Here is a 50,995-nt window from a genome sequence, read left to right on the forward strand (position 1 = left end):
AGAACGCGCTGCGCTACCAGGCGCTGCCGGTGACCGTGCGCTTCGAGGGCGAGCGGACGGCTGAGCTCCTCCGTGTCGTGGCCGCCGGGCGCAGGGCACAGGCCCGGGTGACGGTGAGCGCCGCATCGCCGCTGCCCGCAGCCGTGCTGACCTGGCTCGGCGCGCACGACGTGACCGTCGTGACGGAGGACGCCGCCGCCTGGGCGACGCACGCCGCACGTCTCGCCGCCCGCGACGGCCGGGTGCGGCTGATCGGTGCCACGGCCGCGGAGACCGCTGCCGCCGTGAACGGGTCGCCGAGCCTCGCGATCTACGCGAACCCGGTGGTCTCCGCCGGCCGGGTGGAGATGCTGACGTTCCTGCGCGAGCAGGCCGTCTCCGTCACCGCGCACCGCTTCGGCACCCCGCACCGCTACGAGATCCCGCTGCTGGACCCGGTCCGCGACTGATCCGCTGCTGGGCCCCGTCCGCCCTGCCCCCTCCCGCCTCGGGAGGGGGCAGGGCTTCTTCATGCGCTGTGATTCCTCGCTCGCGGTGCTCTTTCCCTGCTCGCTGCTCTTTCCTGTGCGCTGTTCTTCCCTGCTCGCGCTGTGAGTTTCTTCCTTCGCGCTGCTGTTTCCTGCTCGCGCTGCGGAAATAGGTGCAGCGTGAGCAGGAAAAAGCAGCGCGAGCGTCGGCGGGCGGGAAACAGCAGCCCGAAGCCCCGACGGGTAGGAAAGAGCAGCGCGAAGCCAGAAGGCAGGAAAAGGCAGCACGAAGCCCCGGCGGGAACGGCAGGAACGGCGGGAACGGCAGCGCAAGCCGAGCCCCAGAACTGAAGGTCAGGCCAGGGGGAGGGCGTTGTCGTAGGCGGTCGGGGAGATCGGGGGATCGGCCGGGGCGGCGCCGAAGACGCGGGCGGTCCCGGGCTCCAAGCTCCAGAGCGGCCAGCCGGGATCCCCGTCGCGGATGAACGACACCGCGGCGGCGTGCATCGCGGTCGCGAGGGACTGGGGCGGCGCGTCGCCGGCGATGCGCGCGACGTGCGGCTCGTCGAGGCAGTCGAACCAGAACGGCACGTCGAGGCAGTGCAGCGCCCAGCCCCGTGCCGGGGAGACCCAGGCGAAGCGGTAGGCCCAGGTCGGCGCGGACGCGCGGGCCTCGGCCACGCGCACGACGAGCGACCGGAAGACGACATCCGTCACATAGCGGCCGAGGAGCGCGGCGGTTCCCTTGCGTCGCTGCGGACGGTTCGCCGCGAGATAGGCGCGACGGGTGGCGCGGTCGCGCAGGACCCGGGCGAGGAGCCAACTTCCCGGGATGAGGCGCAGCCGACCCCGCAGATCATCGAGGACCATGGTGAACTCGTCATCGGCGGCGCCCAGCAGGAGCGGCTTCCCCGCACCCGCCCCGCCGCGCAGTGCGTCGACGGTCGGCCGCTCGATGAGGTCGCCGTCGACCACGGGCCCCCAGGGGAGTCCGTGGCGGAGCACGTCGGTCGCGGCGGCGACCCCCGTGGCGCCCAGGAGCGCGGCCTTCGGCTGAAGCTGCAGGATGCGCTTCTCCGGGACGCTCCGGAACCCGTCGAGGTCGGGCGTGCATCCGGCGAGCTCCGCCAGCAGTCGCGACCGTGCCTCCACCCGCTCGCGGGGGATATCCCCGAGGGCTCCGGAGAGGGAGATGGTGTGGTGGAAGAGGTGTTGGGCGGTGGGGATGGCGAGGAGGGTGAGGACGGCTCCGCCTCCGGCGGACTGCCCGGCGATGGTGACCCTTCCCGGGTCTCCGCCGAACGCGGCGATGTTCTCCTGCACCCATTCCAGTGCGGCGATCCAGTCCCGCACGCCCCGGTTCGAGGGGGCGCCATCGATCCATCCGAACCCGTCGAACCCCAACCGGTACGACACCGACACCGTCACCACACCATCACGATTGAACGCCCGACCGTCATACCACTCACTCGCCGGCGAACCGTCGACGTAGCCGCCGCCGTGGATCCACACCATCACCGGCAGGGCGGGGCCGGCGGAGGGATCCGGGGTGAACACGTTCACGTTCAGGATCGAGGCGCCGGGGATGCTCGGCTCGGGGATCAGGGTCTCGCCCTTGTCGCCGCGCTGCGCGGTCGGCCCGTATGCGGTGGCGTCGCGCACCTCGGTCCACGGCTCCGGCGGCACGGGCGCGGCGAAGCGGAGGGGACCTACCGGCGGCTGCGCGAACGGAATGCCGAGGAACGCGGCCGATGAGCCGTCGCCGCCAGGGCGTCCGCGCCAGAACCCGCGGACGGGGCCCTTCGCGGTCGTGACGATCGGGGAGGCCGCGGAGTCCATGCCTGCCAGCGTATCCGCGCAGATCCCGAGGAGGGCTCAGGAGCGGAGGAGGTCGAGGAAGCGCTCGATGTCGCCCGGCATGTCCACGGTGTCATCCAGCAGCCATGCGGCCTGCAGGCCGTCGGCGAGGGCGTGCAGGGAGCGGACCACCCATGCCGGGTCCAGGTCGGCGCGGATCCGGCCGGCGGCCTGCGCCGCGGCGACGACGGCCTGGAAGGGCCCCTCCAGCCGTTCCGTCCGCTCCTGGAAGAAGCGACGGGCGGGGTGCTCCTCGTCCCCCGCCTCGGCGGCCAGCTGGGCGTACAGACGGACGAGCCCCGGCACCGTGGCGTTGTGCGCGACCACGTCCAGGAACGCCGCCATCGCGTCCTCGCGCTCGTAGGCGACGGTGTCCTTCTCGTCCCGCGCGCGCAGGATCGCGAGGAAGAGCTCATCCTTGCTCCCGAAGTAGTGCAGGAGCCCCGCGGGGCTGAGGCCCACGGCGTCGGCGATCTCGCGGACGGACGCCGCGCGGTAGCCGCTGCCGGCGATCACGGCCAGCGCGGCATCGAGGATCTCCTCTCTTTTGGCGATCCCCTTCGCATACGCCCCCCGTGCAGCCATGCCGTCCAGCGTATCGATCGCATCGAGGCGAAACCCCAACGATGTTCGCTTCCTGCCCCTGCCCCTTGCGGTGCTCGGGGATTTCTGAGACCGTTTCCCCAGTGTGAATACCAAACATGGTTTGGGTTTAACGTTCGCGATCCCGCCGGAACGAGGAGAGAGATGACATCCCCCATCAGCGCATCCGAGGAGCCGCTGCCCGAGCGCCCGGCCGACGTCGGGCATCCGGAGGTGCAGACCGCGGCGGGCCGGGTGCGTGGTCGCTGGCGCACGAGCGGGTCCGGTGGGGCGGAGGGGCGTCGTGCCGTCCGGTCCGCCGCGTTCCTCGGCATTCCGTTCGCGCAGCCGCCGGTAGGTCCCCTCCGCTTCGCCGCACCCGTTCCCGCGGCTCCGTGGGAGGGCGTGCTCGACGCCGCCGCGTACGGCGCGACGGCGCAGCGCGGGGACCCCGGAGTGACGCTGATCCCCGAGCCGAGCATCGAGGGCGAGAGCACCCTGAACGTGAACGTGTTCACGCCGAGTCCGGAGTGGCCCGCCGCGGGCTCCGGGCTCCCCGTCCTCGTCTGGATCCATGGAGGGGGGTACTTCGCGGGTTCGCCGGCGAGTGAGTGGTATGACGGTCGGGCGTTCAATCGTGATGGTGTGGTGACGGTGTCGGTGTCGTACCGGTTGGGGTTCGACGGGTTCGGATGGATCGATGGCGCCCCCTCGAACCGGGGCGTGCGGGACTGGATCGCCGCACTGGAATGGGTGCAGGAGAACATCGCCGCGTTCGGCGGAGACCCGGGAAGGGTCACCATCGCCGGGCAGTCCGCCGGAGGCGGAGCCGTCCTCACCCTCCTCGCCATCCCCACCGCCCAACACCTCTTCCACCACACCATCTCCCTCTCCGGAGCCCTCGCCGACGTGTCGTCCGCGCGCGCCGAGGCGTTCGGGCGCGCCCTTGCGGCGGAGGCGGGCGTGGAGCCGACGGTGGCGGGTTTCTCCTCGCTCACCGAGGAGCGGATCCTCGCGCTGCAGAAGAAGGCGACCGAGCTCGGCGCCGATTCCCTCGGCACGATGGTCGAGGAGGGGCTGCCGCTCGGGCCGACCGTCGACGGCGACCTGCTGCCCCGGCCGACCCGTGAGGCGCTGCGGGCCGGCGTTGGCGCCGACAAGCCGCTCGTCCTCGGCGCGACCGATGACGAGTTCACCATGGCCTTCGCCGATGCGGGGCCGGCCCTGCGCTGGGTGCCTCGCTCGATCCTGCTGCGGAAGCTGGGGCTCTCCGGATCCGCCCGGCGCGCGTATCTCGCCGCCAACGCCGACGTTGTCGCCAAGGGCAAGGCGCGCCTGGCCGGACGGCTCCTCACGGACCGGATGTTCCGCACGGCCGTGCTGCGGATCGCGGGCGATCGGGGCGCGGCCCCCACCTGGGTCTACCGCTTCTCCTGGCCGTCGGGGCACTTCGGGTTCGCGGAGCACTGTCTCGACGTGCCGTTCTTCTTCGACTGCCTGGACGGCCCGGCCATCGAGCCGCTCGCCGGCCCGAACCCGCCGCAGGGGCTCGCCGACGAGGTGCACGGCGCGGCCGTCGCGTTCATCGAGGGCGGGGATCCGGGGTGGCCGCGCTACGACGATGCCGCCCGGGCGACGCGCGTGTTCGACGTCCTGTCCCGCGACGAGAGGGACGCCTACGCCTCGGTGCGCCCGCTGCTGGGCTGACGGCCTGAAGCCCGGTCGTCCGTCGGCTGGTCGCTCACGGGCTGGTCGTCCGTGGCCCGCTCGTCCGCCAACCCCCGATCGGGGAGGAGGAGTGCGAAGAGAGCGTCGACGACGACGGCCATGTCCAGCTCCGGCTCCACGAGCCACTGCATCTGCGCGCCGTCGGTGACGGCCTGGAGGAGTCGTGCCAGGAGGGCGGGGTCGACCCGATCGGTCACCCGTCCCGACTCCTGGGCGGCGGCGATCGTCGTCGCCCAGGCGTCGCGCATGGCGTCGCCGCGCTCGCGGAAGAACGCGCGGGAGGGGTGCTGTGGATTCGCGGCATCCGCCGAGAGGCGGGTGAACAGCTCGACGAGCCCCGGGACCTCGGCGTTGTGCCGGATGAGGTCGAGGTAGGCCTCGCGGACCTCGTCGATCTCCTGACCGAGCGCGTCGCCGATCGCTTCGCCGCGCTCGGTCATGTCCAGCTCGTCGCGCGTGCGGAGGATCTCGACGAACAGCTCGTCCTTGCCCTCGAAGTAGTGCAGGAGGCCCGCCTGGCTCAGTCCGACCTCCTCGGCGAGCTCCCTCACGGAGGCGCCGTGGTAGCCCTCGCGGGCGACGACCGACAGTGCCGAGCGCAGGATCTCCTCGCGTTTGGCGATGCCTTTCGCATAGGAGCCACGTCGTGTCATCCCTTGAGGATAGACGTCTCTTGTGGCTCCGCCGAGTAAAACCGAGTAACACTTGCTTTTTGGGATCCGACCTGATTCCCTGATTCCAGACGCCGTCGTCCGGCGTCTCATCGCAGAAGGAGCCCGCCATGACCGACCGCCCCCAGGACGTCCTCTCGTCGCTCAGCATCGAGGAGAAGGCCTCGCTCACCAGCGGCGCCGACTTCTGGACGACGAAGGGGGTCGAGAGCGCGGGCATCCCGTCGATCATGCTCACCGACGGCCCGCACGGGCTTCGTAAGCAGGAGGCCGAGAGCGATCACCTGGGCCTCGGCGCGAGCGTCCCCGCCACCTGCTTCCCGCCGGCCACGGCGCTCGGGTCCACCTTCGACCCGGAGCTCGCCGCACGCGTCGGCGTCGCCCTCGGCGTCGAGTCCGCGATCGAGGACGTCGCGGTCATCCTCGGCCCCGGCATCAACATCAAGCGCTCGCCGCTGTGCGGGCGCAACTTCGAGTACGTCTCCGAGGACCCGATCCTGTCCGGGGCGATCGGCGCCGGGCTCGTCACGGGCATCCAGTCGCAGGGCGTCGGCTCCTCGCTCAAGCACTTCGCGGCCAACAACCAGGAGAGCGATCGGATGCGCGCGTCGAGCGACATCGATCCGCGTCCGCTCCGGGAGATCTACCTGCGCGGGTTCGAGCGCGTGGTGAAGGACGCGCAGCCCTGGACCGTGATGTGCTCCTACAACCGCATCAACGGCGTCTACGCCTCGGAGGATCCGTGGCTGCTCACCGAGGTGCTCCGTGACGAGTGGGGCTTCGAGGGGCTCGTCGTCTCGGACTGGGGAGCGGTGAACGACCGGGTCGCGGCCCTCGTCGCGGGCCTGGACCTGGAGATGCCGTCCAGCGGCGGGCGGACCGATGCGCAGGTCGCGGCGGCTGCCGCGTCCGATGCGCCGGTCGCCGCCGCGCTCGACCTCGCCGCGGGACGGATGCTCGACCTCGTGGCCAAGGCAGGACGCCGCCCCGCGGTGGACGGGCCGCTCGACGTCGAGGCCCACCACGCCCTCGCCCGTGAGGTCGCAGGGCGGTCCATCGTGCTGCTGAAGAACGACGACGCCGACGGCGCTCCGCTCCTGCCGCTCTCGCTGTCGGCGTCGCTGGCGGTCATCGGCGAGTTCGCCCGCACGCCGCGCTACCAGGGCGGCGGCTCCTCGCACATCAACCCGACCAGGGTCGACACCGCCCTCGACGCGCTCTCCGAGGGCGCGGGGGACCGTGTCGCGTTCGCGCCGGGCTTCGCCTTCGATCCGCAGACCCCCGCCGACCAGCTCGACGCGCTCCGCGACGAGGCCGTGGCGCTCGCGGCGTCCCGCGACGTCGCCGTCGTCTTCCTCGGCCTCACCGAGGCCGAGGAGTCGGAGGGCTTCGACCGCGAGCACATCGACCTCCCCGCGGCGCAGCTCGCACTGCTCGACGCGGTGATCGCCGTGAACCCCCGCGTGGTGGTCGTCCTCTCCAACGGCGCCGTCGTCGCCCTGCCCTTCGTCGACCGGGTCCCCGCGGTCGTCGAGGCGTGGCTGCTGGGCCAGGCCGGCGGGTCCGCGACCGCCGATGTGCTCCGCGGCATCGTCAACCCCTCCGCCCGCCTCGCCGAGACGATCCCGCTGCGCATCGAGGACACCCCGGCCTACGGGAACTTCCCCGGCTCCTTCGGGCACGTCCGCTACGGCGAGGGGATCCTCGTGGGCTACCGCTGGTACGACGCGCGACGGATGGCGGTGGCCTACCCGTTCGGCCACGGTCTGTCCTACACCTCGTTCGCCTACGGGGACGCCGCGGTCTCGGTGCAGGCTTCCGGGGATCTGCAGGTGACGGTCGCGGTGACGAACTCCGGGGACCGCGGCGGCCGCGAGGTCGTGCAGGCCTATGCCGCTCCGGTCTCGTCGATCGTCGAGCGCGCGCCGCGGGAGCTGAAGGCGTTCGCCTCGGTCGAGATCCCGGCGGGGGAGACCAGGGAGGTCTCGCTCGTGATCCGGCGCGAGGACCTCGCCTACTGGGACGTGCGCGTCGACCGCTTCGTCGTCGAGGGCGGCGACTACCGCATCGAGGTGGGGGCGTCGAGTCGGGACATCCGGGCGGCGGCCACGGTCGAGATCGTCGGCGACGAGGTGCGGCTCCCGCTCACCGCGGAGTCGTCGATCGCCGACATGCTGGCCCACCCGGTCGCGGGGCCCATCATGCAGGAGCAGTTCACGGCGATGCGCGAGAGCGCCGATGGCGCGATGGATGCCGGGATCATGGGGGACGAGGCCATCGCGAAGATGATGGCGTCCTTCCCGATCGGGCGCCTGGCGGGGTTCCCCGGCATGGGGGTGGACGGGGAGCAGCTCGCGCAGCTCATCGCGGTCGCCAACGGCGACGCCCCCTCGGCATAGCCGGGGCTTGCCGGCATAGCCGGGCCTCTCGGCCTTGCCGGCATAGCCGGGCCTCTCGGCATAGCCGGGCTTCTCGGCGTTGCCGGGCCTGTCGGCCTCATCGGTCCCTCGGCGTAGCCGAGCTTGCCGGCGTCGTCGGCCTGCCGGACCTTCCCGTCGCGTAGCCCGTCGGCGGGACGTTCCCGTCGCGATCTCTGCCGTTCCTGTTCCGCTCCCGTCGCGATTTATGCCGCCTCGGAGCCGTGGAAGCGGCACAAATCGCGACGGGAGCGAGGTGGCGGACGCGGTGTAGGCGGGTCGGGCGACGGCGGGTCGGGCGGATGCGTGGCGCGGGCTGGAGCCGGCCGGCGGGTCAGGCGAACTGCGTGACCCGGCGACGTTCGAGCAAGGTGAGGCCGGGCCGCTCCTCGACCTTCGTCGCGCCGTCCTCGATCCAGCCGTGGCTCTCGTAGAAGGCGGCCGCACGCACGTTGCCGTCGAGGACCCAGAGGTACGCCGAGCGATGTCCGTCCTCGCGCAGCTCCTGCTCGACTGCGGTGATCAGCGCGTGTCCCACTCCGCGCGACCAGACGGCGGGATGGGCGTAGAGCCCCCATAGCTCGCCGCCGTCCGATCCGTCGTCGCGGGGTTCGCCGAAGGACGCCCAGCCGACGACCTCACCGTCGGCCTCGGCCACGATCGTGCGCGATGCGGGTCCGCGGGCGCCCGCCCGTCCGGCCCGGGTTCCGGCCCCGGTTCCGGTTCCGGTTCCGGAGAGGATTCGTTCCCAGCCCGCCTCGCGCTGCGGGATCGAGAGACGGTCGAGCACCTCCTGCGGCATCAGACCGCGGTACGCCGCCTGCCAGGCGCGGACATGCACGACCGCGATCCCATGCGCATCGGCGGGGTCGGCGGGTCGGACCAGCATCCGACCATGGTACGAGGCATCCCGAACATCCCGAGGCATCCCGAACGTCCCCGAGGTGTCCCCGGGGTGTCCTCGCTGTGTCGCCGGGACGCTCCGGTCGCGAACCGCGCGTCGAACCCATCGTTCCCGTCGCGAATTATGCCGCTTTCACGCCTCAGAAGCGGCACAAATCGCGACGGGAGCGAGTAGAACGACGGACGGGACCGGACCAGGGACGAGACGGGCCGGGATCGGAACGAACGGGCCCGGACGGGCCGAGTCCGGACCGGATCGGGCCGGGCCTGCGCCGAACGGACGGGTCGAGGGCAGACCGCGCCGGGCGCCGGGCGGACGGGTCAGCCGGCGTTGCGGCGGGCCTCCCAGCCGGAGCGGACCATCTCGTCCACGTCGTGCCGCATCCTCCAGTCCAGGTCGCGGGCGGCCAGCTCGCCGGTCGCGACGATCCGATCCGGGTCCCCCGCGCGGCGCGGACCGATCTCGGGCACGAAAGCGATGCCGGTGACCCGCGCCATCGCGTCCATGATCTGACGGACGGAGAGGCCGTCGCCGGAGCCGAGGTTGTACGCGGGCTCGACGGGCTCCCCGGCCACCATGCGCTGCGCCGCGGCGACGTGCGCGAGCGCGATGTCGCCAACGTGCACGTAGTCGCGCACGTTGGTGCCGTCGGGGGTGTTGTAGTCGTCGCCGAAGATCTTCGGCGTGCGGCCCTCCAGCAGCGCCTCGAAGACGAGCGGGAAGAGGTTGTGCGGGCTACGGTCGGAGACGCTCGGATCGGCGGAGCCGACCACGTTGAAGTACCGGAGCGACGTGTGGCGGAGCGGGCGGTCGCCGGAGGCGGTGGCCGTCGCCTGGTCGCGCAGCAGCCACTCCCCGATGAGCTTGGACTCGCCGTACGGGCTCGCCGGGCGCTTCTCGGTGCCCTCGACCACGAGCGGCACGTCGGGCGTGCCGAACACGGCCGCGCTCGAGGAGAAGACGATGTTCGCGACGCCGGCCGCCTCCATCGCCTGGAGCACGACGCGCGTGCCCTCGACGTTCTGCTCGTAGGTGTGCAGCGGGCGCTGGACCGAGACGCCGGCGTACTTGTAGCCGGCCACGTGGATGACGCCCTGGACGTCGTGCTCGCGCAGGGTGTCCTCGATCAGCGCGCGATCGAGGATCGTGCCCTCGACGAACGCGACGTCCTCCGGCACGAACGACGCCTGGCCGCTGGAGAGGTCGTCGAGCACGACCGGCGCGATCCCCGCCGCCGCGAGTGCGCGCACCACGTGCGCTCCGATATAGCCGGCGCCGCCGGTGACAAGCCAGGACATGGGTCTCCTTCCAGAGCGCGATCGCGCGCGCCCATTCTCTCAGGCGTCCCGAGGCGGGACTCTCAGACGTCGCGGGACGGGCCGGCGGACGGTGTTACGGGAAAGATGTCCGGTTCCCCGAATCCGGAGGCGCGGAAGGCGTCGCGGACGGCGTTCGCGACGTCGCCCGTGCGATCGCGGTCGACCAGCGCGATCGCGGCGCCGCCGAACCCTCCGCCGGTCATCCGCGCGCCGACGGCGCCGGCGGAGACCGCGGCCTCCACGGCGGCGTCGAGCTCGGCGACCGAGATCTCGAAGTCGTCGCGCATCGAGCGGTGCGAGGCGGCGAGCAGGGGGCCCAGCGTCCGCGGGCCGCGATCCGTGAGGGCGGAGACGGCTTCGAGCACGCGCTCGTCCTCGGTGATCACGTGCCGCACTCGCCGGAAGGTGGCCTCGTCGAGGAGCTCGGCGGCGCGGGGCAGGTCCGCGGACGTCGCGTCGCGGAGGGCCGGGATGCCGAGGGCCGCCGCGCCGCGCTCGCACGCCTCGCGGCGATCCCGGTAGCCGCCGGTCGAGTGGGCGTGCTTCACGCGGGTGTCGATCACCAGCAGCTCGAGCCCGGCGTCCGCGAAGCCGAGGGGCACCGATCGCGTCTCCAGCGTCCGGCAGTCGAGGAAGGTCGCGGCATCCGGGCGGCCCAGCATCGACGACATCTGATCCATGATCCCGGTCGGCGCCCCGACGGCCTCGTTCTCGGCCCTGCGGCCGATCCGGGCGAGGGAGACGGCGTCGAGGCCGGTCTCCCACAGGTCGTTCAGCGCGGATCCCACGGCTCCCTCGATCGCGGCGGAGGAGGAGAGCCCGGCACCCACCGGCACGTCGGAGGCGATCGCGATGTCCGCGCCGAGGTGTTCGAGGTCGCGCGCGTGCTCCGTGCTCGCGCTCCGCAGCGCCCAGGCGACGCCGAGGACGTAGGCCGACCACTCCGGCACCGCCGGGGCGCCGGAGCTCGGGAACAGCCGGTCCAGATCTTCGACGGCCACCTCGACCGGCCCGTCCGCGAAGGACGATGCCACGCGGATCCGTCCGTCCCGTCGGATGCGTGCGGCCGCGGCCGTGCGGTGCTGGATGGCGAACGGAAGGACGAAGCCCTCGTTGTAGTCGGTGTGCTCGCCGATGAGGTTGACCCGTCCTGGCGCGGACCAGACCCCCTCCGGCGACGCTCCGGTCACCGACGTGAAGAGGGAGACCGCGCGGTCGAGGACTGGTGCGGTGGAGCGTCCGTGGTTCATGGGCGGATCCTTCGGTGGTTCGAGGTGTTCGAGGTGGTTCGAGATGGTGCGGGGGTGGGTGGTGCAGGTGCAGGTGCAGGCGGGTGTGATGGGTGCGGGTGCGGGTGCGGGTGCGGGTGCGGGTTGGGTTGGGGCGCGGGGCGTGGAGGCGCGGGTTGGGGTCCGTCCGCCCCGCCCGTGTCCCGATTCTGGCCATCCATGTCCCGATTTCTGCGGAGTGTGTCCCGCTTTCGGTTCCTTAGGAGGCGGTGAGCAACCGATTGTGGGACACGGGACACGGGACACCGGCCCCGGGGAATCCGGGCAGGGCTCAGGACGGGAGGGAGGCGATCGCCTCTCGGAGGCGCTCGGCCGCCGCCTCGGGGAGGATCTCGGCGGTCCAGGCGGACATCGCCGATTCGGACCCCGCGAGGAACTTCAGCTTGTCGGCGGCGCGGCGCGGGGACGTGAGCTCGAGGCGCATCCGGACGGTGTCGCGTCCGCGGTTCACCGGCGCCTGGTGCCAGGCGGCGATGTACGGGGTGGGGGAGTCGTACATCGCGTCCACTCCGCGGAGGAGGCGCAGATAGAGGGGGGCGAGCTCGTCCCGCTCCGCCCCGGTGAGTGCGGCGAAGTCGGGCGCGTGGCGATGGGGCATCAGCTGCACCTCCAGAGGCCAGCGGGCGGCGAACGGCACGAACGCGGTCCAGTGCTCGCCCTGCAGCACGACGCGTGACGAGGACCGCTCGAACGCGAGCACGCGGGCGAGCAGATCGGCGGACGAGCGGTCGATGCTCTCGAGAAGGCGGGTCGTGCGCGGCGTGATGTAGGGATAGGCGTAGATCTGGCCGTGCGGATGGGGCAGGGAGACCCCGATCGCCTCGCCCCGGTTCTCGAACGGGAAGACCTGCTCGATGCCGGGGAGCGCGGAGAGCGCGGCGGTGCGGTCGGCCCAAGCCTCGATCACCGTGCGGGCGCGGGTGACCGTCTGCGTCCCGAACGAGCCCGTCGCCTCGGGGCTGAAGCACACGACCTCGCACCGGCCGATGCTGGGGCGGATGCGCCCGAGCGCGAGGGAATCCTGCTGCACCGACGCCTCCGCACCGTCGCCGATGAGGTCGCCGATGACGGGGGCGATGTTGGGGTCGGGAGCGGCTCCGAGGGCGGGGCCGAACGAGGGGGAGCGGTTCTCGAACACGGCCACGTCGTACATCGAGGGGACCTCGGACGGGTTCGTCGGCGTCTGCGGGGCAAGGGGGTCCGCGTCGGCGCTCGGCATGAGCACTCGATTCTGCCGGGCGGATGCGAAGGTGATCCAGTCGCCGGTGAGCACGTCCTGCCGCATGCTCGCCGTGTCGGGACGCGGCGCCAGCGCGCGGGCGTCGATCGCGCGCGCGGCGGGGAGGGCCGTGTCGGGATCGTCGTAGTAGAGCAGCTCGCGCCCGTCGGCCAGACGCGAGGAACGCCGGATCACCCCGGCGCCGAGAGTCACCGCTTCCGACGGCCCGGCGACGGTTGAGAGGGCGGCGTCCTGGGGCGCGATGTCCTGGGGGTCCTGCGCGGCGGAATCGTCCATGTTCACGTCAACACGGTATCTCCACGCCGTGCTAACGTCAACATCTCAGCGACGGGAGTCGTGGAGGGAAGAGCCGCCGGAGGATCAAGAGACCCCTGCGCGCGGGCGGGTGGGCGCGCGGGCGGGTGGCGGGGTGAGGAGAGACATGGGCGAGGACGAGACGCCGCACGGACGTCGGACACCGGTCGGCTCCAAGGGCGCACGCGGCGACCGGTCGGCCCCGTCCGCCCGAGTCTCGATGGCGACGGTCGCGGCCCGTGCCGGCGTCTCGGGGCAGACGGTCTCGCGGGTGGTCAACGACAGTCCGCACGTCGATCCGGAGACCCGCGCGCGCGTCGAGGAGGCGATGGCCGAGCTGGGCTATCGGCCGCACCGTGCGGCCCGCGCGCTGCGGACCGGCCGCTCGCACACGATCGGCGTCATCGCGCAGACCCTCGCCACCGTCGGCAACTCCCGCATGCTGCAGGCGGTCGCCGAGGCCGCGGAGGCCCGCGGCTACGCCCTCACGGTCGTGACGCTCGGCGAGTCCGGGTGGATCGATGACGCCGTCGACCGGCTCCGGGATCAGGGGGTGGACGGGGCGATCGTCCTCAATGAGGCGAGCGCGCTCACGGCGGGAGCCGCCGTCGACGGCCTCGCGCTCGCGGTCGTCGACGCCCCGTCCGGCGGCGGATTCGGCGTAGTCGGCACCGATCACGCCGAGGGCGCGAGGACGGCCACCGCGTATCTGCTCGCCCGAGGGCACGCGACCGTGCATCATCTCGCGGGACCGCAGGGCTCCGTCGCGGCGGACGCCCGCGAGCAGGGGTGGCGTGCGGCGCTTCTGGCCTCCGGCGCCCCGACCCCGCGGCCGGTGCGCGGAGACTGGAGCGCCCGCTCGGGCTTCGTCCGGACGGTCGAGCTCCTCCGCGGCGCGCGGGACGGCGCACCGGAGGTGACGGCGATCTTCGCGGCCAACGATCAGATGGCCCTTGGGGCGCTGCGCGCGCTCGCCGAGGCCGGGCGCCGCGTCCCCGAGGACGTCGCGGTGATCGGCTTCGACGACGTGGCCGACGCCGCCGACTACCGTCCCCCGCTCACCACCGTCCGGCAGGATTTCGACGCCCTGGGCGGCCTTGCGGTACGGCTCGTCGTCGAACGGGCAGAGGGGACGGTGCCCGCGGATCCGCCGCTCCTCCGCCCGCAGCTGGTGGTCCGGGTCAGCGCGTGAAGAGTCGGCGTGGGACGAGCCGTCGCCGTCGCGATGAGAGGCTGGACGCATGAGCATCCGACCGGGGCTGTGCTCCGTGACCTTCCGGGAGCTGCCGCCGGCGCGCGTGGCGGCACTGGCCGCCGAGGCGGGGCTCCAGGTGATCGAGTGGGGCGGCGATGTCCATGTGCCGCCGGGCGATGTCCGCGGAGCCGCCGCGGTGGCGGGCATCACGGCGGATGCGGGACTCGTCGTCTGCTCCTACGGCTCGTACTTCCGCGCGACGCCGAGGGAGTCGATCACACCGGTCCTGGACAGCGCCTCCGCGCTCGGCGCCGATCGGGTGCGCGTCTGGGCGGGCGTCTCCGGATCGGCCGAGGCGTCCGAGCGGGAGCGAGCGGGTGTCGTCGACGCGCTCGCGCGTGCGTCCGCGGAGGCGGATGACCGTGGGATGACCCTCGCCCTGGAGTACCACGGCGGGACGCTCGCCGACACTCCGGAGGCGGTCCTCGGCCTTCTCGGCGCCGTCGGGAGCACCGCGCTCACGACCTACTGGCAGCCCACGGTCGCCGCGTCCGACGAGACGGCGCTCGCGGAGTACGCCCTGCTGGCGGACCGGGTCAGCGCCGTACACGTCTTCTCCTGGTGGCCCCGGACCGAGCGTCTCCCGCTGCGGGACCGGGAGGCGCTGTGGCGCGGATTCGGCCTGGCGGCGAATGCGGCGTCCCGCCCGCCGCGGGACGCCCTGCTGGAGTTCGTCCCCGGCGACGACCCGTCCGTCCTGGCCGCCGAGGCCCGGTCCCTGCGCCAGTACCTCCAGGCCTGATTCGCACTGATCCGGCCTGATCCCCACCGATCCGCACCTGATCCAGCCCCAGCCCCCGCTCATCTGGTCGGATGATTGCACTCCTGTCGGCCGATTCAGCGCGATCCGGCCGACAAGAGTGCATCGGGCCGACAGAACGATCGGCGTCAGAGCGTGATCGTCCGAGCCACCACTGCGAGCTCGGACGTGTGGGAGCCCATCACGCCCACCCCGTCGGGGCGCGGAATGAACCCGGGGAGCTCGGACAGGCCGTCGCTGCCGTCCATCACCCTCAGCGTCAGGGGGCCCGATCCCTTGATCCGCAGGGTCAGGTCGAGCCCGTCCGCGGGCGGCGCATGGAACAGCAGCGTGAACCGACCACCTGCACTGTCACCACCAGCACCACCGGCGCTGTCACCGCCATCGGCGGCGCTCAGGGGAACGTCCCGGCCCCGCGCGGTCGCCGAGAGCACGGTGCCCTCCTCGGCCTCCAGGTAGACCAGCCGTCCGGTCCGCTGGGGGACGATCCGGAGGTCCAGCTCCCGATCGCCGCCGACGATGCGCTCGGACACGACCGTCACCTCGGGCGCCTTCAGATCGGCGGGCTTCGCATCGCCCACCATGGCATCGCCGTGGAGCACTCCGAACGCGCCCGAGAGGTCCTCGCTGCGGTCGACCATCGGATCGCTCCACCCCGTGGGATCCCCGCCGGGGCGCACCCAGTAGGCCTTGCCGGTGTCGGCGTCCATCGCGTACATCATCTCCACGGGCACCGGGTGGGCCTTGTCGAAACGGTCGACGGTCAGGCCCATCCCCGTCGCGAGCACCGCGGCCGTGAGGGCGGCGATGCCGGGGACGGCGCGCGCGATCCGTCGCGACCGGCGGTCCGGATCGGGGAAGAGCAGCTCAAGGACCGGCACCAGCGTGATGCCGAGGAAGGAGGCGAACAGCGCGGCCGCGGCACCGCGTTCCAGACCCATGGCCGGGAAGAACAGCGCCACGGTGGGGGCCAGGATCACGACCGCCACGGCGCCGGAGACGAGCTGGGCCACGATGCCGCCGCGCAGCAGCACCTGGAGGATCATCGCGATCCCGCCCACGAGCGCGGGGATCGCCGCCAGATACGAGCCGCCGGGGGTGGCCGCGGCCATCGTGATGCCCACGACGGCGAGCCAGGCGAGCCCGCCGACCGCGAGGGCCTCCGCCCCGAACCTCCTGCGCAGCAGTGCCAGCCACGCGACGACGACGGTGAAGACGAGCGCCACGACCGCGATCCGGTACCAGCCCGGCGACCAGGGGTCGCTGAGCTGCCCGTAGCCGGGGCGGATCGCGGTCAGCAGCATCCAGAACAGCTGGGCCGCCGCCGCGGAGACGATGATCGGCAGCACGCCGAGCCCGAGGGCGGCGACCATGCGCCCCCACGTCGCCTTGCCGCGACGGACGACGATCACGGCCGCGGCGGCTACGGTCAGCAGCGCGAGCGCCGCCAGCGGCCACACCGCCCAGCCCGGGTAGCGGATGAGCTGCCCGAACGCGGGGAAGTAGGTCGCGTCGTCGGCGGACGGGACGGCAAGCGCGCCCAGATCGTCTGCGCCGAGGGACTTCGCCAGGGCCAGGGCGTTGGAGCCGTGATGCTGCAGCGACTCCACGGACTGGTACTCGGCCCGGTCCTCCGGCGCGTGATAGGTCGCCGATCCGTCGATGTACGCGGTGTTGAGGCCGGTGAACCGGCCATCGTCGCGGAAGGGCGAGAAGTCCGTGTCGTTGGGGAGGATGCGGTACACCTCGACGGCGAAGCTCGTGGCCACCGGGTACGGCACCGAGGCGCCGTAGACGTCCACGAGATCGGCGTTGCCCCGGCCGGTCTCGAACATGATCGCGGGGCCGGACGATCCCCGCGCCTCGAAGTTGAGGACGACGCCGCCGTCCTTCGCGAGCGGGTCGGAGGTCATGAACGCCTCCGCGCCGCACAGGCACGCCTCCTCCGCGTCGGTGAAGACGAGCACGATGTCGTTGCGCGGGGCCGCCCCCGACGTCAGGGCGCGAGCTGTCTCGAGAAGGGTCGAGACCCCGGCGCCGTCGTCGCCCGCGCCGAAGGACACCTGGACGGAGTCGTAGTGCGCGAGGAGGAAGAGCGTGCCGGTGGAGTCCGTGCCGGGGATCTCCGCGACGACGTTCTGCACCCGCGCCATCGCCATGCCGCCGAGCGCCCCCGTCGCCCCGACCGAGTCCTGGACGCGCGCATCGACGCCGATCTCGTCGAGCTGACCGAGGATGTACTCGCGCACCCTGTCCGCGGCGGGCGACCCCGCGGGGTGCTGCTCCCTGCTGACCTGCTCCTGATGCACCCGCGCGCGCTCGCCGCTGAACTCCTCCGCCGGCGCGGAGGCGGGGACGACGGCCGGAGGGCTCACGGTCGTGACCGTCCACCAGGACAGGAGCGCGAGCAGGATCAGGCCGACCGCCCCGCAGGCGGTCCGGAAACGCCGGGTCATTCCCTCATCCTGCCGGACCGCCGCTCGCGCCGACAGTATCTGCGCGGCGGACGGGGCGGACGGGGCGAGACTCTCGTCCGGATGTCGGCCCGTTGACCGCCGGTCGGACCGGATCACCGATCTGATCCGACGGAAGTGCATCTATCCGACGGAAGCGCGTCCATCCGACGGGAGTGCATGACGGACGGGAGCGCCCGCCCGACGGGAATGACGGACAGGAGCGCCCGGCGGGAGCGCCCGAAGGACGCGAGGATCCGGTGCGCTGCTCAGGAGCCGAGCGCGGCGGACACGACCGCCCGGGCCTCCTCCTGCACCTGGGCGAGGTGCTCCGGTCCGCGCAGGGACTCGGCGTAGAGCTTGTAGACGTCCTCGGTGCCGGAGGGGCGCGCGGCGAACCAGGCGTGCTCGGTCTGCACCTTGAGCCCGCCGATGGCGGCGCCGTTTCCCGGCGCGTGCGAGAGGCGGGCCGTGATGGGCTCTCCGGCGAGCGTCGTCGCGGTCACCGCCTCCGGCGAGAGCCGGCCCAGGGCCGCCTTCTGCTCCGGGGAGGCCGGCGCGTCCACCCGCTGATACGCGGATGCGCCGAACTGCTGCTCCAGCTCCGCATAGCGCTGCGACGGCGTCTTGCCGGTGACGGCGATGATCTCCGCGGCGAGCAGGCAGAGCAGGATCCCGTCCTTGTCGGTCGTCCACGGCGATCCGTCCATCCGCAGGAACGAGGCCCCCGCCGACTCCTCGCCGCCGAACGCCACCGAGCCGTCCAGGAGGCCGGGGACGAACCACTTGAACCCCACCGGCACCTCCAGAAGAGGCCGGCCGAGCGCCGCGGCGACGCGGTCGATGATCATCGAGGAGACGAGGGTCTTCCCCACTGCCGCGCTCGCGCCCCAGCCCTCGCGGTGCGAGAACAGGTAGTCGATCGCGACGGCGAGGTAGTGGTTGGGGTTCATGAGCCCGGCGTCGGGGGTGACGATGCCGTGGCGGTCGGCGTCCGCGTCGTTGCCGGTGAGGACGTCGAAGTCCCCGCGCTTGGCGACCAGCGACGCCATCGCGTGGGCGGAGGACGGATCCATGCGGATCTTCTCGTCCCAGTCCAGCGTCATGAAGCGCCAGGTGGGGTCGACCTCCGGGTTCACCACGGTCAGGTCCAGGCCGTGCATCTCGGCGATCAGCGCCCAGTACTCCACCGAGGCGCCGCCCAGCGGGTCCGCGCCGATGCGGACGCCCGCGCGCTTGATCGCCTCGACGTCGATGATGGAGGGGAGGTCGCTCACGTACGCGTCCCGGAAGTCGTAGGAGCCGATGACGGAGGCGTCGATGTCGGCGAAGCGGGTGCGCTGCACGCCGGCCAGATCCGCCGCGATCAGCTCGTTCGCGCGGTTCGCGATCCAGCCGGTGGCGTCGGTGTCGGCCGGGCCGCCGTGCGGCGGGTTGTACTTGAAGCCGCCGTCGCGCGGTGGGTTGTGGGACGGCGTCACGACGATGCCGTCGGCCTGCGTCGCCGGGGCTGCGCCCGCCCCGCGGTTGTAGGCGAGGATCGCGTGGCTCAGCGCCGGCGTCGGCACCCAGGAGTCGCGGGAGTCCACGCGCACGTCCACGCCGTTGGCGATGAGCACCTCGATGGCGCTCCGCTCGGCCGGCCGGGAGAGGGCGTGCGTGTCCCGTCCGAGGAAGAGCGGCCCGCCGATGCCCTGCGAACGCCGGTAGTCGACGATCGCCTGCGTCGTGGCGAGGATGTGACGCTCGTTGAAGCTGCCGAAGAGGGAGGACCCCCGGTGACCGCTCGTGCCGAACGCCACGCGTTCCGATGGGACCGCGGGATCGGGGACCCGGTCGTAGTACGCCGCGATCAGCGCGTCGACGTCGATGAGGTCAGTTTCCTCCGCGGGGAGGCCGGCTCGGCTCGTCATGGGGATAGTCTGCCCCGCCGAACGGTGGATCGCATCATCCCGAAGGATGCTCTTCCGATCCGTCACGAGTCGCGCAGACCAGGATCGGGCGGGAAGCGTCAGCGGGCGTGCGCAAGGCGTCATCCTGCGCGTCCGCATGTGCCGGCCGCCAGACCTCGGGCGGCGAACGAACGGCGAACGGGCGGCGAACGGGCGGCGCAGGGGCGGCGTTGGCCGGCGCAGGCGACGCCGGGAGCGTCCAGGGGCGCGGAGGCCCGGGCCTGTGCGGGGATAGGCTGATCGCCGTGACCGAACGCCGTACGTACAGCTTCCTCGGACCCGCGGGGACCTTCACCGAGGCGGCGCTGGAACAGGTGCCCGAGGCGCGTGGCCACGACTGGCGACCCGTGCACAACGTGGGCGAGGCGCTCGCCGACGTCCTCGAGGGGCGCAGCGACGCCGCGATGATCGCGATCGAGAACTCCGTCGAGGGGGGCGTCACGACCACGCTCGACGCCCTGGCGACTATGCCCGGTCTCCGGATCGTCGGGGAGTACCTGGTCAAGGTGGATTTCGTGCTGGTCGCACCTCCCGGGACTCGAATCGAGGACGTCACCGTCATCGCCGCCCATCCCGTCGCGTACGCGCAGTGCTACGGCTGGCTGGGCGAGCACGTCCCCGCTCATGCGCACGTCCCGGCGGCGAGCAACGTGGCGTCGGCGATCGGGATGCTGGACGGATCGCTGCCCGCCGATGCCGCCATCGCCGCGCCGGGCATCGTGCGCCACCATGACGTCGAGGTGCTGGCCGAGGGGATCGGCGACAACGAGAACGCGGTCACCCGCTTCGTGCTCGTCTCCCGGACCACGGCTCCCGCGTCGCCGACCGGCGCCGACAAGACGTCGTTGATCGTCGAGCTCCCCGAGGACCACCCCGGTGCGCTGCTGGAGCTGCTGGAGCAGTTCTCCACCCGGGGGATCAACCTGTCGCTGCTGCAGTCGCGTCCGATCGGCGACGAGCTCGGCCGGTACCGCTTCGTGCTGGACGCCGACGGTCACATCCACGACGAGCGCATGGCCGACGCCGTGCTCGGCATCCGGCGGTTCAGCCCGCGGGTGGTGTACCTCGGGTCCTATCCGCGCGCCGACCGCCGCATCGTGCAGTACCCCGAGCGCTACGCCGACGAGGTCTTCATCGAGGCGCGGGACTGGCTGCGCGGCCTGATCGCCGGCGAGCCCGAGGCCTGATCCCCGGGGTTCCGCCGTTCTGGCGCTCCGTGTCCCGGTTCTGGGCCTCCGTGTCCCGGTTCTGGTCCCTGTGTCCCGGTTTTGGGGCTCCGTGTCCCAGTTCTGGTCCCCCGTGTCCCGATTTCGGTTCCTGATTCGCCGCTGAGCGACACCTTTTGGGACACGGTTTCAAGGATCAGCAAAGCGGGACGGCCGCCAGGAGGAGCATCAGGAAGAGGCTGCCCGGAAGGTCCCGCTTCGGAGGCTCACCCGGAGGGGACCACTCGGAGAGAATCGCTCGGGCCGCCCACCTTGAACGGCCCGCCCTGAATGGCCCGCTCCGAACGGCCCGTCCAATAACCTCAGCCGGCGGTGAGGAGCTCCAACGTCTGGACGCGGCCGGGGCTCTGGTCCGGAGTCTCGCCCTCGAACGACCCGGCGACGGGGGAGATCATGATCTCGTCCACGCCGTGCTCCTGCGCGAACGCGGCGAGGCCATCGCGGACCGTCGCCGCATCGCCGACGAACCAGTTCGCCTTCGCCGCGGCGTGGATCTGCTCCTCCTGCGGATCCGGGGCTGCCGCGAGGGCGGCGCGCGCCTCCTCCACGGTCTCCAACGGGGTGAGCGGACGGTTCAGCCGGAGGCGCGCCATCATCCGCAGCTGCGGCAGCGCGCGGGCCTCCGCCTCTTCGTCCGTCGGCGCCGCCACGACGTTCGCGGTGAGGAAGGTGCGCGGTTCGGGGTGCTCCTCGGTCGGGCGGAATCCGGAGCGATAGAGCGACAGCGCCCGGTCGAGGCCCTGCCCGGAGAAGTGGTTGGCGAACACGTAGGGCAGGCCGAGGGACGCCGCGAGCTGCGCGGAGTAGTCGCTGGAGCCGAGCAGCCAGATCTCCGGAGCGCCGGTCGCGGCGGGCGTCGCACGCACGGCGTACTCGCCGCCGCTCGTGAACTGCACCGTCGCGCCGTCGGGCTGCAGCATCAGCGCGATGTCCTGCACATGGTCGGGGAAGCGCTCCACGTCGCCCGCGGTCCCCGCCGCGCGCAGCAGCTGGGTGATCACCGGGTCGCTGCCCGGCGCGCGTCCGATGCCGAGGTCGATGCGTCCCGGCGCGATGGCCTCGAGAGCGGCGAACTGCTCGGCGACGATGAGCGGGGCGTGGTTCGGGAGCATGACGCCCCCGGATCCCACCCGGATGCGCTGGGTCCTTGCCGCCGCGGCCGCGATGAGCACGGGCGGGGTCGTCGACGCGACGGCCGGCATGTTGTGGTGCTCGGCGAACCAGTAGCGCCGATAGCCCAGCCGGTCCGCGTGCGCGGCGAGGGTGAGCGAGGCGGCGACCGCCTGCGCACTGGTCTGGCCGGTGCGCACCGGGACGAGGTCGAGCACGGACAAGGCGAGGGGCGCGGTAGTCATCCTTGATGGCAACCCTCCTTCCGGGGCGTGCATTCCCAGGGCTCGCCGTGTTCTTCTGTTGCCCCGCCCCGTTCGTTTGTGCCCCGCCATGCCCCGCCCCGTTCGTTTGTGCCCCGCCGTGGCAGTTGCTGTGGGTTGACACCGCCTTCAACCCACAAGATGTGCCACGGCGGGGCACAAACCGCGCCCGATGCCCAGCCACCGATGCCCAGCCACCGATGCCCAGCCGCCAACGCCCAGCCACCGATGCCCAGCCACCAACGCCCAGCCGCCAGCGCCCAGCGCCCACACCCCACCCCCCTCGCTGTCGGTGAGGCCCGGTACCCTGTCCCGCATGGATGCCGAGATCTTCTACGTCCTCGTCGGCGCAGTGCTGGTGGCCGCCGTCGCGCGATGGCGGGGCTGGCCGGCACCGCTCCTGGTGACGACGGTTGCGCTCGCCGTCTCGTTCATCCCGTTCGTGCCCGACCTCCGCATCGACGGGCACCTGCTCCTGAACATCGTGCTGCCCCCGCTGCTGTACTCGGCGTCTCTGGACGTCTCGTTCGTGAGCTTCCGACGCAGCATGCCGCAGATCCGTCGGCTCGGGGTCGGGCTGGTCGTGGTCACCACCGCGGCGGTCGGCCTCATCGCCTGGCTGCTCATGCCCTCGCTCACCCTCCCCGGCGCGCTCCTGCTGGGGGCGATCGTCGCGCCGCCGGACGCCGTGTCGGCCGCCGCGATCGGCCGCAGGCTCGGGCTCCCGCGACGTGTCATGACGGTCCTCTCGGGTGAGAGCCTCATCAACGACGCCACCTCGCTCACCCTCTACCGCGTGTTCGCCGCGATCGTCGCCGGCGCGACGCTCACGGTCGGGGAAGGGCTCTGGCAGTTCGCCGTCGCCGTGGTCGTCGGAGTGGTGATCGGCGTCGTCGCCGGCACCGGGCTGCACCAGCTGCGGATGCGGATCTCGGATCCTGTCGTCAACGGCACCTTCGGCCTGCTCGCCCCCTTCGGCGTCTACGCGATCACCGAGCACCTGGGCGGCTCCGGCGTGCTCGGCGTCGTCGCGATGGGACTCGTCGTCGGGTTCAACGCCCCGCGGACGAGCTACGCGACCCGGCAGCAGGAGGCGCCGTTGTGGCTCTCAGCCGATTTCCTGCTCGAGTCCTTCGTCTTCGCCTACATCGGCCTGCAGCTTCCGCGAGTGATCGCCGACCTCGGCGCCGGGCACGCCGGCGGCGTCCTCGCGCTCTCGGCCGTGGTGCTGGTCGTGGTCATCGTGGTGCGGCCGCTCTTCGTCTATCCAGCATCGGCCTGGGGGCAGATGTGGCAGCGGTTCCGGCTCCGCCGCTGGGAGCAGGCGCTCACCGACGGGCGGATGCAGGGGCGGATGGACCGGGTCGAGGAGGTGCACGCCCGGCGCGGACGGACGGGCCGAGTGCCGACCGCGGAGGAGGTCAAGCGGACCCGCATCATCGAGCCGCAGCTCAGCTGGCGCGACAACGCGGTGGTGTCCTGGGCCGGGATGCGCGGCGTCGTGACCCTCGCGACCGCCCTCGCAGCGAGCGATCTGGCGGGACTCGACGAGGCCGCGTCGCACGCGATCGTGGCGGTCGCTTTCGTCGTGACCGTCGGCACTCTCCTCTTGCAGGGGCTCACCCTGCCGATGCTCATCCGCATGCTCGACATCGCCGATGACGAGGAGAGCAGGGAGGACGCGGAGCAGCTCGCCCAGGTGCGCGCCCGCACCCGGGAGGCGGGCAAGGTCTACCTGACCGGGAAGCGCGACGAGTGGGAGCGCAAGCACGGTCCGGAGGCGATGGCGCGCTTCGACCTGTTCGCCAAGCGGATGACCCGCGTGGAGCGGGACACGACGCAGGCGCAGGCCGAGGAGCAGGTGCCGCGTCCGTCCCGCGAGGAGCTGATCGACCTCTCCAAGGGATGGCTCACGGTGCGTCGGAACGTGCTGATCGAGGAACGCGATGCCGGAGCGCTGAACGAGGAGGTCATGCGCGAGCTGATCGTGGCGATGGATGCCGAGGAGCTCGCGCTCGACACCCGGACCGAGACCCGCGGCGACCGCTGACGCCCGTCCGGGGCTCGTGCGGCGGTGGTTCGGTCCCCGGTCTCGGCGGTTCGGTCCGGTGGTTTGATCCCCGGTATCGGTGGTTCGGTTCCGGGTATCGGTGGTCGGTCCGGTGGTGTGGTTCCCTGTCCCGGTCGTCGGTCCCCTGTCCCGGTCGTCGGTCTCCGGTCTCCGGTCCCCGGGTCTCCGGTCCCGGCCGCCGGTCCCGGGTCTTCGGTCTCCGGTCTCCGGTCCCGGGTCTCGGCGCCCGTGTCCCACTTCTGGCGCCCCGTGTCCCACTTTCCGGGTCTCGTGTCCCACTTTCTGTCGATGCCTGGCTGTTCTACGACAGATTTCGGGACATGGGACAGATTTCGGGACATGGATGGATGGTGTCCGGGATCGAACGGATCCCGGACACCACCCTGGTGATGGACGAGTCGATCAGCGGACCCCGGCGGGCTCCCGATCCCCGGTCCCGCCGGCCTCGGCCCCAGCCCCGGCCTCGGCAGCGGCAGCGGCAGCGGCCTCATCTCCGGCCGACGGCGACTCATCGAGGTCCTCGGCGAATGGGAGGCCGTTGCGGGGAGCGTTGTAGAGCTCCTCATCCAGGATGCCCTCGCGCTTGGCGACGATCGCCGGAACGAGCGCCTGCCCCGCGACGTTGACCGCGGTGCGGCCCATGTCGAGGATCGGGTCGATCGCGAGCAGCAGTCCGACGCCCTCCAGCGGAAGGCCCAGCGTCGACAGGGTCAGGGTGAGCATCACGGTGGCGCCGGTGGTGCCGGCGGTCGCGGCGGATCCGACCACCGAGACGACCACGATGAGCAGGTACTGCACGAAGTTCAGCTCGATCCCGAAGAACTGGGCGACGAAGATCGCGGCGATGGCCGGGTAGATCGCCGCGCAGCCGTCCATCTTCGTGGTCGCCCCGAAGGGGACCGCGAACGAGGCGTAGGCGCGGGGGACGCCGAGGTTGCGCTCGGTGACGCGCTCGGTGAGCGGCAGCGTCCCGATCGACGAGCGGCTCACGAAGCCCAGCTGCACCGCGGGCCAGACACCGGAGAAGTACTGCCTGACCGACAGGCCGTGCGCCCTCACCAGGATCGGGTAGACGACGAAAAGCACCAGGGCGAGGCCGATGTAGACGGCGCCGGCGAACCAGGCGAGGGAGGAGAGCTTTCCCCAGCCGTACTTCACGACGGCGGCGCCGATGAGTCCGAAGGTGCCGATCGGGGCGATCCGGATGATCCACCACAGCACGCGCTGGATGACCTTCAGCAGCGACTCCGTGAAGGCGAGGAACGGCTCGGCCTTCTTCCCGGCCTTGAGCGCGGCGATGCCGACGACGGTGGCCACCACGATCACCTGGAGGATGTTGAAGCCGACACTGGAGGTGAACGTGCCCTCGGCGGTGCCGGGGGAGGTGCTGACCGTGAGGCCGAGGAAGTTCTGCGGGATGAGCCCGAGGAGGAAGTTCCACCAGGTTCCGACGGCGTACGGCTCGCTGGGCTCGAGGCCCGAGCCCGCCCGCGCGCCCGGCTGGATGACGATCCCGAGGACGATCCCGATCGTGACCGCGATGAACGCGGTGATCGCGAACCAGAGCAGGGTCTGACCTGCGAGCCTGGCGGCGTTCTGGACGCGACGGAGGTTGGAGATGCTCGCGACGATCGCGGCGAAGATCAGCGGGACGACCGCGGCGCGAAGAATCGTGACGTACGAGCCGCCGATCCGGTCGAGGGTGTCGGAGAACGCCGTGGGGCTCTTCTCGCTTGCGCCGAGCTGGCGGGCGAGGAGTCCTGCGGCGATGCCGAGGACCAGCGCTGCGATGATCTGGAAGCCGAACGATGTCAGCAGCCTGCGGGCGGGGCTGCGCGTGTCGGGGGCCTTGGCCCGAGGGGCGGTGGGGGTCGCGGTGCTCATGGGGACTCCAGGGGATCGGATGCGCGCGGGGAACGCGTCACGGTGCTCCACGCTAGGGACTCGCCGGACCCCGCACACCGATGTGACGCACCATGACGCCCCCGGCTCGCGCGTCCTCCCTGGGCCGGGCCTCGGGCATCTCGCCCGGCGCCCCTCTCGTCGAGACTGCATCTGCGTCACGAAACAGCGCGAAATATGCGCAGCCTCGTGACGTAGATGCAGTCTCGCAGTGGGGGTGGTGGTCGTGGTGGAGGCTGCGGCTGCGATAGACGCGGCAGCGGTGGCGGTGATGGTTGGCCACGCGCCCACGGCATCGCCTCGGGAAAGGTCACTCGTCGGCGAGGACCAGGAGGTCGCCGATCTCGCAGTCCAGCGCCTCGCACACCGCGCGCAGGGTCGAGAACCGGATGGCCCTGGCCCGATCGTTCTTGAGCACCGACAGATTGACGATGCTGACCCCCACGCGCGCGCTCAGTTCGGTGAGGCTCATTCCGCGCTCCGCGAGCAGCTCGTCGAGGCGGCAGTGGACTCCGGACTCCTCGTCGTCCTGGGCCGCCGGCGTCATACGAGCCCCTCTGTGTCGCGCTGCAGCCGGGAGCCGTAGCGGAAGACCACACCGAGCGCGGCGAGGGCCAACGCGAACGCGAAGGGGAACGGTGTCAGGGTGAGGAGCATGCTCTGCGGGTATCCCGGGTCCTCCGGAGCGAGGATCTCACGGAGCGCGGTCACTCCGGTGATGGCCGTGAGCAGATCGGAGGCGATCCCGATGACGAGCGCGGTCCCGGCCCCGATGAAGAGGTACTTCGCCACGGACTCGTGGAACGGGTGGCCGCGGAGTGCCTGGTGACACATGAGCGAGATCAGGGCGGCGGGCAGGGCGATCAGCACGCTGCCGCAGGCCCGGCTTCCGGCGGCGAGGACGCGCACGCCCATCCCCGGATCCGCGACCCAGACGTCGGACATCCGGAGAGCGCCGCAGACGATCGAGGGCCGACCGGTGAACGGCTGGTTGCTCTCCAGGCAGGGAACCGTGCTCGGCCACGAGGGCGGCAGGGGAGCCGGCCCCACGCTGATGGTCGATGCGGTTAGTGCGTTGAGGACGCCGAGGACGAGCCCGATCACGGCGATCATCGCCACCCAGGAGGCGAGCTGATAGGCGACGTCGAGCACGATCGTCTTGCGCCCCTTCCGCATGCCGCGCCAGATGACGATCCCGGCGATCGCCGCGAGGACGAGGAGCGCGATTCCGATCTGCGCGAGCGCCGACCAGGCATCGTCTCCGCTGAGCGAGATCATGCGTCTCCTCCTTCATTTCGGTGCAGGGTTGGATGCCGGAAGGCGTGCTCCGGGCCGACGATCGTGAGGGACGGAGGGGGCATCGTTGCTCCTCTGCTCGAACGTGTCCTGTGTTATCGACAATCGTTAACATAACGATTGTCGATAACAGGGGCAACCCCTCGCCGGACCCCTCCGGGGGCCCCTCTCGTCGAGACTGCATCTGCGTCACGAAACAGCGCGAAATATGCGCAGTCCCGTGACGCAGATGCAGTCTCGCGGTGAGGGGCCGCGGCCACGGGGCGGCCCAGGCGCGGCGCAGGCCGGGCGGGAGCCGGGCGCAGGCCGAGCGGGAGCCGGGCGGGACGACGCAGGCGGGACCGCCCGTGCGCTATGCCGACGGCGAACACGGGCATACCGCCAGCGCCCGCTCGTTACTCTCGATGTACCGGCACGGAAGTGCCCAGAGCCCGTGAAGGCGGGCACGCGAACAAGGAGTGACATGTTCGAGAGATTCACCGACCGAGCCCGTCGTGTGGTCGTCCTCGCCCAAGAAGAGGCGAAGATGCTCAACCACAACTACATCGGCACCGAGCACATCCTCCTCGGCCTCATCCACGAGGGCGAGGGCGCTGCGGCCAAGGCGCTGGAGTCGCTGGGCATCTCGCTCGACGCCGTGCGCGAGCAGGTGCAGGACATCATCGGCCAGGGCCAGCAGCAGCCGACGGGGCACATCCCGTTCACGCCGCGCGCCAAGAAGGTCCTGGAGCTGAGCCTGCGCGAGGCGCTGCAGCTCGGCCACAACTACATCGGCACCGAGCACATCCTCCTCGGCCTCATCCGTGAGGGCGAGGGCGTCGCCGCTCAGGTGCTCGTCAAGCTCGGCGCCGACCTGAACAAGGTGCGTCAGCAGGTCATCCAGATGCTCTCCGGCTCGCCGGGGCGCGAGCCCGCGGCCGTCTCCGGCGCAGCGCACGAGACCCAGCAGACCGCCCAGGGCGGCTCGCAGGTGCTGGACCAGTTCGGGCGCAACCTCACCCAGGCCGCGCGCGACAACAAGCTCGACCCCGTCATCGGGCGCGAGAAGGAGATCGAGCGGGTCATGCAGATCCTGTCTCGCCGCTCCAAGAACAACCCCGTCCTGATCGGCGAGCCCGGCGTCGGCAAGACCGCCGTCGTGGAGGGTCTCGCGCAGGCGATCGTCAAGGGCGATGTGCCCGAGACGCTGAAGGACAAGCAGCTGTACTCCCTCGACCTCGGGTCGCTCATCGCCGGGTCCCGCTACCGCGGTGACTTCGAGGAGCGCCTGAAGAAGGTCACGAAGGAGATCCGCACGCGCGGCGACATCATCGTCTTCATCGACGAGATCCACACCCTCGTGGGTGCGGGCGCCGCGGAGGGCGCGATCGACGCCGCGTCGATCCTGAAGCCGCTCCTCGCGCGCGGTGAGCTGCAGACGATCGGCGCCACGACGCTCGACGAGTACCGCAAGCACTTCGAGAAGGATGCGGCGCTGGAGCGCCGGTTCCAGCCGATCCAGGTGAACGAGCCGAGCCTGCCGCACGCGATCAACATCCTCAAGGGGCTGCGCGACCGGTACGAGGCGCACCACAAGGTGCAGATCACCGACGGTGCGATCGTCGCGGCGGCGAACCTCGCCGACCGCTATGTGAGCGACCGGTTCCTCCCGGACAAGGCGATCGACCTGATCGACGAGGCCGGAGCCCGCCTCCGCCTGTCGATCCTGTCCTCCCCGCCGGAGCTGCGCGAGTTCGACGACCGGATCGCCAAGGTCCGCGAGGAGAAGGAGCAGGCCTCGGAGGAGCAGGACTTCGAGAAGGCCGCCTCGCTGCGCGACCAGGAGAAGGAGCTGCTCGCCGAGCGGCTGCGCCTGGAGAAGCAGTGGCGTGCCGGTGACGTCGCCACGCAGGCCGTGGTCGATGAGGGACTGATCGCCGAGGTGCTGGCGCAGGCCACGGGCATCCCGGTGTTCAAGCTCACGGAGGAGGAGTCCAGCCGCCTCGTCTTCATGGAGAGGGCCCTGCACCAGCGGGTCATCGGCCAGGAGGAGGCGATCGCCGCGCTGTCCAAGACGATCCGTCGTCAGCGCGCCGGTCTCAAGGACCCGAAGCGGCCCTCGGGCTCGTTCATCTTCGCCGGCCCCACGGGTGTCGGAAAGACCGAGCTCGCCAAGGCGCTCGCGGAGTTCCTCTTCGACGACGAGGCCGCTCTCATCTCGCTCGACATGTCCGAGTTCGGTGAGAAGCACACGGTCTCGCGGCTGTTCGGAGCCCCTCCGGGATTCGTCGGTTTCGAGGAGGGCGGACAGCTCACCGAAAAGGTGCGGCGCAAGCCGTTCTCCGTGGTCCTCTTCGACGAGATCGAGAAGGCCCACCCCGACATCTTCAACTCGCTCCTGCAGATCCTCGAGGAAGGCCGCCTGACCGATGGCCAGGGCCGGATCGTGGACTTCAAGAACACCGTGATCATCATGACCACCAACCTCGGTGCGCGTGACATCGCCGGTGGGCCGGTCGGATTCCAGGCGGAGGGCGAGAGCTCCACCAGCTACGACCGGATGAAGGGCAAGGTCAACGAGGAGCTGAAGCGGCACTTCAAGCCCGAGTTCCTCAACCGTGTCGACGACATCATCGTCTTCCCGCAGCTGAGCAAGTCCGAGCTCGTGCAGATCGTGGACCTGTTCACGAAGCGCCTGGGTGACCGTCTGCTCGACCGCGACATGACGATCGAGCTCTCGCAGGCCGCCAAGGAGCGTCTGATCGAGATCGGGTTCGACCCCGCGCTCGGTGCCCGTCCGCTGCGTCGCGCGATGCAGCACGAGGTCGAGGACCGCCTGTCGGAGAAGATCCTGCACGGTGAGCTCAACTCCGGCGACCACGTGAAGGTCGACGTCGTGGACGGCGAGTTCGCGTTCGAGCACGGACCGCGCGGCGAGAAGGTCTCCGTCGGGATCAACACCGGTGGCGAGATCTCCGCGACGCCCGACCTGGCGGTCGCCAGCGGCGAGTGACGCGCTGATACAGCGGAGGGGCGGGTGCTTCGGCATCCGCCCCTCTGTCGTCCCCCGGGTCTGTTCCCCGTTGCCGGGCTGGCCTGTTTCTGCCTGGCTGTGTCTCGCCTGGCTGTGCCCCGGCTGGCCGGTTCCCACCTGGCCGTGTCTGGCCTGGCCGTGTCCCGCCAGCCTGTGTCCCACTTTTGGTTGTTCGATGGCCGTTCTGCAGCGGAAATCGGGACACGGTCGCCGAGAAGTGGGACACGAATGCCGAGAAGTGGGACACGCGCCGGGCCGGACACGCGGTCGGCCGGAGACGCGGTCGGCCGGACACGCGGTCGGGCGGAGACGCGGAGGAGCGGGGCATGCGGATCTAGGCTGGATACGTGAGCGAGTATGTGGTGCGGCCGGCGCGTGCTGCCGATATCCGGTCCATCACCGCGCTGCTGGAGCCGCTGGTCGAGCGGCGCATCCTGCTCGGCAAGGATCTCGCGGTGCTGTACGGCGCGACGCAGGAGTTCGTGGTCGCCGAGAGCGACGGCATCCTGATCGGCTGCGGCGCGCTGCATGTGATGTGGGAGGACATCGGCGAGGTGCGCACGCTCCTGGTCCGCGAGGACTGGCTGCACCACGGCGTGGGCGGGGCCATCGTCGGTCGGCTCGAGGAGAACGCCAGGGACATCGGGCTCACGCGCCTCTTCTGCCTCACCTTCGAGGTCGAGTTCTTCACTCGACGCGGGTTCGCGCCCATCGGCGAGCAGGTCGTCGACTCGGACGTCTACGCTCAGCTTCTCCGCAGCGGGGACGAGGGCGTGGCCGAGTTCCTCGACCTGGCGCACGTCAAGCCCAACACCCTGGGCAACACCCGCATGCTTAAGCAGCTCTGACGGCGCTCGCCGTATCGCGGGGCGTCGCCGAGGAGACGAGGGTCCCGCGACGTAGCCTGGAGGCATGAGCCCTCGACAGTCGGCCGCGGTCTACCGGCGGCGTCGCATCGTGTTCTTCGGCGGGCTCATCGTGGTGCTCGTGATCCTGATCGTCCTCGTGTGGAGCATCATCGCCCGGTCCTGGGCCGACGGGGCACAGAACGCGCCCGCGCCCACGGCCTCCTCCACCTCGCCCGCAGAGAAGACTCCGACACCGACGACGCCCGCACCGACGACGCCGGCGACGACGCCGGCCGCAGGGCCGACGGCCGATCCCGGTGCGACGCCTCCTCCGGCTGACGGGTCGATCGCGGCGTGCGCGGCGAAGGACGTCCAGGTCAAGGCGGTGACCGATGCGGAGTCCTACGCCTCCGATGTGCAGCCTCAGCTGTCGATCTCCCTCACGAACTCCGGCTCGACCGACTGCACGCTCAACGTCGGCACGACCACTCAGGCGTTCACGGTGTCCAGCGGCGCGGACGTGTGGTGGCGATCGACCGACTGCCAGCAGAACCCGAGTGACATGGTGGTCACGCTCAAGGCCGGTTCGACCGTGGCCAGCTCCGCCCCGGTCGCCTGGGATCGCACCAGGTCCAGCGTTGAGACCTGTGGTGCGCCGGACCGGCCGAAGGCGCCGGGCGGCGGCTCGACGTACCACGTGGCCGTGTCGATCGGTGGTTTCGAGAGTGCAGGGACCGCGCAGTTCATCCTGAACTGACCCGGGTGGTCGCGTCGGGTCCGACGAAAGTCCGGACGGTTCTCGTGACAGGTTCCTGGATTTGGGATACCATGAATCGCGGTTCCGAGCATCGGATGGAGCCATCCCCAGTGGCGTCGGTTTCTCAGCGTCCCCAGCGCATCGACATCCATCCGCGGAACTTCGAGGGCCCTCTCGAGTAACCCAGTCCCCAATGGTCGACTCGAGAGGGCCCGCCTCTTCTCCGGCGCGGATCCGCGGTCGCCTAGGCTGGACGGATGTCCGCGAAGAAGGCGAAGAAGAAGGCGCCAGCCCCTGAGGAGTTCCGCTCCGAGGCGCTCGCCCAGGCATTGGAGAAGCAGGACATCGCGGCGGTCGCGCTGGCCCTCCGCAACGGGAACACGGTCGTCCCGCTGATCCGCCCCGGTGCCAGGGACAACCCGCTCGACGGCGGTGAGGTCTGGACCTACCGCGACCCGGCGTCCGGTGACGTCGCGCTGCTGCTGTTCAGCGACGCGAAGCACAAGCCCGCGAACCTCCCGCCGGGTGTCGGCATCTACTCACCGTCGTGGCTCCGGTCCTTCCTCGGCACGCACCGCGGCGAGATCACGACCGTGTTCCTCGACATCGCGGGTCCGCACCCGATGCAGGCCCCGCCCGAGGAGCTCCTGAAGGCCCTCGACGCCGGGGCCTGACCAGCGCCGGGCAGACCGAGGGGCGGGACAGGCCGAGGGACGGGACAGGCTGGGACAGGACTGAGCCGGCTCGAGGTTGGATCAGGTCAGGTCAGGTCAGGTCAGGTCAGATCAGGTCGGGTCTGGGCTCCTCGGTTCATTTGCACGATCAGAGCACGGACGCACGAGGCCCACGGCGAATCAGTCGTGCACCCGTGTCCGAGTCGTGCTTCCGTGTCCGGATCAGGTGTGTCCGAGTCGTGCATCCGTGTCCGGATCAGGTGTGTCCGGATCGCGCATCCATGTCCGCCTCCGATGGTCGCATCGGGTGTTCAGGGACGACCGCGCGAGCCTCAGAAGGCGCGCGGGCCTCAGAACGCGGGGATGTCCTCGTCCCGCCGCCGCGTCGTCGAGTGCGATCGGACATCGGCGATTGCCCCTCGGAGCGTACCGGAGCGGTCATCGACCACGTGCGCATAGCCGAGGCGTGCGGCCTCGGTGCGGCGCTGGCTCGCCTGCGTGACCGGACGGACCTCGCCGGCGAGGCTCAGCTCCCCGACCGCGGCGAGCGTGCGCGGGACGGCGTTGTTCGTGAGTGTCCCGGCCACGGCGATCGCGATGGCGAGGTCGGCGGCGGGCTCGGTGAAGCGCACCCCGCCGACGGTCGAGACATACACGTCCTGGTCGCTGGTCTTCACCCCGGCCCGGCGTTCCAGCACCGCCAGCACCATCGCCACCCGGGAGGCGTCGAGCCCGTTCACGACGCGGCGCGGGTTGGGGGCGGACGTCGGGATCGTCAACGCCTGCACTTCGACCGGGAGCGCGCGGCGGCCTTCCAGGGAGATGGCGACGCACGTGCCCGGCTCCGGCCGGCCGCGGGAGAGGAACAGCGAGCTCGGGTCCGGCACCTCGGCGATGCCCGCCCCCGTCATCTCGAAGCACCCCACCTCGTCGGTGGGGCCGAACCGGTTCTTCAGCGCCCGGATGAAACGGAGCGAGGTCTGCCGGTCGCCCTCGAAGTGGCACACCACGTCGACGAGATGCTCGAGCACCCGGGGGCCGGCGACCTGGCCGTCCTTGGTGACATGACCCACGATGATGATCGGCAGCCCGCGGTCCTTGGCGATCCGGATCAGCGTGGAGGCGACCTCGCGCACCTGGCTGGGCTGCCCCGCCGCCCCGTCGGAGAGCGAGGAGGCGACCGTCTGCACGGAGTCGACGATGACCAGCTCGGGTCGCACCTCGTCGATGTGGCCGAGGATCGTGGCGAGGTCCGTCTCGCTGGCCAGGTACAGCTCGTCGTGCAGCGCACCGGTCCGCTCGGCCCGCAGGCGCACCTGCGCCGTCGACTCCTCCGCGCTCGCGTACAGCACCCGTCGGCCCGAGCGGGCACCGGCCGCGGCGACCTCCAGCAGCAGCGTCGACTTGCCGACGCCGGGCTCGCCGCTCAGCAGTATCGCGGCGCCCGGCACGATCCCGCCGCCCAGCACGCGATCGAACTCGGCGACGCCGCTCGATCGGCGAGGGGACTCCTCCGTGGTGAGGGAGGTGATGGGGCGCGCCGTGCGGGCGGAGGAGGGAGCCACGGCCGCGACCTGACGCACGATCCCCGTCTGCGCCGCCTGCTCGACGACGGTGCCCCACTGCTGGCACTCGCCGCATCGGCCGACCCACTTGGCCGTCGTCCATCCGCACTCGGTGCAGACGTACGCGGAGGTGGTGCGACGGGTGGCCATCCACTCAGGCTAGCCGCGCCCACCGACACCGGAGGCGGCTCGCCCACGGTCGCGCGGGTTGGAGGGTCATCGGCTTTCTGTCCAGTCCGTCGGACTTGTTCATTCCGTTGGACCTTGTGCATCCCGTCGGATGGTTGACAGGATGTCGGCCCGATTCAGCCATACGGGCCGACGGCGGTGCGATCGTCCGACAAACCGACAAACCGACAAACCGACAAACCGACAGACCGACAGACCGACAGACCGACAGACCGACAGGCCGACAGGCCGACAGGCCGACAGACCGACAGACCGACAGGCCGACAGGCCGACAGGCCGCCCCCACCCCAACGGGCGTCCGATCCGGAAGCGGAATCGTGACGATCCGGAACGCCTATCGTCGGGGGCATTATTCACGGCGCGACGGCTGTTCGGCGTGTCGCGGCCCGGAGATAATGAGTTCATGGCCAACGGCGGGCCCGTCTGCGGGCCGATCTCGAGCTACTCCCGGGTGCGGATCCTCCACCTGGTGCAGTCCCGCTCCCCGCGCACGATCGGGGAGCTCTGCGCCGCCACGAGCCTGCACGCCAACACGGTCCGCGAGCACCTCCAGCGTCTGATCGAGGGCGGGTACGTGATCCCCTCGACCGAGCGGCGCACGACCCGAGGGCGTCCGCGCACGCTCTACAGCGCCGCCACGGGCGCGCCGGACGCATCGAGCCCCGTCGCACGCCGGAAGGTGTCGGCCGCCGCCCAGCGGGGCGACCTCATGCGGCGGCTGCTGCGCACCGGCGAGTCCGAGCTCGGGCGCGATGCGACCTATCAGCTCGACGCCCTCGTGGAGCACCTCGAGGAGAGCGGCTTCGAGCCGGTCGTCGACGAGGAAGGGCTCAGGATCGAGCTCTCGCCGTGCCCGCATGCGGCGGCGCGGCCAGAGCACCGCCCGGTGCTCTGCCGGGTCCACCTCGGGCTGATGCAGGGCGTCCTCGCCGAGGCAGGCGGGCCGCTCACGGCGGACTGCGTGCGCGATGCCCCTCGCCCGCAGGAGTGCACGGTGCAGCTGGGCTATCGGGGCGAGGAGTCCCGGCAGGGCGTCGCGGAGGTCCCGGCGGCGTAGCGGTTATCCACGGCGGCGGGCGCTGTCCCTCGGAGAGGGCCGCCGCTAGCGTGACGGAAGGGCGAGAGAAGGAGTCCTGCATGGAATGGCTTGATCCCCTGGTGCTGTCCCGATGGCAGTTCGGGCTCACCACGGTGTACCACTACCTGTTCGTGCCGCTCACGATCGGCATGGCCACGGTCTCCGCGATCTTCCAGACGATGTGGGTCCGCACCGCCAAGGTCGAGTACCTGCACCTCACGCGCTTCTTCGGGAAGATCTTCCTCATCAACTTCGCGATGGGCGTGGTCACCGGCATCGTGCAGGAGTTCCAGTTCGGGATGAACTGGTCCGACTACTCCCGCTTCGTCGGCGACGTCTTCGGCGCCCCGCTCGCCTTCGAGGGGCTGCTCGCCTTCTTCTTCGAGGCGACCTTCATCGGCCTGTGGATCTTCGGATGGGACAAGCTCAGCCCGAAGCTGCACCTGCTCACGATCTGGTGCGTCGCGGTCGGCAGCATCCTGTCGGCGTACTTCATCATCGCGGCGAACGCGTTCATGCAGAACCCGGTGGGCTACGAGTACAACGCCGCGACGAACAGGGCGGAGCTCGTCGACATCGGAGCCCTCCTCACCAACCCGGTGGCGCTGGCGGCGTTCCCGCACACGATCTTCGGCGCCTTCATGTTCGCGGCCGGCGTCGTCATCTCCGTCTCGGCATGGCACCTCTCCCGCGGCCGGCACTTCGACACGATGCGCATCTCGCTGAAGTTCGGCCTCTGGGCCATGATCTTCTCCACCGCGGGCGTCGCGCTCACCGGCGACCAGCTGGGGCTGGCGATGTACGCGACCCAGCCGATGAAGATGGCGGCGGCGGAGGCGACCTTCAACACCGTCTGCGGGCCGGATGCCGCGTTCAGCCTGTTCACGCTGGGGACCCCGGATGGCAAGACCGATCTGTTCTCGATCCGGGTGCCGTACCTGCTCTCCCTGCTGTCGACGCACACGGTCGACGGGTGCGTGCACGGCATCAACGACCTCAACGCCGAGTACGCGACGAGGTTCGCCGACACCGGGCTTACCGAGTTCACCCCGGTCCTGTGGATCACCTACTGGGCCTTCCGCTGGATGATCGGCCTCGGCGTGCTGCACGCCTTCATCGCCCTGGTCGGGCTGTGGATCACCCGGAAGAGCGCCAAGAGGGCACCGGCGCCCTGGATGTGGAAGATCGCGATCTGGTCGTTCCCGCTCGCGCTCGCCGCCAACGTCATGGGCTGGGTGTTCACCGAGATGGGCCGACAACCCTGGATCGTGTTCAGCCTGATGACCACGCAGGACGGCGTCTCGCCGGGTGTCAGCGGGCTGGAGGTGCTGATCTCGCTCATCGCGTTCACGGCGATCTACGCCACGCTCGCCGTGGTGGAGATCCGGCTCATCGTGAAGGCCGCGCAGAAGGGCCCTGACACGACGGAGAAGCCGGACGAGTCCGCGGACTCCGGGAAGCCCGGCGGCGTGCCGTCGGTCGTCTACTGATCGGAAGGAATGGATATGGACCTCGCCACACTCTGGTTCTGGATCGTCGCGTTCCTCTTCATCGGATACTTCGTGCTCGACGGCTTCGACTTCGGCGTCGGGATGTCGCTGCCCTTCCTCGGGAAGGACGACGTCTCCCGGCGGCAGGTGATCAACACGATCGGCCCGGTCTGGGACCTCAACGAGACGTGGGTGATCGTCGCCGGCGCCTGCCTGTTCGCCTCGTTCCCGGAGTGGTACGCCTCGCTGTTCAGCGGCTTCTACCTCCCGCTGCTGCTCATCCTGCTGGCGCTCATCGCCCGCGGCGTCTCGTTCGAGTACCGGCATCAGCGCCCGGACTCGCGCTGGAAGCGTCGCTTCGACGGCATGATCGTGATCGGCTCGGTCGTCCCCGCGCTGCTGTGGGGCGTGGCCTTCGGGAACATCGTGCAGGGCGTCCCGCTGGACGAGAACCACGTGTTCCGGGGGAGCATCCTCACGCTGCTGAACCCGTACGGACTGCTCGTGGGCGTGACGACCCTGCTCCTCTTCTTCCTGCACGGGCTGTACTTCGTCGCGCTCAAGGCCGACGGCCGGGTGCGGGCGGACGCCAGGCGGCTCGCGAAGCGGGCGGCCGTGCCGACGGTCCTCGTGGCCGCGGGGACCGTCGTCTGGACCATCGTGATCGCGGCGGGACGGCCCTCGCTGCTGCCGGCGGCGATCGTCTGCGGTGCGATCGCCGCGGTCGCGCTGATCGCCTCCGCGGTCCTCTCCGCGCTGAAGAGGGAGGGATGGGCGTTCATCGCAGGGATGGTCACGATCATGGCCGCCGTCGCGATGCTGTTCGCCGCGCTGTTCCCGAACGTGCTGCCCTCCACCATGGATCCGGCGAACAGCCTGACGACCGCGAACGCGTCGAGCACCCCGTACACGCTGCAGATCATGAGCTGGACGGCCCTCGTCGCGATGCCGCTCGTGCTCGCCTACCAGGCCTGGACCTACTGGGTGTTCCGCAAGCGCGTCACGAGGGCCTCGATCGAGGCCGCTCCGGCGCACGCGTGAGTCCGCGCCCGAACGAGACCCCGCGGCCGGCCGACGCCGGTCCGCGGGGCTCGTCGCGTCCCGGGGGAGGCAGGGTCCAATGAAGCCGGTCGACCCGCGCCTGCTCCGCTACGCTCCGGCGGCACGGGTCTATCTCGGCGCCTCGGCGGTGATCGCACTCGCGCAGACCGCGGTCACGATCGCCTTCTCCTGGTTCCTCGCCGACGCGATCACCGGGGTCGCGGAGGGGCGGCCGGTGGAGGGCGGGACCCTCGGCTGGCTGGCGGTGATCGTGCTGGCCCGCGGTCTCCTCCTCTGGCTCGCGGAGGCCTGGGGCGCACGGGCGGCTGCGCGCACCGGGGCGCAGCTCCGCTCGGCGCTCCTGGACGCGATAGGGAGACTGGGGCCGGGATGGCTCGGGCGGCGCAACCAGGCCGCGCTCGCGGTGACCGCAGGTCACGGGCTCGACGCCCTCGACCCGTACTTCTCGCGATACATCCCGCAGCTCGTGCTGACCGCGGTCGCGACGCCGGTGATCGTGCTCGTCATGTGGTCGCAGGACTGGCCGAGCGGGCTGACGGCCGTCCTCACGCTCCCGCTGATCCCGCTCTTCCTGATCCTCATCGGCATCGCCACCCGTGCGGTGCAGCGCCGCCAGCTCACGGTGCTGCAACAGCTCGCCGCGCGGTTCGCCGACACCGTGCAGGGGCTCGCGACGCTGCGGCTGTTCGGGCGCGAGCATCGCGCGGCCGCACGGATGCAGGAGACCGCCGAGCAGTACCGCCGCGAGACCATGCGCGTGCTCCGGTTCTCCTTCCTCTCCGGGTTCGCATTGGAGCTGCTCTCCTCCCTCGCGGTGGCGATCATCGCGGTGGCGGTCGGGTTCCGGCTGCTCGCGGGCGACATGTCCCTCGGCCCTGGGCTGTTCGTGCTGCTGCTGGCGCCCGAGGCGTTCCTGCCGCTCCGGCAGGTGGGCGTCCAGTTCCATGCGGCGGCCGAGGGCGTCGCCGCCACGGAGGACGTCTTCGCGGTCCTGGACGAGGCGGGCGCGGATGCGGGTGCCGAGGGCGGGGCCGATGCCGGGGCCGGTGCCGGGGTTGTGGCCGGTGCCGGTGCCGGGGTTGTGGCCGGGGCCGGTGCGTCGGGATCCGCCGTGCCCGTCGGCGACGACGGCGGGCATCCCGACGACGGCGGGCATCGCGACGATGGGGGGCGACGCGGGCTGGTCCTTCGGGAGGTGTCGGTCCGTGGCCTGCCGCCGGTCTCGTTCGTCGCCCGGCCGGGCCGGGTGACGGTGATCGAGGGGCCGAGCGGGGCGGGCAAGTCCAGCCTCGTCGCTGCGCTGCGCGGAGCGGCGCCGTACCGGGGCGTCGCGGAGCTGGACGGACGGGATCTGCGCGGGATCGAGGCGTCGACGTGGCTGGCCTGGGCGGGGCAGCAGCCCGGGCTCATCCGCGGGACGATCGCCGCCAACGTCGCGCTCGGCGTGGACGATCCGGATCCGCGGGCGGTCCGCGCGGCGCTCGCCGCCGCGGGGGCGGGAACCCTCGATCCCGGCATGGAGCTCGGCGTGCAGGGCGCGGGTCTCTCCGGAGGACAGGCGCAGCGCGTCGCGGTGGCACGGGCGTTCCATCGGCTGGAGGCGGGGGCCGCGGTGCTCGCGCTCGATGAGCCGTCGAGCGCTCTCGACGCCGAGACCGAGGGGCGGCTGTGGCGGTCGGTGCGTGCAGCGGCCGACGCCGGCGCGATCGTCCTGCTCGTCTCGCACCGGCGTTCCGCCCGGGCGATCGCGGACGACATCGTCGAGATCGGGCAGGAACCCGCGGGCATCGCGGGCACCGCGTCCGAGCGGTCCGCTGCGGATCCGGAGCCGCATCCACACGCCGCTGCCGCCGGGGAACCCGCCCAGGCGCCCGATCAGGAGCCCGCCCGCGACATCCAGCCGTCGGCCGAGGATCCCGTCCAGCCGCCGACCCAGGAGCCCGTCCGGCCGCCGTTCGACACGTCCGTCCGTGGACTCCTGCGCAGTGCGATGCCCGAGACGTCGCGCTTCCTCCCGGCGCTGGCCTCCGGGGTCCTCTCGGCGGCCGCCGCCGTGTCGCTCCTGCTCGTGAGCGGATGGCTGATCGTCAGCGCCTCGCTGGTGGACTCCCTCGTGCCGTTGTCGGTCGCGGTGGTCGGCGTGCGGTTCTTCGCCGTCTCCCGAGCGGTGTTCCGCTATCTCGAGCGGCTCACCGGGCACGATGCAGCTCTCCGCCGGCTCGCCGGTCTGCGTGCGGGCATCGTCCGGCGGCTGATCCCGTTCTCGCCGGCGGGCCTCGGGCGGACGGACCGCGGCGCCGTCCTCTCCGCTCTCGTCGACGATGTGGAGAACCTGCAGAACCTGCCGCTCCGGGTGGTGCAGCCGCTCGTGACCGGCGGCATCGTCGCCCTCGCCTCCGTCTGCGTGATGGCCCTGATCTCGCCGACGGCGGCGCTGGCGCTCGCCGTGTGCCTGGTCCTCGCGGCGCTCGGGGCAGTGCTCTTCGGGCGGGTGGCGGGCGATCGGGCGGAACGCGCCATCGCGCTCCGCCGCGCGGAGCTGGCCGGAGCGCTGACGGACGAGCTCGCGAGTCTCGACGTCCTCCTCGCCTACGGGGTCGAGGGGCAGGCTCGGGAGCGCGTGCGTTCCGCGGACGCGGCGCTGCGGCGGACGATCACCCGGGCGGCTCTCGCGCAGGCGCTGTCGGCGTCTGTGGTCTCGGTGGCAGCCGGAGCCGCATCGATCTGGGCGCTCGCCGCCGCAGCACCCGGCCAACCCGGCGGCGCCGCGGACGCGCCGTGGTTCGCCGTCGCGGTGCTGCTGCCGATGGCCGTCTTCGAGGTGTTCGGCGCGGTGCCGCAGGCGGCGTCCGCCTGGCGGGGCGTGCGGGCGAGCGCGACCCGGATCCACGATGCCCTGCCCTCTTCGGTCCCGCCGGAGGTGCGCGGCGACGAGGGCGATCCCGAGATGGTGCCCGCTGCCCATCCCGATCTTCGGCTGCGGGGGCTTCGGGCGACCTGGCCCGGATCAGGCCGACCGGCGCTCGACGGCGTGGACCTCGACGTACGTGCCCGCGAACGGGTGCTGGTGACGGGATCGAGCGGCGCCGGCAAGTCCACGCTCGCGGCGGTGCTCGTCGGATTCCTGCGGTTCGAGGGCGAGTACGGGCTCGGCGGTGTCGATGCGGGGAGGATGCGCGGCCCGGAGCTCCGCCGGATCGTCGGCCTGTGCGAGCAGTCGCCGCAGCTGTTCGACGAGGACATCCGGCAGAACCTGCTGTTCGCGCGCGACACCGCGACCGACGACGAGCTGCTCGCGGTGCTCGCCCGGGTCGGCCTGGCCGACTGGGTCCGCGAGCGCGGAGGCCTCGATGCCAGGGTCGGCGAACGCGGCGCCCTCGTCTCCGGCGGGCAGGGGCAGCGGATCGCGCTCGCCCGCGCGCTGCTGCGCGGCTTCCCGGTGCTGGTGCTCGACGAGCCGACCGCCGGGGTGGACCCGGCGACCTCGGACGCGCTGCTCCGGGACCTGCTCGACGCCGCAGACGGCCAGACCGTCATCCTGATCTCGCACGTGGCACCGCCCGACGGGTCGGTCGACCGCGTGATCCGCATCGCCGAGGGCCGCACGGTCTGACCCGCGTGAGCCGTCCCGGGCTGGTCCTGTGGGCGTCGGTGGTTCACGCAGTCAGACTGTGCACGCGGCGTCGGCCTGTTCACAGCGTCGGCCCGCTCACACTTTGTCGGCCCTTTTCAACTCTGTCGGCCGATATCCGGGATTCGGGCCGACATCCGTGTACTCGGCCGACAGCACGGCGGCGGCGCTCAGGGCCAGAGGGGCTCCGGCGGCTCCATCGTGATGCCCTGCGCCTCGAAGATGCGGCGTCGTTCCTCGATCCGGCGATGCAGCTCGCGCTGGCCCTCCTCGACGAGAGCCTCGTCCAGGTGGACCGAGACCGGGTGGGGGTCGCCGTGGTTCGAGGAGATGTACGCGTCGAGCTCGGGCCCGGACGTCCAGGACGCGATCAGGGCGTAGCGCGGCGCGACGCCCCGATGCCAGACCGCGTGCCAGAACCGCTGGGTGTCGACGACGATGCGGGAGCCGGCGGGCAGCGGCAGCCGGATCTCCGTCGCGGGGTCGAAGCGGTCGGAGCGGAGGATGAGCAGCGACTCCGGGTCGTCGGTCAGGTTGAGGAAGCCGCGGACGACCCAGCCGCCCTCCTCGTTGAGACGGTTGTTGTCGTCCTGATGCAGGTTGTAGACGGCATCGGCGTAGGTGTTGGGCTGCAGCTCGATCACGCGGCAGCGGCCGATGTTGGCGCCGGCCTCCTCTGCCCGCCGCACGAGGGTCGGCGCCGCGGTCGCCTGCCGCGGGATCCACACGCCGTCCTTGTCCGGGCGCGGAGGAGTGTGGTTCCAGAAGCCGTTGCACTCCAGGTCGCCGGCGTAGCTGGCGAGCGGCGCGAAGCGCGTGATGCCGGACGATCGCCACGGCACGTACTCGAGATCGAACCATTCGGCGGGATCGGTGGTCTGGTCGTACCGGTCCAGGACGACGTACCCCGTCTCGTCCAGGGCGTGCGAGCGGATGTGGGCCACGGCGGCGGCTCCCTTCGTCGACGTACTTAGGCCATCCTAACCGCGTGGCCGCCGAACGTCCCGGGGCGTCGCCGTGCAAAACCGCCGATCGATACGCTGGACGGATGACTCAGCCCCAGGGAGCCCTCCTCGTCGGCAGCGTGAACCACGACGACGCCGAGACCACCATGCGCACGGCCGTCGAGTTCCTCGGGACGCGGCTGAAGCGGATCCCGGACGGCGAGGTGGGCAAACGGTTCCACTGGATCATGTTCCAGCCCGACGTGCTCGGGGAGGCGGAGGGGATCGAGCGGGTCGGCGCGGAGCCGATCCCGTTCGGCGCCGGGCTCGATGCCCGCCCACTGCGTATCGCCGACGGGGTGGACGCCGCCGGCATCCGGCTGCCGGCGCTCGGCTATGCCTCGGCCGCTCGCGACTCGTACGAGGTCTTCCTGCGCCTGCGCGCTGAGGGCGTCGTCGCCGACGACATGCGGTTCCAGGTGTCGCTGCCCACGCCGCTGGCGGTCGTCGCCTCCTTCTTCGCGGGCGAGGACCGTACGGCGATCGAGCCGGTCTACACCGCGGCGATCCTCCGTGAGGTCGCCGACATCCTCGCGGCGATCCCGGCCGAGGACCTCGCGATCCAGTGGGACGTGGCGAGCGAGATGGGGATCATCGAGAGCGCCGCCGGCTACGGACGCGTCATGGACGCCTGGTGGCCGGGCGATCCCTTCGACGGCCTCGTCGCACGCCTCGTCGCGCTGGTGTCGGCCGTGCCCGCCGACGTCGAGATCGGTGTCCACCTCTGTTACGGGGATGCGGGGGAGCATCACTTCGCCGAGCCCGTGGACGCGGCGAACCTCGTGCGCTTCGCGAACGCGGTCGCCGACGCCGTGGAGCGCCCGCTCGCCTGGCTGCACCTCCCCGTCCCGATCGAGCGCGACGACGACGCCTACTTCGCCCCGCTCGACGGGCTCCGGCTCGACGCCGGGACGGAGCTGTACCTCGGTCTCGTGCACCGTGAGGACGGCGCGGAGGGCGCCGAGCGGAGGATCGCCTCCGCGCTGCCGCACGCGCCCGTCTTCGGCGTCGCCACCGAATGCGGGATCGGCCGGGCGCCCGCGGGGACGACGGCCGACATCCTCCGCGCGCACGCCGAGGTCACCGTGGCATGGTGAGCGCGACGCGCTGAGGGCTGAGTGTCGGGGGCTGAGGGTCGTGTCGATCGGGACGGTCGATTCGCGCTCGACCCCGCCGTCGCGTAAACTCTTCCGCGGTGACGTGTCCGAGCGGCCGAAGGTGCAACTCTCGAAAAGTTGTGTAGGGTAACCCCCTACCGTGGGTTCAAATCCCACCGTCACCGCCACAGAAGCCCCCTCCTGGTGAGGGGGTTTCTTCGTTTCCCGTGAGCGCCGCGGCCGCCGAGGGCTACGACCGCTCCCGCGCTGACCTGTCTTCCCGAGCCCTCGGGGGGAGGGCCGGGTTCCGGGACAGCGCGTCCTGCATCTGGCGTATCGACGCGAAGCCGGATCGTCGTGCGATCTCCCCGAGAGTCTGCTTGCCCCGTGCAGGGTTCGTGTTCAGCTCGGACAGGGCGGACGACGCGCGCCGCGCCTCGAGCTGCTGCCGGGGCGTGGACTCGGCCGCGGCGAAGACGCTGTGGAGCGTGGACTTCGAGAGCGACATGCGGCGCAGGAGCGTCTGGACCGAGAACGAGCTGTCGCGGTGGTGCTGATCGATCAGCAGTAGCGCCTCGCGGAAGTGCGCCGCCTGGGCGGGGGACAGCGTGGTCGGGACGCCGACGCTGTCGGTGACCGCGGCGGACAGCATCGCGGTGAGCATGTCGAGGAGGAACGGAGCGCCGGGTCCGTCGGCGAGTCCCGGCGCGACGGCCGTCACGTTCGTCGCCGCCGCGAGCAGCTGCTGGTGCCCATCGTCGATCTCCAGGGGGATGGCCAGATGATCGGCGAAGGGAGGGCTTCGCAGGAGAGGGCTCCGGAGGTGCCATTCGTACCTCGCCCACAGCCCGACGTTCTCGGTGACCGTCGGCTCCTCGCCGTCCAGGAAGACGAGCTGCCGCGCCTTCAGGGAGAAAGAGCTCCCGCGTGTGCGCAGAGTCCCTTCTCCGTCGATGGTGAGGAGGACGCGATGGGTGCCCGCCGGGAGCGGCAGGGAGCCGAGCGTGCAGGCCGTCGACCAGAGCCGCGCCGCCGTCCAGGTCCTGGTCTCGGCCAGTTCCACCGATGCGCCGGACGGAGGCCTTCCGCGCACCGCCCAGCCGAGCGCGGTCAGCGAGGGGAGGGCTGACGGCTCACGCGCGGTGCGCGGCGATGGGGAAGGTTGCATCCAGAGTCCGGGTCGGGCGGGTGAGGGCGGACGCGATGGTCAGCCGCCGCACGGTGCGGGCGGCGGGAGTCCGTCGAGGTTCCGTACGTCTAGGGAGACGGAGAGGTGTGGGGGGTATCACCTGTCCCGCCGAAAGCTCCTGCCATCTGCGCAGAAAGCTCCGGAATTGCATCCCCGGGACGGAGGGTGCGGCGCCTCGTACGTCTCAATAGACGAGTGCGACCGCACTTCGGCGCCGGAGGGCCCCTTGGGGGATGTGCGGCGCAACGCAATGGAAAAGGATGAGAAGAGACGAATGAACGACGTGACGATTCCGGACGGACAGGGCGCAGTCGAGGGTCATCGCCAGCAGGGGGAGACGGGGAGAGTCCATCGCCGCACAATAGTCAAGGGCGCGGCCTGGTCCGTTCCCGTCATCGCGACGATGGTGGCGCTGCCCGCCGCGGCGGCGTCGGTCAGCCCGCTCGTGACGATCGAGGTCACGCCGAACGGTGTGACGAACAAGCTGAACGATGTCCTGGTGACGCGCGAGATCGACACGACGGTGACGGTGAAGCTCGCCGACGGCAGCCCCGACACGAGCTTGAAGACGGTGACGGTGACGCTCGGTCCCGGACTGAAGTTCGCGGACGACACCTCTACTTATGTGTACTCCGGGACCGGGTCGTCGTTCCAGATCCCGACGACGAATCGCGTGACCGGCGAGTTCGCCGGCCCGAGCACGATCACGGCCGTGGTGACCTCCGCGCCGACGGTGCCGTCGACCACCCTTCCGATTACCGTGAGCCCCGGAAGCTTCTACTCGCTGGGGAGGCACGACGCCTTCTTCGGGAACGAGAAGGCGACCGGCATCGTCGGACCGAGCGAGAACCAGTTCCGCATCAACCAGCCGGCGGTCTTCGACTCCTTCTACCCGGTGATCGTCCGGAGCGGTCAGACGGTCGCGCACCTGTCCCAGGGCGGATGGACGGCGCAGGGGTTCGCGGTGACCACCGACGGCGCGCTCCTCGGCTGGGGTCGCAACGTGAACTACGAGCTCGGCACCGGGGACGACGTCCCGCACCCGGCTCTGTCGCCGTTGGAGGTCCTGCCGGCCGGAAGCGTCGCCCAGGCGGAGTCGATGGAGGATGGCATCATCATCCTCAAGACCGACGGGTCGGTGCTGAGCAGCACCGGGTCTGTTCGCTTCCCGGAGGGACAGGGCGGCAACGGCGGGGTGGCGACGACATCTCCGACTCCGGTGCTCACAGCGCCGGGAGTCCCGCTCGGCAGCAACATCGTCAAGGTTGCGACGGGCCCGACGAACGGCTACGCGCTCGACGCGGATGGGGCTGTGTGGTCCTGGGGCCACGGTGTCGCCGGCGGCAACGGCGACGGGAGCAACGATGACAACAAATATGCGTCGCCGGTCACTTTCCCCGCTGGAGTCACGATCGTCGACATCGCGGCGGCGGGCGTCGACATCAACGGCGCGGCGTCGGTGAAGGCCGTCGACTCGGACGGGAACGTCTGGACCTGGGGCCGAGGGGACCGCAACCTGAGCGGGATGAACGCGGGCTCGACGCCCACTCCGACCATCATCCCGGGCCTCTCCGGCGTACAGAAGATCTGGGGCGACTTCACCGGCTTCGCGGCGAAGACCGCCTCGGGCGACGTCTACGTCTGGGGCGACGCGAACGTGGAGGGCGCGCAGAACATGCTCGGCCTCAACGGGGCATCGGCGGCGACGCCGACACTCGTCCCCGAGCTGGCAGGCGCCGACCGCGTCGTCTTCAGCCAGTTCTCCGGTGCGGCCAAGTTCCCGGACGGGACGGTCAAGACCTGGGGCAACAGCGAGAACGGGACGCCGGGGCCGATCGCGGTTCCCACGACCCTGGAAGGCTTCTCCAACGTCACCGACATCGGCACCTACCGTTGGGGCCTCTATGTCAAGGGGGACTACGTCTCGCCGATCCCGGTTCCCACGCGGGACCGCGGGATCGTCTAGCCGCCAGCTTCGCTGGCATGCCGCGGCCGGGACCCCCGTCATCTCGACGGTGGTCCCGGATCCGCCGGCGGATGCGCGGGAGGGGCCTCTGGGGGGCGGTCGCTCCCGCGCATTCGTCGTTCACCCGCCGGCCGGGTGCCCGTGCTCGGGAGACATCGGCCTCGATTGCACTGCTGATGGTCCTGCAAAAATAAGTAAACACCTTATGTTTGACAACATATAAGCGATATGCTTATCGTATGGGTGTTGCAGTCATCGCCGACATCGTCGGCTCGCGGCTTCTGCGTGATCGCTCGGGTGCGCAGAAGATCTTCGACGACATCGTGGCGCGGGTCGAGGCGGACATCCCCCTCGCGGTGGAGCCGCTCCATGCGACGGTGGGGGACGAGCTCCAGGCGCGGTACTCCTCGCTCGGAGACGCCCTCGCCTCCCTGCTCCTCGTCCAGCTCGGGTTGCCCGATGGGCACGATCTGCGCTTCGGGATCGGCGTCGGGGAGATCCGGCAGGTCGATTCCGACGCCGCCCGGCTGCAGGACGGGCCTGGATGGTGGGCCGCGCGCTCGGCGATCGAGATCGTCCACGCCCGCCAGCAGCGCGCCGTGCCGACCTCGCGCACCTGGATCGTCGGAGGCCCGGAGGAGGATGACGGCATGCACGCCGCCATCGACCTCGCCAATGCGTACGTCCTCGCCCGCGATGAGATCGTCGCCGGGATGACCGGGCGCGTGCGCCGGCTCACCTACGGCCGCTGCCTGCATCGGACCCAGGCGGCGCTCGCCGCGAAGGAGGGGATCAGCCAGTCCGCGGTGTCGCAGGCGTTGCAGACCGCGGGATCGTCGGCCGTCGTCATGGGCTTCGAGGCACTGCGGGGGAGGGGGAGCGCATGATCCTCGCCGGATTCGCGCTGCTCGCGGTCGGTGCGGCCGACGTGCTGAGGCAGTTCCTCCACGGGACGGGACGCTGGATCGGCATCGCGGTCGCCGCCCTGCTGATCCTCGTCATCGGGGTCCTCGCCGGAGCCGTGCCTGCGGCACTGCTCGGCATCGGGGTGGGCGCTCTCTGGGTGTGGCTGATGCCCGGTGAGGGGCGTGCGCCGCTGTCCTTCTGGCCCGCCGTGCTGCTCGCCGTGCTGGCCGTCTCCGCGGTCGCCCTGCTCCCGGCACGATCCGACGCCGGCGTCTTCGGGGCCGGATGGCGGCCGAGCGCGCTGGTCGGCGACGTCTCGATCGACCTCACCGTGCTCGCTCTCGGCGTCTTCGCGATCATGCTCGAGACCGGCAACGTGATCGTGCGCGCGGCGCTGGTCGGCGAGCACGCCGTCCCCGCTCCGGCCCCGGTCTCGACCCCGGACTCGACTTCGGTCTCGGCTCCGGCCCCGGACTCGACTCCGGCCCCGGACTCGACTTCGGCCCCGACTCCGGACGCTGCTTCGGCTCCAGAGGATCCGGACGATTCCGGTGTCCCCTTCCGGGGCGGTCGGCTGATCGGTCCTCTCGAACGGGTGCTCGTGCTCCTGCTGACCCTCGCCGGCGCGTACTCGCTGCTGGCGGCCATGCTGGCGGCGAAGGGGATCGTCCGCTTCCCGGAGATCTCGCGCGACGGGGACGGGGGCACGCGCGCGGAGTACTTCCTCGTCGGGAGCCTGGTCAGCTGGGTGGTGGCGCTCGGCGGGGCGTTCCTCCTCTGGTGGGCCGCCGCCTGACCCTCGCAGGCTCGGGAGAGCCACCGCCCCGGGGCGGGCCTCGGCCGCTGATAGCCTGGATCCCGTGTCAAACCCTGAACTGACGACCGCGGAACCGGCGATCGACCACACGTTCGAGAACGTGTGGGACGAGCTGGTCTGGCGCGGCCTCGTCCACGTGTCGACGGACCAGGAGGCGCTGCGCGCCCTGCTCGCCGGGCCGCCGATCACGTACTACTGCGGGTTCGACCCCACGGCCCCGAGCCTGCATCTGGGCAACCTCGTGCAGCTGCTCACGATGCGCCGCCTCCAGCTGGCCGGGCACAAGCCGCTCGGGCTCGTCGGCGGCTCCACCGGGCTGATCGGCGACCCCCGTCCCACGGCGGAGCGCACGCTCAACACGCGGGAGACCGTGGGCGACTGGGTGGCGCGCCTGCGTGCCCAGGTCGAGCGGTTCCTGAGCTTCGAGGGCGAGAACGCCGCCCGCATGGTGAATAATCTCGACTGGACGGCGCCTCTGAGCGCGATCGACTTCCTGCGCGAGATCGGCAAGCACTTCCGCGTCGGCACGATGCTGAAGAAGGACGCCGTGAGTGCGCGTCTGAACTCGGACGCCGGCATCAGCTACACCGAGTTCAGCTACCAGATCCTTCAGGGGCTCGACTACCTCGAGCTCTACCGGCAGTACGGCTGCGTGCTGCAGACCGGTGGATCCGATCAGTGGGGCAACCTCACCAGCGGGACGGATCTGATCCATCGCGTCGAGGGAGCGTCCGTCCACGCGATCGGGACGCCGTTGATCACCAACAGCGACGGGACGAAGTTCGGCAAGAGCGAGGGCAACGCCGTCTGGCTCGATGCAGAGATGTGCAGCCCGTACCGCATGTACCAGTTCTGGCTGAGCACGGCCGACTCGGACGTCATCGATCGCCTCAAGGTCTTCACCTTCCTGTCCCGCGCCGAGATCGAGGAGTACGCGGGGCTCGTCGACGCCGAGCCCTTCCGCCGCGCGGCGCAGAAGCGCCTCGCGCTCGAGGTGTGCGTGACGGTGCACGGCGCCGAGGCGACGGCGGCGGTGATCGCCGCGTCGGATGCGTTGTTCGGACAGGGGGATCTGTCGACGCTGGATGCCGCGACGCTGCGCTCGGCCCTCGACGAGCTTCCGAACGCGAGGGTCGCCGCCGGGACCCCTGTGGTGGATGCGCTCGTGGAGACGGGGCTCGTCGCCAGCCTCTCCGAGGCCAGGAGAGCCGTCGCGCAGGGCGGCGTCTCGCTCGACGGCGTGCGCGTGGACGATGAGGCGGCGGAGGTCGGGCTGACGCTCCCGGGCGGGGTCTCCGTGCTCCGGCGCGGCAAGAAGACGCTCGCAGGACTCCTCCCCGTGTCCTGACCGCGGAACCGATCGAGAGCCGGTCCGTCAGGGACGACGAGGGGGATCATGCCGTTCACGCCGAGTCACGCGATCGTCGCGGTGCCGTTCGTGCGGACTCCGCTGGTTCCGGCGGCGATCGCGATCGGGGCGATGACGCCGGACCTCCCGCTCTTCGTCCGGCTCAACGGACCCGCGTACGTCTTCGCACACGATCTGCGGATGCTGCCGGCCACGATGCTCGTGGCGCTCGGGCTGCTGCTGGTCTGGCGGCTGCTGCTGCGTCCGGCCTCGCGTGCCCTCGCGCCGACCTGGCTGGCCAGGAGGCTGCCGGAGTCCTGGGATGCGCGAGGGCGCACCGTTCTCAGCGAGACGTTCCCCTCCGCCCGAGGCGTGCTCTGGCTTCTCGCCGCGCTCGCGCTCGGGGTGGCGAGTCACATCGCCTGGGATGAGTTCACCCATGAGGGGAGGACGGGAACGTCCTTCCTCCCCGTGCTCGATGAGCAGTGGGGCCCTCTGCCGGGATACAAGTGGCTGCAGCACGGGTCCAGCGCGCTCGGACTGCTGCTGCTCGCCGTCGCGGCGCTGGTCTGGCTGCGGCACCGTCGGCCCGGCGCGATTCCGCGACAGGCGCCGGGGTGGCTGCGGATGGTGTGGTGGCTGAGCCTTCCGCTCGCGCTGGTGGTCGGATGGCTGGTCGGGCTCGCGGTCTACGGGGCACCCGATGCGGAGTTCACGGCGCAGCATCTCGCCTACCGCGTCCTCCCGCCGGCCTGCGCCGTCTGGGCGGTGCTGACCTTGGCCCTGTGTCTCGGAGTGGGTCGGATCGTTGCCCGAAGCACGCCGATCCCGAAGGTCGGATAGCGCTCGGAAGTCGGGCGACACGCCCGGCCGCGCGGCTCGATTTGCCGCCTTCCGCCGGATCCGCGTAAGTTATTACCTGTTCGCCCCAAAGGGTTGAGCGAGAGGCTGAAAGGCCCAGCTCCCCTCAAGCAGCGATCACCCACCAGCTCTTCCTTGGAAGGGATCGGACGTCCGCGTCCGACGGTGGCCGTCACGAGCCGGACGTCGATTTGACAGCCGGAGCGAGACGGATAAGCTGGAGAGGTTGTCCCGGAAGCGGGATGATCAATCCGGTTCCGAACCTCACGGCGTGTCGATTTGACGCACTGAGCGGAACGGATAAGATAGAGAAGTTGCCCTGAAGGGAAGGCCGAGAGGCCGGAACGCAGGAGCATCCGATCCTTGAGAACTCAACAGCGTGCACTTGTCAAATGCCAAATTATCCTCGTCCACTGACTTTTTGTTGGTGGTTGAGAATTCCTT

The 50,995-nt window shown here is 71.1% G+C and carries 38 protein-coding genes and 1 tRNA gene (1 of these 39 running past the window's edge); 22 read left to right on the forward strand and 17 right to left on the reverse strand.

The window, feature by feature from the left end; genetic code table 11:
- Nucleotides 1–449 carry the 3' portion of a bifunctional proline dehydrogenase/L-glutamate gamma-semialdehyde dehydrogenase gene (locus J2Y69_RS08670; protein WP_310019645.1) on the forward strand. The gene continues 3,031 nt to the left of window position 1, outside the view, so 449 of the gene's 3,480 nt are visible here — the last part of the coding sequence; its start codon lies beyond the left edge, outside the window; it ends in the stop codon at nucleotides 447–449.
- A gap of 372 nt (nucleotides 450–821) precedes the next feature.
- Here the strand turns inward: J2Y69_RS08670 and J2Y69_RS08675 are convergent, their stop codons facing one another.
- Entirely contained in the window at nucleotides 822–2,306 is a 1,485-nt protein-coding gene (locus J2Y69_RS08675; RefSeq protein WP_310019647.1) for a carboxylesterase/lipase family protein, read from the reverse strand.
- A gap of 36 nt (nucleotides 2,307–2,342) precedes the next feature.
- Complete coding sequence (locus J2Y69_RS08680) at nucleotides 2,343–2,909, reverse strand: TetR/AcrR family transcriptional regulator (protein ID WP_310019649.1); 567 nt, start codon at nucleotides 2,907–2,909, stop codon at nucleotides 2,343–2,345.
- 162 nt (nucleotides 2,910–3,071) lie between these two features.
- Here J2Y69_RS08680 and J2Y69_RS08685 point away from each other — a divergent pair, with 162 nt between their 5' ends.
- Nucleotides 3,072–4,613 carry a carboxylesterase/lipase family protein gene (locus J2Y69_RS08685; protein WP_310019651.1) on the forward strand — a complete coding sequence of 514 codons (1,542 nt, stop codon included), beginning with the start codon at nucleotides 3,072–3,074 and terminating at the stop codon, nucleotides 4,611–4,613.
- Here the strand turns inward: J2Y69_RS08685 and J2Y69_RS08690 are convergent.
- Nucleotides 4,583–5,287, reverse strand: a complete 705-nt coding sequence (locus tag J2Y69_RS08690; protein WP_310019653.1) for a TetR/AcrR family transcriptional regulator — start codon at nucleotides 5,285–5,287, stop codon at nucleotides 4,583–4,585. The two genes, J2Y69_RS08685 and J2Y69_RS08690, sit on opposite strands and share 31 nt — an antisense overlap.
- 128 nt (nucleotides 5,288–5,415) lie before the next feature.
- On the opposite strand from J2Y69_RS08690, the gene J2Y69_RS08695 reads away from it, so the two are divergent.
- Nucleotides 5,416–7,704 carry a glycoside hydrolase family 3 C-terminal domain-containing protein gene (locus J2Y69_RS08695; RefSeq protein WP_310019654.1) on the forward strand — a complete coding sequence of 763 codons (2,289 nt, stop codon included), beginning with the start codon at nucleotides 5,416–5,418 and terminating at the stop codon, nucleotides 7,702–7,704.
- A 352-nt stretch (nucleotides 7,705–8,056) separates the two neighbouring features.
- Here the strand turns inward: J2Y69_RS08695 and J2Y69_RS08700 are convergent, their stop codons facing one another.
- The 4 genes from J2Y69_RS08700 to galT form a co-directional block, all read right to left on the reverse strand.
- Nucleotides 8,057–8,611 (reverse strand): GNAT family N-acetyltransferase, encoded by a 555-nt coding sequence (locus J2Y69_RS08700; RefSeq protein ID WP_310019656.1) that lies wholly within the window; start codon nucleotides 8,609–8,611, stop codon nucleotides 8,057–8,059.
- Nucleotides 8,612–8,946: 335 nt separating this feature from the next.
- Nucleotides 8,947–9,924, reverse strand: coding sequence for a UDP-glucose 4-epimerase GalE (gene galE, locus J2Y69_RS08705; protein WP_310019658.1), 978 nt, complete (start codon nucleotides 9,922–9,924; stop codon nucleotides 8,947–8,949).
- A 62-nt stretch (nucleotides 9,925–9,986) separates the two neighbouring features.
- The gene (gene galK / locus J2Y69_RS08710; RefSeq protein ID WP_310019661.1) at nucleotides 9,987–11,195 is read right to left on the reverse strand and encodes a galactokinase; all 1,209 of its coding nucleotides are present in this window, start codon (nucleotides 11,193–11,195) and stop codon (nucleotides 9,987–9,989) included.
- A 310-nt stretch (nucleotides 11,196–11,505) separates the two neighbouring features.
- The gene (galT, locus tag J2Y69_RS08715) at nucleotides 11,506–12,756 is read right to left on the reverse strand and encodes a galactose-1-phosphate uridylyltransferase (protein WP_310019663.1); all 1,251 of its coding nucleotides are present in this window, start codon (nucleotides 12,754–12,756) and stop codon (nucleotides 11,506–11,508) included.
- Between the two features lie 232 nt (nucleotides 12,757–12,988).
- Here galT and J2Y69_RS08720 point away from each other — a divergent pair, with 232 nt between their 5' ends.
- Both J2Y69_RS08720 and J2Y69_RS08725 read left to right on the forward strand, forming a co-directional pair.
- Entirely contained in the window at nucleotides 12,989–13,960 is a 972-nt protein-coding gene (locus J2Y69_RS08720; protein WP_310019732.1) for a LacI family DNA-binding transcriptional regulator, read from the forward strand.
- 49 nt (nucleotides 13,961–14,009) lie between these two features.
- Entirely contained in the window at nucleotides 14,010–14,765 is a 756-nt protein-coding gene (locus tag J2Y69_RS08725) for a sugar phosphate isomerase/epimerase family protein (protein ID WP_310019665.1), read from the forward strand.
- Between the two features lie 146 nt (nucleotides 14,766–14,911).
- On the opposite strand, the gene J2Y69_RS08730 is transcribed toward J2Y69_RS08725, so the two are convergent.
- Together J2Y69_RS08730 and pgm are read right to left on the reverse strand one after the other, a co-directional pair.
- Nucleotides 14,912–17,239, reverse strand: a complete 2,328-nt coding sequence (locus tag J2Y69_RS08730) for a M28 family peptidase (RefSeq protein WP_310019667.1) — start codon at nucleotides 17,237–17,239, stop codon at nucleotides 14,912–14,914.
- Nucleotides 17,240–17,505: 266 nt separating this feature from the next.
- Entirely contained in the window at nucleotides 17,506–19,149 is a 1,644-nt protein-coding gene (gene pgm, locus J2Y69_RS08735) for a phosphoglucomutase (alpha-D-glucose-1,6-bisphosphate-dependent) (protein ID WP_310019669.1), read from the reverse strand.
- A gap of 275 nt (nucleotides 19,150–19,424) precedes the next feature.
- Between pgm and pheA the strand changes: the two genes are divergently transcribed.
- The gene (gene pheA / locus J2Y69_RS08740; RefSeq protein WP_310019734.1) at nucleotides 19,425–20,375 is read left to right on the forward strand and encodes a prephenate dehydratase; all 951 of its coding nucleotides are present in this window, start codon (nucleotides 19,425–19,427) and stop codon (nucleotides 20,373–20,375) included.
- Nucleotides 20,376–20,716: 341 nt separating this feature from the next.
- Here pheA and J2Y69_RS08745 read toward each other — a convergent pair whose 3' ends face one another.
- Entirely contained in the window at nucleotides 20,717–21,769 is a 1,053-nt protein-coding gene (locus tag J2Y69_RS08745) for an LLM class flavin-dependent oxidoreductase (RefSeq protein WP_310019671.1), read from the reverse strand.
- A gap of 334 nt (nucleotides 21,770–22,103) precedes the next feature.
- On the opposite strand from J2Y69_RS08745, the gene J2Y69_RS08750 reads away from it, so the two are divergent.
- Nucleotides 22,104–23,837 (forward strand): cation:proton antiporter, encoded by a 1,734-nt coding sequence (locus tag J2Y69_RS08750; protein WP_310019672.1) that lies wholly within the window; start codon nucleotides 22,104–22,106, stop codon nucleotides 23,835–23,837.
- A 423-nt stretch (nucleotides 23,838–24,260) separates the two neighbouring features.
- Here the strand turns inward: J2Y69_RS08750 and J2Y69_RS08755 are convergent, their stop codons facing one another.
- The 3 genes from J2Y69_RS08755 to J2Y69_RS08765 form a co-directional block, all read right to left on the reverse strand.
- The gene (locus J2Y69_RS08755) at nucleotides 24,261–25,742 is read right to left on the reverse strand and encodes a dicarboxylate/amino acid:cation symporter (protein ID WP_310019674.1); all 1,482 of its coding nucleotides are present in this window, start codon (nucleotides 25,740–25,742) and stop codon (nucleotides 24,261–24,263) included.
- Between the two features lie 328 nt (nucleotides 25,743–26,070).
- On the reverse strand, nucleotides 26,071–26,307 hold the full coding sequence (locus tag J2Y69_RS08760; RefSeq protein WP_310019676.1) for a helix-turn-helix domain-containing protein: 237 nt from the start codon (nucleotides 26,305–26,307) through the stop codon (nucleotides 26,071–26,073).
- A complete protein-coding gene (locus J2Y69_RS08765) occupies nucleotides 26,304–27,038 on the reverse strand; it encodes a hypothetical protein (protein WP_310019678.1) in 735 nt (244 codons plus the stop codon). Before J2Y69_RS08765 ends, J2Y69_RS08760 begins: the two co-directional genes overlap by 4 nt.
- A 481-nt stretch (nucleotides 27,039–27,519) precedes the next feature.
- Here J2Y69_RS08765 and J2Y69_RS08770 point away from each other — a divergent pair, with 481 nt between their 5' ends.
- The 4 genes from J2Y69_RS08770 to J2Y69_RS08785 all read left to right on the forward strand — a co-directional run bounded on the left by J2Y69_RS08770 (nucleotide 27,520) and on the right by J2Y69_RS08785 (nucleotide 32,348).
- Nucleotides 27,520–30,048 carry an ATP-dependent Clp protease ATP-binding subunit gene (locus J2Y69_RS08770; protein WP_310019680.1) on the forward strand — a complete coding sequence of 843 codons (2,529 nt, stop codon included), beginning with the start codon at nucleotides 27,520–27,522 and terminating at the stop codon, nucleotides 30,046–30,048.
- Nucleotides 30,049–30,416: 368 nt separating this feature from the next.
- Entirely contained in the window at nucleotides 30,417–30,917 is a 501-nt protein-coding gene (locus J2Y69_RS08775; protein WP_310019682.1) for an amino-acid N-acetyltransferase, read from the forward strand.
- 64 nt (nucleotides 30,918–30,981) lie between these two features.
- Nucleotides 30,982–31,674, forward strand: coding sequence for a hypothetical protein (locus tag J2Y69_RS08780; RefSeq protein WP_310019684.1), 693 nt, complete (start codon nucleotides 30,982–30,984; stop codon nucleotides 31,672–31,674).
- Nucleotides 31,675–31,931: 257 nt separating this feature from the next.
- The gene (locus J2Y69_RS08785; protein ID WP_310019686.1) at nucleotides 31,932–32,348 is read left to right on the forward strand and encodes a dehydrogenase; all 417 of its coding nucleotides are present in this window, start codon (nucleotides 31,932–31,934) and stop codon (nucleotides 32,346–32,348) included.
- 350 nt (nucleotides 32,349–32,698) lie between these two features.
- On the opposite strand, the gene radA is transcribed toward J2Y69_RS08785, so the two are convergent.
- Entirely contained in the window at nucleotides 32,699–34,063 is a 1,365-nt protein-coding gene (gene radA, locus J2Y69_RS08790) for a DNA repair protein RadA (RefSeq protein WP_310019688.1), read from the reverse strand.
- Between the two features lie 442 nt (nucleotides 34,064–34,505).
- Between radA and J2Y69_RS08795 the strand changes: the two genes are divergently transcribed.
- The 4 genes from J2Y69_RS08795 to cydD all read left to right on the forward strand — a co-directional run bounded on the left by J2Y69_RS08795 (nucleotide 34,506) and on the right by cydD (nucleotide 41,345).
- The gene (locus tag J2Y69_RS08795) at nucleotides 34,506–35,159 is read left to right on the forward strand and encodes an ArsR family transcriptional regulator (protein ID WP_310019690.1); all 654 of its coding nucleotides are present in this window, start codon (nucleotides 34,506–34,508) and stop codon (nucleotides 35,157–35,159) included.
- An 80-nt stretch (nucleotides 35,160–35,239) separates the two neighbouring features.
- Entirely contained in the window at nucleotides 35,240–36,670 is a 1,431-nt protein-coding gene (locus J2Y69_RS08800) for a cytochrome ubiquinol oxidase subunit I (protein WP_310019692.1), read from the forward strand.
- Nucleotides 36,671–36,685: 15 nt separating this feature from the next.
- Nucleotides 36,686–37,711 (forward strand): cytochrome d ubiquinol oxidase subunit II, encoded by a 1,026-nt coding sequence (gene cydB, locus J2Y69_RS08805; RefSeq protein ID WP_310019694.1) that lies wholly within the window; start codon nucleotides 36,686–36,688, stop codon nucleotides 37,709–37,711.
- A 79-nt stretch (nucleotides 37,712–37,790) separates the two neighbouring features.
- Nucleotides 37,791–41,345, forward strand: a complete 3,555-nt coding sequence (gene cydD, locus J2Y69_RS08810) for a thiol reductant ABC exporter subunit CydD (protein ID WP_310019696.1) — start codon at nucleotides 37,791–37,793, stop codon at nucleotides 41,343–41,345.
- A 188-nt stretch (nucleotides 41,346–41,533) separates the two neighbouring features.
- Here cydD and J2Y69_RS08815 read toward each other — a convergent pair whose 3' ends face one another.
- Nucleotides 41,534–42,307, reverse strand: a complete 774-nt coding sequence (locus tag J2Y69_RS08815; RefSeq protein ID WP_310019698.1) for a hypothetical protein — start codon at nucleotides 42,305–42,307, stop codon at nucleotides 41,534–41,536.
- A gap of 104 nt (nucleotides 42,308–42,411) precedes the next feature.
- Between J2Y69_RS08815 and J2Y69_RS08820 the strand changes: the two genes are divergently transcribed.
- Together J2Y69_RS08820 and J2Y69_RS08825 are read left to right on the forward strand one after the other, a co-directional pair.
- Entirely contained in the window at nucleotides 42,412–43,464 is a 1,053-nt protein-coding gene (locus J2Y69_RS08820; protein WP_310019701.1) for a hypothetical protein, read from the forward strand.
- 97 nt (nucleotides 43,465–43,561) lie between these two features.
- Nucleotides 43,562–43,652: transfer RNA gene (locus tag J2Y69_RS08825), tRNA-Ser, on the forward strand.
- Nucleotides 43,653–43,714: 62 nt separating this feature from the next.
- Here J2Y69_RS08825 and J2Y69_RS08830 read toward each other — a convergent pair.
- Complete coding sequence (locus J2Y69_RS08830; protein ID WP_310019703.1) at nucleotides 43,715–44,632, reverse strand: hypothetical protein; 918 nt, start codon at nucleotides 44,630–44,632, stop codon at nucleotides 43,715–43,717.
- A gap of 295 nt (nucleotides 44,633–44,927) precedes the next feature.
- Between J2Y69_RS08830 and J2Y69_RS08835 the strand changes: the two genes are divergently transcribed.
- The 5 genes from J2Y69_RS08835 (at nucleotide 44,928) to J2Y69_RS08855 (ending at nucleotide 50,533) form a co-directional block, all read left to right on the forward strand.
- On the forward strand, nucleotides 44,928–46,619 hold the full coding sequence (locus J2Y69_RS08835; RefSeq protein ID WP_310019704.1) for an RCC1 domain-containing protein: 1,692 nt from the start codon (nucleotides 44,928–44,930) through the stop codon (nucleotides 46,617–46,619).
- A gap of 239 nt (nucleotides 46,620–46,858) precedes the next feature.
- On the forward strand, nucleotides 46,859–47,506 hold the full coding sequence (locus J2Y69_RS08840; RefSeq protein WP_310019706.1) for a SatD family protein: 648 nt from the start codon (nucleotides 46,859–46,861) through the stop codon (nucleotides 47,504–47,506).
- Nucleotides 47,503–48,321, forward strand: coding sequence for a hypothetical protein (locus tag J2Y69_RS08845; RefSeq protein ID WP_310019708.1), 819 nt, complete (start codon nucleotides 47,503–47,505; stop codon nucleotides 48,319–48,321). Before J2Y69_RS08840 ends, J2Y69_RS08845 begins: the two co-directional genes overlap by 4 nt.
- A 64-nt stretch (nucleotides 48,322–48,385) precedes the next feature.
- A complete protein-coding gene (gene tyrS / locus J2Y69_RS08850; RefSeq protein WP_310019710.1) occupies nucleotides 48,386–49,690 on the forward strand; it encodes a tyrosine--tRNA ligase in 1,305 nt (434 codons plus the stop codon).
- Nucleotides 49,691–49,738: 48 nt separating this feature from the next.
- Nucleotides 49,739–50,533, forward strand: a complete 795-nt coding sequence (locus J2Y69_RS08855) for a DUF4184 family protein (protein ID WP_310019713.1) — start codon at nucleotides 49,739–49,741, stop codon at nucleotides 50,531–50,533.
- Between the two features lie 282 nt (nucleotides 50,534–50,815).
- Here the strand turns inward: J2Y69_RS08855 and J2Y69_RS08860 are convergent.
- Nucleotides 50,816–50,995 (reverse strand): hypothetical protein (locus tag J2Y69_RS08860; RefSeq protein ID WP_310019715.1); only part of this gene is annotated, 180 nt, incomplete at its 5' end.

Origin of the sequence: Microbacterium resistens (assembly GCF_031456305.1) — a bacterium.
In the GTDB taxonomy this organism is placed as follows: Bacteria; Actinomycetota; Actinomycetes; order Actinomycetales; family Microbacteriaceae; genus Microbacterium; species Microbacterium resistens_A.

Coding starts and splice junctions, on each gene's coding strand:
- galK (WP_310019661.1), bottom strand. CDS start 11,195: ATGAACCACGGACGCTCCACCGCACCAGTCCTCGACCGCGCGGTCTCC.
- J2Y69_RS08745 (WP_310019671.1), bottom strand. CDS start 21,769: ATGACTACCGCGCCCCTCGCCTTGTCCGTGCTCGACCTCGTCCCGGTG.
- J2Y69_RS08725 (WP_310019665.1), top strand. CDS start 14,010: ATGAGCATCCGACCGGGGCTGTGCTCCGTGACCTTCCGGGAGCTGCCG.
- J2Y69_RS08770 (WP_310019680.1), top strand. CDS start 27,520: ATGTTCGAGAGATTCACCGACCGAGCCCGTCGTGTGGTCGTCCTCGCC.
- J2Y69_RS08695 (WP_310019654.1), top strand. CDS start 5,416: ATGACCGACCGCCCCCAGGACGTCCTCTCGTCGCTCAGCATCGAGGAG.
- J2Y69_RS08755 (WP_310019674.1), bottom strand. CDS start 25,742: ATGAGCACCGCGACCCCCACCGCCCCTCGGGCCAAGGCCCCCGACACG.
- J2Y69_RS08780 (WP_310019684.1), top strand. CDS start 30,982: ATGAGCCCTCGACAGTCGGCCGCGGTCTACCGGCGGCGTCGCATCGTG.
- J2Y69_RS08730 (WP_310019667.1), bottom strand. CDS start 17,239: ATGACCCGGCGTTTCCGGACCGCCTGCGGGGCGGTCGGCCTGATCCTG.
- J2Y69_RS08840 (WP_310019706.1), top strand. CDS start 46,859: ATGGGTGTTGCAGTCATCGCCGACATCGTCGGCTCGCGGCTTCTGCGT.
- J2Y69_RS08685 (WP_310019651.1), top strand. CDS start 3,072: ATGACATCCCCCATCAGCGCATCCGAGGAGCCGCTGCCCGAGCGCCCG.
- J2Y69_RS08765 (WP_310019678.1), bottom strand. CDS start 27,038: ATGATCTCGCTCAGCGGAGACGATGCCTGGTCGGCGCTCGCGCAGATC.
- J2Y69_RS08680 (WP_310019649.1), bottom strand. CDS start 2,909: ATGGCTGCACGGGGGGCGTATGCGAAGGGGATCGCCAAAAGAGAGGAG.
- J2Y69_RS08830 (WP_310019703.1), bottom strand. CDS start 44,632: ATGCAACCTTCCCCATCGCCGCGCACCGCGCGTGAGCCGTCAGCCCTC.
- cydB (WP_310019694.1), top strand. CDS start 36,686: ATGGACCTCGCCACACTCTGGTTCTGGATCGTCGCGTTCCTCTTCATC.
- pgm (WP_310019669.1), bottom strand. CDS start 19,149: ATGACGAGCCGAGCCGGCCTCCCCGCGGAGGAAACTGACCTCATCGAC.
- J2Y69_RS08800 (WP_310019692.1), top strand. CDS start 35,240: ATGGAATGGCTTGATCCCCTGGTGCTGTCCCGATGGCAGTTCGGGCTC.
- cydD (WP_310019696.1), top strand. CDS start 37,791: ATGAAGCCGGTCGACCCGCGCCTGCTCCGCTACGCTCCGGCGGCACGG.
- J2Y69_RS08795 (WP_310019690.1), top strand. CDS start 34,506: ATGGCCAACGGCGGGCCCGTCTGCGGGCCGATCTCGAGCTACTCCCGG.
- J2Y69_RS08700 (WP_310019656.1), bottom strand. CDS start 8,611: ATGCTGGTCCGACCCGCCGACCCCGCCGATGCGCATGGGATCGCGGTC.
- J2Y69_RS08690 (WP_310019653.1), bottom strand. CDS start 5,287: ATGACACGACGTGGCTCCTATGCGAAAGGCATCGCCAAACGCGAGGAG.
- J2Y69_RS08750 (WP_310019672.1), top strand. CDS start 22,104: ATGGATGCCGAGATCTTCTACGTCCTCGTCGGCGCAGTGCTGGTGGCC.
- J2Y69_RS08720 (WP_310019732.1), top strand. CDS start 12,989: ATGGCGACGGTCGCGGCCCGTGCCGGCGTCTCGGGGCAGACGGTCTCG.
- J2Y69_RS08820 (WP_310019701.1), top strand. CDS start 42,412: ATGACTCAGCCCCAGGGAGCCCTCCTCGTCGGCAGCGTGAACCACGAC.
- J2Y69_RS08675 (WP_310019647.1), bottom strand. CDS start 2,306: ATGGACTCCGCGGCCTCCCCGATCGTCACGACCGCGAAGGGCCCCGTC.
- J2Y69_RS08785 (WP_310019686.1), top strand. CDS start 31,932: ATGTCCGCGAAGAAGGCGAAGAAGAAGGCGCCAGCCCCTGAGGAGTTC.
- J2Y69_RS08760 (WP_310019676.1), bottom strand. CDS start 26,307: ATGACGCCGGCGGCCCAGGACGACGAGGAGTCCGGAGTCCACTGCCGC.
- radA (WP_310019688.1), bottom strand. CDS start 34,063: ATGGCCACCCGTCGCACCACCTCCGCGTACGTCTGCACCGAGTGCGGA.
- J2Y69_RS08855 (WP_310019713.1), top strand. CDS start 49,739: ATGCCGTTCACGCCGAGTCACGCGATCGTCGCGGTGCCGTTCGTGCGG.
- galE (WP_310019658.1), bottom strand. CDS start 9,924: ATGTCCTGGCTTGTCACCGGCGGCGCCGGCTATATCGGAGCGCACGTG.
- J2Y69_RS08845 (WP_310019708.1), top strand. CDS start 47,503: ATGATCCTCGCCGGATTCGCGCTGCTCGCGGTCGGTGCGGCCGACGTG.
- J2Y69_RS08835 (WP_310019704.1), top strand. CDS start 44,928: ATGAACGACGTGACGATTCCGGACGGACAGGGCGCAGTCGAGGGTCAT.